At 60.8% G+C, this 56,900-nt stretch carries 55 protein-coding genes and 3 pseudogenes (1 of these 58 running past the window's edge); 36 read left to right on the top strand and 22 right to left on the bottom strand.

The genetic code is table 11. From position 1 onward, the window contains the following. Nucleotides 1–227: hypothetical protein (locus RFM40_RS09225; RefSeq protein ID WP_320277442.1), on the top strand; the 227-nt coding region annotated here is incomplete at its 5' end. A 257-nt stretch (nucleotides 228–484) separates the two neighbouring features. Continuing rightward, nucleotides 485–631, top strand: a complete 147-nt coding sequence (locus tag RFM40_RS09230; RefSeq protein ID WP_320251633.1) for a hypothetical protein — start codon at nucleotides 485–487, stop codon at nucleotides 629–631. A gap of 602 nt (nucleotides 632–1,233) precedes the next feature. Here RFM40_RS09230 and RFM40_RS09235 read toward each other — a convergent pair. From RFM40_RS09235 to RFM40_RS09250, 4 genes and pseudogenes are all read right to left on the bottom strand, one after another. After that, nucleotides 1,234–1,455, bottom strand: coding sequence for a hypothetical protein (locus tag RFM40_RS09235; protein WP_320251623.1), 222 nt, complete (start codon nucleotides 1,453–1,455; stop codon nucleotides 1,234–1,236). 149 nt (nucleotides 1,456–1,604) lie between these two features. Continuing rightward, on the bottom strand, nucleotides 1,605–1,829 hold the full coding sequence (locus RFM40_RS09240; protein ID WP_320251622.1) for a hypothetical protein: 225 nt from the start codon (nucleotides 1,827–1,829) through the stop codon (nucleotides 1,605–1,607). 187 nt (nucleotides 1,830–2,016) lie between these two features. Then, nucleotides 2,017–2,163 (bottom strand): hypothetical protein, encoded by a 147-nt coding sequence (locus RFM40_RS09245; protein WP_320251631.1) that lies wholly within the window; start codon nucleotides 2,161–2,163, stop codon nucleotides 2,017–2,019. Then, nucleotides 2,157–2,410, bottom strand: a pseudogene (locus RFM40_RS09250) (IS6 family transposase); the annotation flags it as partial. The gene RFM40_RS09245 and the pseudogene RFM40_RS09250, both read right to left, overlap by 7 nt. Nucleotides 2,411–3,187: 777 nt before the next feature. Between RFM40_RS09250 and RFM40_RS09255 the strand changes: the two are divergent. The 3 genes from RFM40_RS09255 to RFM40_RS09265 all read left to right on the top strand — a co-directional run bounded on the left by RFM40_RS09255 (nucleotide 3,188) and on the right by RFM40_RS09265 (nucleotide 5,762). Further along, nucleotides 3,188–3,412, top strand: coding sequence for a hypothetical protein (locus RFM40_RS09255; protein WP_320212920.1), 225 nt, complete (start codon nucleotides 3,188–3,190; stop codon nucleotides 3,410–3,412). After that, nucleotides 3,394–5,115 (top strand): outer membrane protein, encoded by a 1,722-nt coding sequence (locus RFM40_RS09260; RefSeq protein WP_320251621.1) that lies wholly within the window; start codon nucleotides 3,394–3,396, stop codon nucleotides 5,113–5,115. The genes RFM40_RS09255 and RFM40_RS09260 overlap by 19 nt, the downstream gene beginning before the upstream one ends. Before the next feature lie 413 nt (nucleotides 5,116–5,528). After that, a complete protein-coding gene (locus tag RFM40_RS09265; RefSeq protein WP_320251620.1) occupies nucleotides 5,529–5,762 on the top strand; it encodes a hypothetical protein in 234 nt (77 codons plus the stop codon). Between the two features lie 547 nt (nucleotides 5,763–6,309). On the opposite strand, the pseudogene RFM40_RS09270 reads toward RFM40_RS09265, so the two are convergent. Further along, nucleotides 6,310–7,741: pseudogene (locus tag RFM40_RS09270) on the bottom strand (NAD-dependent succinate-semialdehyde dehydrogenase). A gap of 723 nt (nucleotides 7,742–8,464) precedes the next feature. On the opposite strand from RFM40_RS09270, the gene RFM40_RS09275 reads away from it, so the two are divergent. Genes RFM40_RS09275 through RFM40_RS09285 form a run of 3 tightly spaced genes read left to right on the top strand, consistent with a single transcriptional unit; the run spans nucleotide 8,465 to nucleotide 11,043 of the window. Continuing rightward, a complete protein-coding gene (locus RFM40_RS09275) occupies nucleotides 8,465–9,454 on the top strand; it encodes an ABC transporter substrate-binding protein (protein WP_320251619.1) in 990 nt (329 codons plus the stop codon). Next, nucleotides 9,455–10,255 (top strand): ABC transporter permease, encoded by an 801-nt coding sequence (locus RFM40_RS09280; protein WP_320251618.1) that lies wholly within the window; start codon nucleotides 9,455–9,457, stop codon nucleotides 10,253–10,255. It abuts the gene before it with no gap. 11 nt (nucleotides 10,256–10,266) lie between these two features. After that, nucleotides 10,267–11,043 (top strand): ABC transporter ATP-binding protein, encoded by a 777-nt coding sequence (locus RFM40_RS09285; RefSeq protein ID WP_320212912.1) that lies wholly within the window; start codon nucleotides 10,267–10,269, stop codon nucleotides 11,041–11,043. Nucleotides 11,044–11,103: 60 nt separating this feature from the next. On the opposite strand, the gene RFM40_RS09290 is transcribed toward RFM40_RS09285, so the two are convergent. Further along, entirely contained in the window at nucleotides 11,104–11,898 is a 795-nt protein-coding gene (locus RFM40_RS09290; RefSeq protein WP_320212911.1) for an IclR family transcriptional regulator, read from the bottom strand. A 151-nt stretch (nucleotides 11,899–12,049) separates the two neighbouring features. Between RFM40_RS09290 and RFM40_RS09295 the strand changes: the two genes are divergently transcribed. The 6 genes from RFM40_RS09295 to RFM40_RS09320 all read left to right on the top strand — a co-directional run bounded on the left by RFM40_RS09295 (nucleotide 12,050) and on the right by RFM40_RS09320 (nucleotide 18,566). After that, entirely contained in the window at nucleotides 12,050–14,398 is a 2,349-nt protein-coding gene (locus RFM40_RS09295; protein WP_320251617.1) for a xanthine dehydrogenase family protein molybdopterin-binding subunit, read from the top strand. Further along, nucleotides 14,395–15,276 (top strand): FAD binding domain-containing protein, encoded by an 882-nt coding sequence (locus tag RFM40_RS09300; RefSeq protein WP_320251616.1) that lies wholly within the window; start codon nucleotides 14,395–14,397, stop codon nucleotides 15,274–15,276. The genes RFM40_RS09295 and RFM40_RS09300 overlap by 4 nt, the downstream gene beginning before the upstream one ends. 17 nt (nucleotides 15,277–15,293) lie before the next feature. Continuing rightward, nucleotides 15,294–15,758, top strand: a complete 465-nt coding sequence (locus RFM40_RS09305) for a (2Fe-2S)-binding protein (RefSeq protein WP_320277443.1) — start codon at nucleotides 15,294–15,296, stop codon at nucleotides 15,756–15,758. Between the two features lie 44 nt (nucleotides 15,759–15,802). Beyond that, entirely contained in the window at nucleotides 15,803–16,468 is a 666-nt protein-coding gene (locus RFM40_RS09310; RefSeq protein ID WP_320251614.1) for a fumarylacetoacetate hydrolase family protein, read from the top strand. A 91-nt stretch (nucleotides 16,469–16,559) separates the two neighbouring features. After that, nucleotides 16,560–17,150 (top strand): SRPBCC family protein, encoded by a 591-nt coding sequence (locus tag RFM40_RS09315; RefSeq protein ID WP_320251613.1) that lies wholly within the window; start codon nucleotides 16,560–16,562, stop codon nucleotides 17,148–17,150. A 39-nt stretch (nucleotides 17,151–17,189) separates the two neighbouring features. Beyond that, nucleotides 17,190–18,566: a metal-dependent hydrolase family protein gene (locus tag RFM40_RS09320; RefSeq protein WP_320251612.1), complete on the top strand. Its 1,377-nt coding sequence runs from the start codon at nucleotides 17,190–17,192 to the stop codon at nucleotides 18,564–18,566. A 198-nt stretch (nucleotides 18,567–18,764) separates the two neighbouring features. On the opposite strand, the gene RFM40_RS09325 is transcribed toward RFM40_RS09320, so the two are convergent. Then, on the bottom strand, nucleotides 18,765–19,196 hold the full coding sequence (locus RFM40_RS09325; protein WP_320251611.1) for a RidA family protein: 432 nt from the start codon (nucleotides 19,194–19,196) through the stop codon (nucleotides 18,765–18,767). Nucleotides 19,197–19,448: 252 nt separating this feature from the next. Then, complete coding sequence (locus tag RFM40_RS09330) at nucleotides 19,449–20,342, bottom strand: LysR family transcriptional regulator (protein WP_320251610.1); 894 nt, start codon at nucleotides 20,340–20,342, stop codon at nucleotides 19,449–19,451. Nucleotides 20,343–20,497: 155 nt separating this feature from the next. Between RFM40_RS09330 and RFM40_RS09335 the strand changes: the two genes are divergently transcribed. From RFM40_RS09335 to RFM40_RS09345, 3 genes are all read left to right on the top strand, one after another. Then, complete coding sequence (locus tag RFM40_RS09335) at nucleotides 20,498–21,388, top strand: alpha/beta fold hydrolase (protein WP_320277444.1); 891 nt, start codon at nucleotides 20,498–20,500, stop codon at nucleotides 21,386–21,388. Nucleotides 21,389–21,585: 197 nt separating this feature from the next. Continuing rightward, complete coding sequence (locus RFM40_RS09340) at nucleotides 21,586–22,920, top strand: malonyl-CoA decarboxylase (protein WP_320251608.1); 1,335 nt, start codon at nucleotides 21,586–21,588, stop codon at nucleotides 22,918–22,920. Further along, nucleotides 22,913–24,424, top strand: a complete 1,512-nt coding sequence (locus RFM40_RS09345; RefSeq protein WP_320251607.1) for a malonate--CoA ligase — start codon at nucleotides 22,913–22,915, stop codon at nucleotides 24,422–24,424. Before RFM40_RS09340 ends, RFM40_RS09345 begins: the two co-directional genes overlap by 8 nt. A 436-nt stretch (nucleotides 24,425–24,860) precedes the next feature. On the opposite strand, the pseudogene RFM40_RS09350 reads toward RFM40_RS09345, so the two are convergent. After that, nucleotides 24,861–25,346 (bottom strand): annotated as a pseudogene (locus RFM40_RS09350) (DsbA family oxidoreductase). 86 nt (nucleotides 25,347–25,432) lie between these two features. After that, nucleotides 25,433–25,921: an NAD(P)H-binding protein gene (locus RFM40_RS09355; protein ID WP_320251606.1), complete on the bottom strand. Its 489-nt coding sequence runs from the start codon at nucleotides 25,919–25,921 to the stop codon at nucleotides 25,433–25,435. An 82-nt stretch (nucleotides 25,922–26,003) separates the two neighbouring features. On the opposite strand from RFM40_RS09355, the gene RFM40_RS09360 reads away from it, so the two are divergent. From RFM40_RS09360 to RFM40_RS09415, 12 genes are all read left to right on the top strand, one after another. Beyond that, nucleotides 26,004–28,034: a conjugal transfer protein TraG gene (locus tag RFM40_RS09360; RefSeq protein WP_320277445.1), complete on the top strand. Its 2,031-nt coding sequence runs from the start codon at nucleotides 26,004–26,006 to the stop codon at nucleotides 28,032–28,034. A 118-nt stretch (nucleotides 28,035–28,152) separates the two neighbouring features. After that, nucleotides 28,153–28,566, top strand: a complete 414-nt coding sequence (locus tag RFM40_RS09365; protein ID WP_320212895.1) for a CopG family transcriptional regulator — start codon at nucleotides 28,153–28,155, stop codon at nucleotides 28,564–28,566. Further along, nucleotides 28,563–29,531: a P-type conjugative transfer ATPase TrbB gene (gene trbB / locus RFM40_RS09370; protein WP_320212894.1), complete on the top strand. Its 969-nt coding sequence runs from the start codon at nucleotides 28,563–28,565 to the stop codon at nucleotides 29,529–29,531. Before RFM40_RS09365 ends, trbB begins: the two co-directional genes overlap by 4 nt. Nucleotides 29,532–29,542: 11 nt before the next feature. Further along, nucleotides 29,543–29,854: a TrbC/VirB2 family type IV secretion system protein gene (locus RFM40_RS09375; RefSeq protein ID WP_320212893.1), complete on the top strand. Its 312-nt coding sequence runs from the start codon at nucleotides 29,543–29,545 to the stop codon at nucleotides 29,852–29,854. After that, nucleotides 29,851–30,123: a VirB3 family type IV secretion system protein gene (locus tag RFM40_RS09380; protein ID WP_320212892.1), complete on the top strand. Its 273-nt coding sequence runs from the start codon at nucleotides 29,851–29,853 to the stop codon at nucleotides 30,121–30,123. The genes RFM40_RS09375 and RFM40_RS09380 overlap by 4 nt, the downstream gene beginning before the upstream one ends. Further along, a complete protein-coding gene (trbE, locus tag RFM40_RS09385; protein WP_320277446.1) occupies nucleotides 30,117–32,567 on the top strand; it encodes a conjugal transfer protein TrbE in 2,451 nt (816 codons plus the stop codon). Before RFM40_RS09380 ends, trbE begins: the two co-directional genes overlap by 7 nt. Further along, nucleotides 32,564–33,289: a P-type conjugative transfer protein TrbJ gene (gene trbJ / locus RFM40_RS09390; RefSeq protein WP_320212890.1), complete on the top strand. Its 726-nt coding sequence runs from the start codon at nucleotides 32,564–32,566 to the stop codon at nucleotides 33,287–33,289. Before trbE ends, trbJ begins: the two co-directional genes overlap by 4 nt. A 33-nt stretch (nucleotides 33,290–33,322) precedes the next feature. After that, nucleotides 33,323–34,645, top strand: a complete 1,323-nt coding sequence (trbL, locus tag RFM40_RS09395) for a P-type conjugative transfer protein TrbL (protein ID WP_320212889.1) — start codon at nucleotides 33,323–33,325, stop codon at nucleotides 34,643–34,645. After that, a complete protein-coding gene (gene trbF / locus RFM40_RS09400; RefSeq protein WP_320251601.1) occupies nucleotides 34,646–35,377 on the top strand; it encodes a conjugal transfer protein TrbF in 732 nt (243 codons plus the stop codon). Beyond that, nucleotides 35,367–36,395 carry a P-type conjugative transfer protein TrbG gene (gene trbG, locus RFM40_RS09405; protein ID WP_320251600.1) on the top strand — a complete coding sequence of 343 codons (1,029 nt, stop codon included), beginning with the start codon at nucleotides 35,367–35,369 and terminating at the stop codon, nucleotides 36,393–36,395. Before trbF ends, trbG begins: the two co-directional genes overlap by 11 nt. Before the next feature lie 11 nt (nucleotides 36,396–36,406). Further along, a complete protein-coding gene (locus RFM40_RS09410; protein WP_320251599.1) occupies nucleotides 36,407–37,621 on the top strand; it encodes a TraB/TrbI/VirB10 family type IV secretion system protein in 1,215 nt (404 codons plus the stop codon). 12 nt (nucleotides 37,622–37,633) lie between these two features. Then, nucleotides 37,634–37,912 carry a DUF2274 domain-containing protein gene (locus tag RFM40_RS09415; RefSeq protein ID WP_320212885.1) on the top strand — a complete coding sequence of 93 codons (279 nt, stop codon included), beginning with the start codon at nucleotides 37,634–37,636 and terminating at the stop codon, nucleotides 37,910–37,912. A 94-nt stretch (nucleotides 37,913–38,006) separates the two neighbouring features. Here RFM40_RS09415 and RFM40_RS33835 read toward each other — a convergent pair whose 3' ends face one another. Continuing rightward, on the bottom strand, nucleotides 38,007–38,264 hold the full coding sequence (locus RFM40_RS33835) for a hypothetical protein (RefSeq protein ID WP_488251374.1): 258 nt from the start codon (nucleotides 38,262–38,264) through the stop codon (nucleotides 38,007–38,009). A 25-nt stretch (nucleotides 38,265–38,289) separates the two neighbouring features. Next, entirely contained in the window at nucleotides 38,290–38,730 is a 441-nt protein-coding gene (locus tag RFM40_RS09420; RefSeq protein ID WP_320212884.1) for a Ros/MucR family transcriptional regulator, read from the bottom strand. 613 nt (nucleotides 38,731–39,343) lie between these two features. Here RFM40_RS09420 and RFM40_RS09425 point away from each other — a divergent pair. Then, on the top strand, nucleotides 39,344–40,600 hold the full coding sequence (locus RFM40_RS09425) for a tyrosine-type recombinase/integrase (RefSeq protein WP_320277447.1): 1,257 nt from the start codon (nucleotides 39,344–39,346) through the stop codon (nucleotides 40,598–40,600). Between the two features lie 55 nt (nucleotides 40,601–40,655). Here the strand turns inward: RFM40_RS09425 and RFM40_RS09430 are convergent, their stop codons facing one another. The 10 genes from RFM40_RS09430 to folE all read right to left on the bottom strand — a co-directional run bounded on the left by RFM40_RS09430 (nucleotide 40,656) and on the right by folE (nucleotide 50,439). Then, nucleotides 40,656–40,850: a helix-turn-helix transcriptional regulator gene (locus tag RFM40_RS09430; RefSeq protein WP_430691657.1), complete on the bottom strand. Its 195-nt coding sequence runs from the start codon at nucleotides 40,848–40,850 to the stop codon at nucleotides 40,656–40,658. A gap of 232 nt (nucleotides 40,851–41,082) precedes the next feature. Continuing rightward, nucleotides 41,083–41,940 carry a phosphodiesterase gene (locus RFM40_RS09435; RefSeq protein ID WP_320226463.1) on the bottom strand — a complete coding sequence of 286 codons (858 nt, stop codon included), beginning with the start codon at nucleotides 41,938–41,940 and terminating at the stop codon, nucleotides 41,083–41,085. After that, nucleotides 41,941–43,017 carry an ABC transporter ATP-binding protein gene (locus RFM40_RS09440; protein WP_320226464.1) on the bottom strand — a complete coding sequence of 359 codons (1,077 nt, stop codon included), beginning with the start codon at nucleotides 43,015–43,017 and terminating at the stop codon, nucleotides 41,941–41,943. Continuing rightward, nucleotides 43,014–43,808, bottom strand: coding sequence for an ABC transporter permease (locus tag RFM40_RS09445; RefSeq protein WP_320226465.1), 795 nt, complete (start codon nucleotides 43,806–43,808; stop codon nucleotides 43,014–43,016). The genes RFM40_RS09440 and RFM40_RS09445 overlap by 4 nt, the downstream gene beginning before the upstream one ends. Before the next feature lies 1 nt (nucleotide 43,809). Continuing rightward, the gene (locus RFM40_RS09450; RefSeq protein WP_320226466.1) at nucleotides 43,810–44,613 is read right to left on the bottom strand and encodes an ABC transporter permease; all 804 of its coding nucleotides are present in this window, start codon (nucleotides 44,611–44,613) and stop codon (nucleotides 43,810–43,812) included. A gap of 72 nt (nucleotides 44,614–44,685) precedes the next feature. Then, a complete protein-coding gene (locus tag RFM40_RS09455) occupies nucleotides 44,686–45,705 on the bottom strand; it encodes an ABC transporter substrate-binding protein (RefSeq protein ID WP_320226467.1) in 1,020 nt (339 codons plus the stop codon). Then, nucleotides 45,702–46,748 carry a substrate-binding domain-containing protein gene (locus tag RFM40_RS09460; RefSeq protein ID WP_320226468.1) on the bottom strand — a complete coding sequence of 349 codons (1,047 nt, stop codon included), beginning with the start codon at nucleotides 46,746–46,748 and terminating at the stop codon, nucleotides 45,702–45,704. The genes RFM40_RS09455 and RFM40_RS09460 overlap by 4 nt, the downstream gene beginning before the upstream one ends. 679 nt (nucleotides 46,749–47,427) lie before the next feature. Then, on the bottom strand, nucleotides 47,428–48,375 hold the full coding sequence (locus RFM40_RS09465) for a sensor histidine kinase (protein ID WP_320226469.1): 948 nt from the start codon (nucleotides 48,373–48,375) through the stop codon (nucleotides 47,428–47,430). 922 nt (nucleotides 48,376–49,297) lie between these two features. Further along, the gene (gene hisI, locus RFM40_RS09470) at nucleotides 49,298–49,798 is read right to left on the bottom strand and encodes a phosphoribosyl-AMP cyclohydrolase (protein ID WP_320226470.1); all 501 of its coding nucleotides are present in this window, start codon (nucleotides 49,796–49,798) and stop codon (nucleotides 49,298–49,300) included. Then, complete coding sequence (gene folE, locus RFM40_RS09475; RefSeq protein ID WP_320226516.1) at nucleotides 49,795–50,439, bottom strand: GTP cyclohydrolase I FolE; 645 nt, start codon at nucleotides 50,437–50,439, stop codon at nucleotides 49,795–49,797. The genes hisI and folE overlap by 4 nt, the downstream gene beginning before the upstream one ends. 350 nt (nucleotides 50,440–50,789) lie before the next feature. Between folE and RFM40_RS09480 the strand changes: the two genes are divergently transcribed. From RFM40_RS09480 to RFM40_RS09505, 6 genes are all read left to right on the top strand, one after another. After that, a complete protein-coding gene (locus RFM40_RS09480; protein WP_320226471.1) occupies nucleotides 50,790–51,761 on the top strand; it encodes a CobW family GTP-binding protein in 972 nt (323 codons plus the stop codon). 137 nt (nucleotides 51,762–51,898) lie between these two features. Continuing rightward, on the top strand, nucleotides 51,899–52,585 hold the full coding sequence (locus tag RFM40_RS09485; protein WP_320277448.1) for a HupE/UreJ family protein: 687 nt from the start codon (nucleotides 51,899–51,901) through the stop codon (nucleotides 52,583–52,585). An 11-nt stretch (nucleotides 52,586–52,596) separates the two neighbouring features. After that, on the top strand, nucleotides 52,597–53,292 hold the full coding sequence (locus RFM40_RS09490; RefSeq protein ID WP_320226473.1) for a hypothetical protein: 696 nt from the start codon (nucleotides 52,597–52,599) through the stop codon (nucleotides 53,290–53,292). Between the two features lie 259 nt (nucleotides 53,293–53,551). Further along, complete coding sequence (locus tag RFM40_RS09495) at nucleotides 53,552–54,514, top strand: ArdC family protein (protein ID WP_320277449.1); 963 nt, start codon at nucleotides 53,552–53,554, stop codon at nucleotides 54,512–54,514. After that, nucleotides 54,511–54,876, top strand: coding sequence for a DUF2958 domain-containing protein (locus tag RFM40_RS09500; protein ID WP_320226475.1), 366 nt, complete (start codon nucleotides 54,511–54,513; stop codon nucleotides 54,874–54,876). The genes RFM40_RS09495 and RFM40_RS09500 overlap by 4 nt, the downstream gene beginning before the upstream one ends. Nucleotides 54,877–54,964: 88 nt before the next feature. Beyond that, nucleotides 54,965–56,900 carry the 5' portion of a ParB N-terminal domain-containing protein gene (locus RFM40_RS09505; protein WP_320226476.1) on the top strand. Its footprint extends 191 nt past the window's final position, so the window shows 1,936 of its 2,127 coding nt (coding positions 1–1,936); it begins with the start codon at nucleotides 54,965–54,967; its stop codon lies off the right edge, out of view.

Genomic DNA, 56,900 nt, shown 5'->3' on the forward strand with positions numbered 1-56,900 from the left:
GCGATATAACGGCGCTGCGCAAGTTCAGCATATGGCTTGACGAGAACCACCAGAGCCAAATCAACGGTCGGATTGAGGATGGGCAGCTGGTCGGTCTGGTGAAGGACTTTGCGGGCAACGATGCCGTACTACTGGGCGACACCAAAGTGGCGTTGGAGCACAAAGACATCGCAATTATAGCCGTTCTGCTGCTGGGTGATACGGGTGGGCTCCAGGTGGGCTCCTAGCCGTCGTGCGAGCTGTGCCGAGGGCTGGTCGTTGAGCCGCCCGGCGGAGTCTTGACGGCACGCGGGTGCTGGTCAGGCGACTGGGGCAAAGGCGGCAGCCAGGCAGGCTGCACCTCGACGACCTGAGGCACTCCAACACCGACTCGGTCATAGGGCTGTTACACAGGAGTCGCGCTGCCGATCAGCCAAGCCTCCGATCAGTCCCGAGCCGAGCTAATGGCTTCCTTCAGAAGCAGAGAGCGATCTGACGCGGGGCGTTGAGTCTCGGTCGCTACCGTCAAGTAGATCAGCGCTATACGTGGGAGTGTCTGGCGCTGATCGCCGACACCTCGCTGTCGGGCCTGCGCGTCGTGCGCGAGCTCGACACCATCATCCGCTGGCCGGTGATCCTATTTGGATCGTAGTCGGTGCAAGCCAGGCGTGATGCCGCGCGATCTGGCATCCTGGGCGAATGGTGTCGAAATTCCTGCTCGACGCCTATATTTGCTGAGTGAACGGCAGCGCGCTAGCCGGAGTTCCCCCCTTTGCGGCGTCCGCATAATACGCTTTTGCCTCTGCTTCGTCGGCAAAGGACCGCGTTGCGCGCGACTGGCTCGTGGCACGCGTGCGATTCATGACGCGCCAATGGTGGAATGGTGCGAAGTGCGGGAAGCACTGAACGAGTGGCATTCGCAGAGCCCCGTCTCCACGGTACGCCTGATGCTCGTGCAGAACCTGCTGACGGCTGCGATTACGCGCGCGCCGGCCTGAGCGGAGGTAGCGCTGGCGCTCATGCGCGGACCGGACGCCGTCGCGACGGCCATGAGCGCGGAGGCGACAAAGGTTGTTGATGCCGTGGCCGCGGACGCTGCCGGCGTCGACGTCGCCAACATCAAGGCACGGTCCTCGAATTCGTGGACGGTGAGACAGCTGCTAGTTCGGCGGACAAGATTGCGGCCAAGCTGCAGACCTCAGTCAACGAGACAAGGGCCTTGGCCCAGGCACTGGTGCCCGACGACGGTCCGGCTCATCGACCGTAAGCGACGCGAAAGATGAGGCGAGCACCGCCGAATCCGTCGGCATCGGCAAGCTCATCGAAATTTCCGACACCGACCTCGACGCGCTCGCGCGTGTCGCGCAAAGCGAGGTGGCAATCTTCGCCAGATTTGGCGATGACAGTTGCGCGGCGGACTCGCTGCCGTTGACGAGCCGCTCCGGCCGTTTCCTTCAATTGCGTTTTCTGGTTCATCCGTAAGTGAGCCGGGAATCCTGATCACCAGTTGCGCCGCGCACCATCGAAAAGTACTCGATTCAGTGCCGGCGACTTCCTTGTCGGGACGAAACGCGAAGTTGGTTCAGCAAAACCTTCAAATCATAGCATCGGCTATCGGCGTAATCTCAGTAGAACTGGCACATGCCGGCTGCGCTCGGCGTTGGTCGAGGAAGCGCGTCAATCCGCCGGGCTACTTCTCGGCCGCGACCGTCTCGTTGAGCACCGTGGCTAGATGGCAGGCCGCCGAGCGCCAGCTCCTGCACGACGACAGGCGAGAGATTGTCGAAATAGGCGTGGTCGAGGATCACCACATGCGGGTTGTCCGCCTCGGTCGACGTGCCCCTGGGCAACGCGCGATAGCGTCCTCCGCTGTTGGGCGGCCAGCCTAGAAACGGCGACCCGGGCGTGTCGCATCCAATGTCACGCGTTCCGTCTCTGCGCGCCACCTTGAACAGTCAGCCCTGTCGAGGTTCGCTTCAGGCAGTGGCGACGGGGTACCCAGCGGCCGAGATGAGGCACGACACAATGCCGTTTGAATTACCCGAGCTCGTGGATCGCAACGTTGGGAATGATCGCCTTGGCGATGTCGCATAGGTGCTGCTCATGGGTGAGATAGATCACCTGACCGACGTTGGCCATTTCGCCGAACAGCCGGAAAACTTCCTCCGATCTGAGATGAGCCACTGCTTCTTGCCATTGATGGCCACCACACGTTCGTCGAGATGCCATTTGTCGCCCAGGCAGCTGGCTGACCGTCGCTTGATCTCCGGGCGAAATGCCGTCCGAATTTCTCGGCCCAGCTTCGAATGGTGTGATGCGTGACGATGATACCGCGGGCCGACACGCTGCCGTGCGCAGGCTGAGCGGAAGGCGAAAGTAGAGCCATACTGCGTGCGCAATGAACTCGGGCGGGAAAGCGGTGGCGACGATAAGCGGATCATGAGCAACTTTCTGACATCGTCCATGTACGCACATTCTTCATCAGCCGTCAGTTAACTTTACGGGGCCTTCAGATCACCATGCTGAAGCAGAAGAAATTACCAAGGCTCTAATCGCCTGGATGACAGTTCAGCGGCAGGACAAACCTAACAATTGTCCCACACACGACAATTGTGACGCCCTGTGGGTTGAGGCTCGTGCGCGAGAGCCTTTTATCGATAAGCGACTGGACCCTATGGAACTTCCGAGTTTCTTCGAACACCTTTACATATGTGGCGCGAAAGTTGCTGTTCCCCCTTGCAGCGTGCTGACACCAGAAAGCCTGGCGTACGGCAACATGACTGGAGTGGCATCCGCCAAACCAGTTCAGGTACTCATACGGAAAAGGAATGCACCATGCAGAAGAAGATCGCAGAAACCACCACGGTCATCCGTACGACCGGCACGGTCTAAATGACCTGGCAGAGAGGCAATGCGCCACCCTCCTCAATCGAAAACGGTGAGCAATATGGTCGATTTTGTACAGTCGAATGCGTTTGCGTTGATTTCGGAGGCGGTTGGCGCCCACGCAATTACATCGGCGTGCTTTATGCGACGCTGGGCAAGCCTGGTGGCGATGCGCCGGACTATCCTGGATAGACCAGCGGATCAGGTCCTGATGGGTCGACATCCGTTTTTGGGCGTCGCGTCATTGGCGCGATACCGGATCGCCGCCACATGGCCAAAATCGCAGCTTCGGGCCGATTAGGCCGAATACGCAGCCGCGTTCATGGCCAAAGCGGGCACGTCTTCTCGGCCTGCCGAACGCGATCCAATTTGTCGCCTAGATGACATCGCCATCGAAAAGCGCTGGCAAGGCGAGTGGCTCAAGCTGGCACGGGTTTTGCCCAGCGGTTGTTGGAGCGGCGCGACGACCGCCAGCCTTGGGAGCTTCGTTGCCGATCGCGTCATGCGTCGTTTGTTTAGTGAGGTGAAATGCGATCTGGAGTTCTAATTTGGGGTGGGGCAATAGTTGCGTTCGGCGCATGCGGTGCAGCCAATTCGGCCAATCTCAACAGGATGGTCGAGCCGGGACCGGCGGTCTGGGACTGGACCGGAGGATATATTGGCGTCCACGGCGGCGGAGGCTATGGCGGCACGTCCTTTAGTGATCCTTATGGCCCATCGATTTATGGAGACGTCGTCAGCACTCCGGTGTTCCTGGCCGGAGGCCAGCTCGGCTACAATTGGCAAAGAGATAGGTTGGTATTCGGCGCCGAACTCGACGCGAGCTACGCTGTCTCCGACGGCACAAACAGCTGCTTTGCCTTCTCAGGCACTGCTGTAATAGACACCTGCCACGCAGGTCCGAACTCCTTTTTCACAGCGACCGCACGTGTCGGGTACACGTTTGGCCCGCAGGGCCAAATGCTGGCCTACGTCAAGGCAGGCGTAGCTTGGCAAAACAATCGTGGCGAGATCGCCAACAACAACGAATTTTTGAGGCAGGACTTCCCTGGGTTCGGACGGCACACAACACATTTCGATTATGGTCGCTTCGGTTGGAGCCTCGGAGCTGGCGTTGAGCAAGCGCTCTCGCCTGATTGGTCTGTCAAATTCGAGTACGACTATATGGGTTTTAGCGGGACGCGGTTAACGACTCCTTCGACTGTGCAGTACCCACCTCTTGGATTCGTCTCCACCAGCAGCAGCAATTTATCTAGTAGCTATCACGTGGGAAAAGTCGGCCTGAATTACCATTTTGGCGTCTCCCCGCGATCTATGGAACGGAATGATACACTACTCTCGGACGGGGCGACAGAAGCCCAGCCTATTGTATATACAGGCGATTGGTCCTTCGAGGGTGGCTCACGGGCCTGGCTCAGCCGGGGGATATTTCAGTGGGATTACATCCTTGCGCCACCAACACTTGGGGATGAGAGCATCCCCAGCTCAAGGCTGACGTACAGGGGGTTGGACGGCCTTTCGGGCGAATTTTTCGGACGCCTTGATAGCCCCTGGGGGATATTCTTGAAGGGCAACATTGGCGCCGGACGCTTCGACAAAGGACGGATGAACGACGAAGATTCGAGCATTGACAAACTCGCCTACAGCAACACCTTACACGGCCAAGCAAATGGAAAGTTCGCGTACTACACGGCTGATGCGGGCTTCAACTTTCTGCGCGGTAGTACCTATAAACTGGGTGCATTCGTCGGATGGACCTATTACGGCCAGAAGTCGGATTCGATCGGATGCGTGCAGATCGCTTCGCCGTTCTTTCCATGCCAGGTGCCAATGCAGCCTCTGATCACTGGCCGCCAAGAATCCGATTGGAATGCGCCGCGCATCGGCCTTTACGCCGAGACTATGCTGCTTGAGCGCTGGCGTGTGAGCGCCGATGTTGCTTACCTGCCGTGGACGGACTTCCGTGGTCGTGACGACCACCTTCTTCGGCCTAGACCAACTTTCTACGATCAGCGGGGGCAAGGTGGCGGGGGCGTTCAGGTGGAAGGAGCACTATCCTACTTCTTCAACAAGAATTTCGGCATCGGCATTGGTGCCCGGTACTGGGCAATGTGGACGAAGAACAACAGCAGTGTTACCTATAACTGCATCTGCGATGACGTCGGCAATATTGTTAAGCAGCCTGCTCTTGCTAAGTACAGCATGGAGCGGTGGGGCACGTTTATAGAGTTCTCCTACAGGTTTGACTGAAACGTATATTTATGGCTTGAAGTCTGTTTAAACCGCTGTTGCCGCAAAGAGCACCCGATTGCGCGGTATTGGCCTGTAGCAGCTGGGGAAGGCTTCTCCCCAAACTTGAAGAGGGGTCGCATGGGAGGCAAAACCTCAGGCCGAGTGCCAAAGACGACAGTTGGCGACCTATCGGTCGTTTCACATTGGTCAATCCTGCACGATGGTAGTTGCGACGCGCCATCGCCGCGCCTCCAGGTCACCGGCGCCGCGGATGTATCATGTTGGTCCGGGGGGACGCTCCTGCTTTCGAGTTAGCGTCGCACGAAGATGTTTTCTCGGCAATGGACGCATGCTGGCTCGCCTATGCAAGGTTCATGGGTAGGTTGCCGCCAGAGGAGGCTGTGGCGGAAGCCTAGAAGGGCACTCCGGAGATGAAGCTCGTTGCGCTTCGCACCACGCCACTCTCTGTCGCCGGCCGATTGGCCGCCCGCGCGGCCGGCGCCCCGCTCACGACAATCGACCAGACGATGGAGCAACTACACTTGGCCTCACTCGGTGACGTCTCGCCATTCATCCTGAGGGCGCCGACGCCGACACCATTTCACGCCGGTCGTCTGCTCGATCTCGATTTCGCCGTCCCGCAGGCGGTGCTGCTCGCCACGTGATCGGGCAGCCGCTGATCGGGTTGGAGCTGGACAGGGCTCTAGCCGCCGGTAACGCCCATCCATTGCATGTGTAATGCATAGCAAGTGACATCGTAGGGCGTTGTGCGACCTTCGTCAGCATCGGAATTAGTGGCCCGGCAACGCCGATCATAGAAGTCCGCTTGTGCCTCACTTGCAGGCAGTTCTCACATTCGATATCGCCATGATGTTCGGACCATGGAGGTCAGACGCGGCCCGGCTTGCCATTGAGGTCACCAGGACGAATGCTGTGCCGCACGCCTCGCCGGGGCGGTCTGCCCCGCGTCCCGCCTCAGACGGCGCTATGTTGACGCTCCTTAGGCGCCCTGTTGAACCGGTCTCGGCGTCCGAACCGGCTCGACGATGAAATGAAATGTCCTGCGGCGGACATTTCATCGTATGCGCTTTGTACGTCCTCCTTTGCTTTGACCGCATACGCGGCGCGGCTAACGCCGGAATTGATAAAGTTCTCGGCGGGAGAGGGACCGTTAGCAGGGAAGGTTCAGGCGGCTCGGGTCTGAAGCGAGGGTCAGATGCCGCCCATGCACAGATACTTCATCTCCAGATAATCCTCGAGCCCGTGGCGCGACCCCTCCCGCCCGATCCCGGACTGTTTCACGCCGCCGAAAGGGGCTGCCTCAGACGACATTCGCCCGGTATTGATGCCGATCATGCCGTATTCCAGCGCTTCGGCCACACGCCAGACGCGTTGCAGGTTGGAGGCGAAGAAATATGCGGCGAGGCCATAGATCGTGTCGTTGGCCGCGCGCACCACCTGGTCCGGATCTTCGAAGCGGATGATCGGCGCCAGAGGCCCGAAAGTCTCCTCCCGGGCCACCTCCATGTCGCTGGAGATACCGGTCAGAACCGTGGGCTCGAAGAACGTGCCGTGGGAACCGATCCGCTCCCCTCCGCATTGAATTACGCTGCCCTTCGCCACGGCGTCGGCGACATGCGCCTCAATTTTGGCAAGGGCATGCTTGTCGATCAGCGGCCCGATCGAAACGCCTTCCCCGAGGCCGTCGCCCACCGAAAGCTGGCGAACCCGTTCCACGAAGTTGTCGACGAACGCGTCATGCACGGCCGACTGGACATAGAGGCGGTTGGCGGAAACGCAGGTCTGGCCCGCATTGCGGAACTTCGCCTGGATCGCGCCATCGACCGCGGCATCGACATCGGCATCGTCGAAGACGATGAAGGGCGCGTTGCCGCCGAGTTCGAGGCTGACCTTTCTTGATTTGGTCCGAGCACTGGCGCATCAACAGCCGTCCCACCTCGGTTGAACCGGTGAAGCTGACCTTGCGGACTTTCGGGTTGCAGCACAGTTCGCGCCCCACCGCGTCCCCTTCGGAAGCATAGATGAGGTTCACGACTCCCTCGGGGAAGCCCGCCTGCGCGGCGAGCGCGAACATCGCTCCGGCGACGAGTGGCGTCTGCTCGGCCGGCTTCAGCACGATCGTGCAGCCCGCCGCCAGTGCCGGCGAAATCTTGCGCGCCACCATCGAAGCCGGAAAATTCCAAGGCGTTATCATTCCAACAACGCCGATCGGCTGCTTGATCACGAACATTCGGCGGTCCGTCGACGGCGCCGAGATCGTCTCGCCGTAAATCCGATTCGCCTCCTCTGCATACCATTGCAGGTAGGCGGCGGCATGCAGGACCTCGGACCTGGATTCAGAAAGCGGCTTGCCCATCTCGACGGTGAGGATAGCTGCGAGATCGTCGGTTTGGTTGACGATCAGCTCGTGCCAGCGCCACAGGGTGTCACTGCGCTCGCGCGCTGTAAGTGCTGCCCACTGGCCCTGGGCGGAATAAGCCTTTTCGATTGCGACCCGTGTTTCTTCAACGCCCATGTCAGGCAAATCAGCTAGCAACTCGCCGGTCGATGGGTTGAATACCTGGAACTCGTTAGTGCCCGCCGGCGCTCCGAGCGCTGGCACGCGGTCGATGGCGCCGAACAGATCCGGGCGTTTCAGGTGGCGAGTTAGCGAACGATACAGGGACAACAGCACCCTCCGAAGACTTGCAGAACGATCCAAGGCCCGCAGAGCGGAAGACCTTTAAGTCGAGCTGAGCAGCTTGCACATAGAGCCTGCGAAGCCAGTCCGCAGAAACCACAATGCGCGCGGGTTCCGCGTTGCTACCAAAACGACCTTCGACCACGTCTTTGCCCTAAAATCGCTCGGCATCTGGTCGACCGTTCACGGTGAGCGGCCCGCGATAACCTGACGCTGATCGGCCATTGTCAGCGCGCCTGCGGTCTTATGAAGGACGCGAGCGTTGTGCTCAAGGCCACGAGCGACGAAACTAGGCCGCTGATAGAGTTTGCGTGAACGCCGAGTACCCAGGCCTCGTCGGCCCGGTGATCCATGTCCACAGATCACTCCTCCGTCTTTGCAATCTATCGTCTTTCTGCTTCCCTCCGCCCTGTATGCGGTTTTCCCGCACTCCAAATGGAGCGGATCGGCCAGCGGGATCGCGCCGATCGCGCGCCCAGATCGCCCAGTTCATAGCCGAACGCCCGGTCCTCAATGCTTGGCGCAGGGTGAGACGATATCGAACGCGCATAGCGGACTTATAATGGATCTGAATTTGTGCCGTTAAACAGATTATTTGCTTTATGAGACGGCGGCCAACTAACATGCGGGCTCCACTCTCGGTGAGTGGCATAGGGGAACACGACAATGACAATAACCCGAGAATTCAAACACGCACTGTCAGTCGGCATTCTGGCGGCAGTCGTTGCCGTTGGCGTTGCTGGAACGGCGGCGGCCGAGACGATCAGGATTGCTCATGCTACGTGGGCGGGCTTCGGCCCGCTTTATCTGGCCAAGGAAAAGGGCTATTTCAAAAAGCATGGCCTCGACGTGGAACTCAACGTGATGGAAGAGGGACCGTTGCGCTTTGCAGCATTGCGCGGCGGTCAGGTCGACATCGTGTCAACTAGCCCTGACGCGGGTCTCCTGTTCATGAAGAAAGCCGGAGAATTCAAATATGTCGGGATGCTCGACCAGTCCTACGGTGCGGACGGCGTCGTCGCAAACAAGGACATCAAGACCGTCGCCGATCTCAAGGGACACTCCGTTGCGGTGATGAAGGGCTCAGTATCTGAATATTGGCTCAACCTTCTCCTGCTGCCGACCGGCGTGAAGGAGAGCGATCTCGATACTGTCGACATGACGCCTGGCGACGCCGGCGCAGCGTTCGTGGCAAAAAAAGTTGATGCTGCGGTAACCTGGGAACCTTGGCTCTCACGCGCCAAGAAGACCGACCACGGAAACGTCATCGTCGACAGCACGACGACCCCCGGCGCGCTGGGTGATACATTGGTGATGAAGACGGACTATGCCGACAGCCATGCCGAGCAACTGAAGGGACTCCTTGAAGCTTGGAGCGAGGCCGTCGAATTTGCTCGTCAGAATCCTGATGAAGCCAACAAAATCATGGCGGCCGGGGTAGGGGGCTGGCTTAAGGACCCCAAGGCCTTCGGGGAGGTCCTCGCGAGCATCCAGTTCTACGATCTAAAACAGATGAGCGCGTTCGTCGGGACCCCGGACAAGCCGGGCCCGTTCCAGGATGTCCTGGCAAACGCGGTCAAGATCTGGGCCGGCCTTGGAAAAATGAAAGTTGACACCAAGCCTAGCGACATCATCTTTTACAAGGCATTCCAGTAGATGGCGCGCTCCTTTTCGCGCTATTTTGAGCCGAAGAAGGAAATCCCGCGACGCGTTTATCTGACGATAAGCACGTCGGTCGGGATTCTCATCCTGATCTTCTGGTCATTCCTCTCATACGGGGGCTTTGTCGAGGGGGATTTTCTTCCAACGCCAAGCGCGGTCCTCTCGGCGCTCTTTACTCTTGTCGCCGACGGTTCGCTCGCCCGCAACGCCTGGGCGAGTTTCATCGAGATCATGACGGGTTTTATCCTGAGCTCCCTGATCGCCGTTCCGCTCGGCGTGCTGGTGGGGAGTTTCCGCATCGTCCAGGCGGCGCTTGAACCGATCGTAAATTTCTTCCGCTATCTGCCGATCAGCGCCTTGATCCCGCTTCTGATCCTGTGGGTCGGGATCGGATTGGAGGAGAAGATCGCGATCATCTTCCTCGGCACCTTCTTCAACCAATTGATCATGGTCGCGGATGCCTCCGCGGCGGTTCCCTCCGACCTGCTTGACGTGGCATACACCCTTGGCGCCAACCGCCGCATGGTCGTTTCCAGGGTGCTTGTACCCGCCACGATGCCCGGCATCATGGATGCCTTGCGCGTCAGCATGGGCGTGGCATGGACATATGTGGTCATAGCCGAGCTGGTCGCCTCCCGCGAAGGCCTGGGCTACCTGGTTCTCAACGCATCGCGCGGCCTTTACACCGACCAGATCTTTGTCGGTATCCTTGTGCTCGGAACGCTTGGCTTGATCTTCGATCGGCTGCTTCGTCTGGCCAAGGAGCGACTTCTGCCCTGGTCATCTGACGTCTAGGTGCTCCCGTCATGGAAAAATTGAGAATCGAGGGCGTCGGCCTTGAGTTCACGCCCAGGGATCACAAGACCGTCACTGCGTTGGATAACATCTCGCTCAATGTTGCCGAGAAGGAATTCGCGGTCATCGTGGGGCCATCGGGATGCGGCAAGTCGAGCTTACTCCGCCTGGCGGCGGGCTTGATGAGACCGACGTCTGGCGCGATTTGGCTGAATGACAAACTGGTCACCGAGCCGGGCAAAGAGCGCGGCATGGTCTTCCAGTCCTACACCTTGTTTCCCTGGCTGACGGTCCAGGAGAACGTTGAATTTGGCCCGCGATTGTCCCACGTGGCGAAGGCGGAGCGCTCGAAGCTCGCCCGCGATTACCTTGCCCAGGTCGGGCTTGAGGGCTTTGAAGATCGCTATCCGAAACATCTCTCGGGCGGGATGAAGCAACGCGTTGCGTTGGCCCGGGCTATGGTCAACAACCCGGATGTTCTGCTTATGGACGAGCCGTTCGGCGCGCTCGACAGTCAGACGCGATCGCTGATGCAGGAGCTGTTGCTGTCAGTTTGGGAAAAGTCCCACAAGACAGTCCTTTTCGTCACGCATGACATCGACGAGGCAATCCTGCTCGGCGACACCGTCTACGTCATGACAGCCAGGCCCGGCAGGATCAAGGAAACCATCCCCATCGGAATCGCGCGCCCGCGCACGGTCGACCTCTTGACGTCGCCGGAATTCGTCAGCCTGAAAAGGAGGATCATGAAACTGATCCACGACGAAGCGGTGCTGGCGGGTCGCTGAACAGACGCTCGAGGTTTTCGCCGGCTCACGTCGGACTGAAGCGCCGGCTGGCCGCTTGCTCTACTTCTCGTCCCGCGAAACCGAAATCTGCATCAGGATTTCGCCGAGCTGCTCGGCGACATTGCGCAGCAAGGGAAGGCGGTCCTTCAATTGCTTCTTGGGCAGCCTGTATGCCGGCGCGGTCAGCGCGACCGCCCCGACGATTTCCGACCTGTTCGGCACGACGATCGGCACCGCGATCGAATAAAGGCCCTCGTCCACTTCCTCGAGGTTGGTGGCGAAACCTTGCGCGCGCACATGCTCCAACTCGCGCTGCAAGCGGGCAACGTCTGTTATCGTGTGCTGGGTCAGTTGCGTGAGGCCGTGCTCGAGAGCAATCTTGAGGGCGTCCGCGGTCGGCATGTAGGCGAGCCAGACCTTGCCGGCGGCAAATGCGTGGGGGATGACGCGCTTGCCCAGGATCGACACCACTCGCACGCGGTTGTTGCCCTCGGCTCGGGCGACGTAGCGCATTTCGCGCCCCTCCACCAGCGCAAGCTGCACAAGCTCTCCCGCGTCCTCGGCTGCCCGTTTGAGCACGGGTCCGCACAACTCCTCGATGCCCAACTGATCGGCATAGCGCGCTCCCAACGCCAGGAACCGGAGCGACAGCCTGTAGCGGCCTGCCTGGTCCTTGGTGACGTATCCCTCCTGGTGCAATGTCGCCAGCATCCTCGACGAAGCGCTCGCCGTCAGATCGGTTTGTCGTGCCAGATCGGTGACCGAAGCACCGTGCTTGGTGAAACTGAGAGCCTCCAGCAGCTCCATCATCTTTTCGATGTTTGCCACCCGGGCGGAGGCCTTGAGCTCCGTCATTTGCGTTCCTTCCTGTGGTCGCACCTGACCATCCGTGACCGAGACCGGCATGAAACGCAAGCCTCTTGCAAATTTCCATTCTATGGGCTTGACTCATTTTTGCAAAGGTGTTGCAAATTGCAAGTCAATTACGAACAAGAGGACGCATGCGTTGGGATACATCGGCAGAAACATCGCGCGGCGTGAGGACCGACGTCTTCTGGTGGGCAGGGGACGCTTCATCGCCGACATGCAGTTTGCGGGCATGCTGCACGCGCGCATCCTGCGCAGCCCGGTGGCTCATGCGCGCATCAAAAGTGTCGATCTCAGCGCTGCGCTTGCGCTGCCTGGCGTGGCGGCGGCAATCAGTAGCGCGGATACGCGCAGCCTGCGGCGCTATGGCAGTCGCCACACGGGCTGGCCGGTGGGCGACAACGCGGTGTTCCTGGAGGACAAGGTTCGCTTTGTCGGCGACGAGATTGCCGCGGTCGCGGCGATCGATGAATTCACTGCCCGGGACGCTGTCGAGCTGATCGAAGTTGACTATGAGGAACTGCCCGCGGTCGTCGACCCGGAAAAGGCGATGGCCGACGGCGCGCCCATTGTTCACGACGAGCTTGTCAGGGCCGGCATCATCCCCAGCAACGTCATGGCCACCAAGACCTTGCGCGCGGGAAATATCGAGGCGGCCGCCGCGCGCGCTGACGTAACGGTCTCGGCTCGCTTCTATTGCAATCGGCCGGTCTGCAATCCGCTGGAAACCCACGGCGTCATTGCATTGTGGGACGAGGCGACCGGCGAGCTTACTGTGTGGTCAGCCTCGCAGGCGGTCAACCTTGTGCGCAATGGCCTGGCGGAGGTGCTCGACATTCCCGCTTCCAAGGTTCGCGTCATTGCGCCCGACATCGGTGGCGGCTTTGGCGTCAAGGTCGGCCTTTTCGCTCACGAGATAATCGCCGCCTTGCTCTCGATGAAGACTGGTCGCCCGGTCCGCATCCTGCTGGACCGAAGCGAGGAGCTTTCATCCTGCACCTCCCGATGCGCGCAGATCCGCTATTCCGAAATGATGCTCGACAGGGACGGGAAGATTCTCGGTTGGCGCGAGCGGGTCGTCCAGGATCAGGGCGCGTACGCCTATTCGGGCCTGAGCGTTCTCCAGATGGGGTCGATCATCGGCATCCTGCCCTACAAGATCGACAACGTTCTAATCGATACTTTCTGCGTCTACACAAACAAGAACTCCGGCGGCGCCTACCGGGCTTACGGCGTCCCTCAGACCTCGTTTGCCCGCGATTCCCTGGTTCACATGGCAGCAAAGAAACTCGGCTGTTCGGCCGAGGACATCATGCGCCGCAATATCGTGCGCAACGAGGAATGCCCCAAGACCATGTCGCTCGGCCAAATCATCGACTCCACCGGCGTGGATCAGTGCCTCGAAAAAGTCGTTTCCGAGGTCGACCGGCTCGGGTGGCGCAAAGACCCTCAGCCCTATCATGGCGTCGGTTTCTCCACCGTGCTCAAACACTCGAGCGCGCGCCATCCCAGGATGGATTACGACCATGACAGCGTGCGCGTCTGCTTGAGCAGCGACGGCTCTATATCGGTGGAAACTTCGGCCTGCCCCCAGGGTCAAGGGATGTTCACGACGTTGGCCCAGATGGTTGCCGACCGTCTCGGGGGCAGTCTGGACTCCGTGCACGTTACGGGCGGGGATTCGAGCGGGCCAAGGGGCCTGGGCACCTGGGGAGCGCGGACAATCACGATCACGGGCAACGCGCTGCATCGCGCCTGTGGCGAGGCTCGGTCAAAGATCGCCAAGGTTGCCGCGCATGTCCTTGAAGTTGACGAGAGCGAACTTGAAATCGCTGACAGCATCGTCAGCGTGAAGGGCGGCTCCAACCGGCAGCTGAGCTTCGCCGAGATCGTGGGGATTTGCGAAAGGCACGGCAAGCGGCTTCCCAAGGGCATGGAGCCAGGTCCGATCGACGTCCTTTCTTCCTATGACAGCCCGACAAGCAATCCGAACGAGGACGGCCACGCCAATCCGACGATGACTTATAGCGGGGCGGCACATGCCTGCTACCTCAAAGTGGATCCTGAAACCGGCAAGGTGACGCTGCTTGGCTACATCATGGCGGAAGATTGTGGCGTCGCGATCAACCCGGTCATCGTCGAGGGCCAGCATCAAGGGGCCGTCGCAATGGCTCTCGGGCAGGTGCTCTATGAGGGGTTGGAATATGACGAAGCTGGGCAACTGCTGAACAGCAGCCTTCGCGACTACTACGTGCCGTTGGCGACCGATATCCCCGATCTCTCCATGGTGCACGATTGCAGTGTCCCGTCGACGCGGACGCTGTTTGGACAAAGGAGCGCCGGCGAGACCGGCAATCCGCCGCCAATGGCAGCGGTCGCAAATGCTTTGGAAGAGGCGACCGGCATTCGTTTTACGGAGATGCCGATAACGCCCGACAAGATCCTCCTGGCCCTGCGCGCGCGCGAAAACGCGGGAGGCCGGTCGTGAAGGCATTCGAATATCACCGGCCGCACACCGTTAGCGAGGCTGTGGAGCTTCTGTCCAGGCATCAATATGAAGCCCGCATCCTGGCCGGCGGACAATCCCTGCTCAACATGATGAAATGGCGGTTGGCAGCGCCGAGCGTGCTGGTCGATGCCAACCGGGTCGCCGAGCTTTCATCGATAAGAAAGGAAGACTCGGCCGTCCGCATCGGCGCTATGGTCCGCTACCGTGACCTGCCGAGCGGCGTCCCTGAAGCCTGCGGCGCCATTCACGATGCCGTCTCGGTCATTGCGGATTTCCAAGTCCGGAACCTTGGAACGCTGGGTGGTTCGTGCTGCCAGGCCGATCCATTCGGAGACATGCCGAACGTCGTCGTGGCGCTGGGAGCAGAAATGACGGCCAGGTCCGTCCGCGGCGAGCGCCAGATCAGCGTCGATGACTTCTTCCTGGGGCCGCTCCAGACGGCTCTCGAGCCTGACGAGATGCTTTGCGCTATACGCCTTCCGCTTGGCTCCGCGCGTACCGGATCGGCGTACGAGAAGTTTTCTTGGCGTGAGGGCGACTTTGCCATCGTCTCGGTTGCCGCGGCGATCGGGCTCGACAGCGCCGGATCGGCGGTTTCCGGCCGGATCGTGGTCGGGGGCCTGGGAGTTGGACCGGTCCGTCTTGGCAGGACGGAGGAGGTGATCCTCGGTGCGGATAAAGGCGCCGATGTCATCAAGGCTGCGGCTGACCAGGCCTCAAGAGAGGTCGATCCCGAGGATGATCGCATCTACGGGTCTGCGCGCTACAAGCGCGAGCTGGTCAGGACCCTCACCGCAAAAGCATTGGCCCGCGCTTGGAACAGGGCCGAAAACCACAAGGGCTCAGCGACAAGATGAAACCGATCCAAGTCTCGATGACCATCAACGGCCAAGCCCAACGGGCGGACGTCGACACACGCACGCTGCTCCTCGACTTCATCCGTGATGCCGCAAAGCTCACCGGCACCAAGCGGGGTTGCAACGAAGGCAAGTGTGGCGCCTGTACGGTGATCTGCGATGGCCTTGCCGTCAAATCCTGCAACATGCTCGCCGCGACCGCCGATGGCTGCTCTGTCGAGACGGTGGAGGGGCTGGGAACCCTGAAGCAGCTCCATCCCATTCAGGAAGCCTTCCACAAGCACCATGGCCTGCAATGTGGCTTCTGCACCGCAGGGTTCCTGATGATCGCGAAGAACCTGATCGATCAAGGGCTCTCGCCGGATCACGACGACATCCGTCATGCCATCCATGGCAACATTTGCCGCTGCACCGGCTATCAGAAAATCGTCGAGGCCATCTCGGAAGCGGCTCAGACCTATCTCCCGGCCGCGGCCGAGTGAAAGGTGCGGGTATGTCATTTTGCTTTCCTCCCCCCGCCGTTCCCTTGATCCCGCTCGCGGGAAGCGATCTCAAATTCCCGGTTCGCCGGATCTTCTGCATCGGCAGAAATTATTCCGACCATGTTCGAGAAATGGGGTTCGATCCCAAGCGCGAGGAGCCGTTCTTCTTCACCAAGCCGGCAGACGCCCTCGTCAATGACGGAGCGACCATCGACTTCCCACTCGGCTCCGCCAATGTTCATCATGAGGTTGAACTCGTCGCGGCAATTGGGCGGCAAGGCAGCAACATTCCCGTCGAGAGAGCGCAAGACCATATCTTCGGCTACGCCGTAGGCAATGACCTGACCCGGCGTGACCTCCAGATCGCGGCGCGCGATCGTGGCAGACCCTGGGACATCAGCAAGGCCTTCGATCAGTCTGCTCACGTCGCTCCGCTGGTGCCGGTCAAGGGCGGGGCACACCTGAAGAAGGCAAGGATCAAGCTCGCCGTCAACGGCGAGACAAGGCAGGATTCCGATATTGCCGAAATGGTCTGGTCGGTCCCCGAGCTCGTTGCGCACCTGTCCCGTTTCCAGGTCCTGATGCCGGGCGACATCGTCTACACCGGCACGCCCGCTGGGGTGGGGCCGCTAAAGCCAAGCGACACGCTCGAAGCCAGCATTGAGGGCCTTCCCTCGCTCACGATCCATATCGCACACGGCGGTGGATAGCCATGACGGTGCCACGGCTATCCGCGCCGGCGGCATTGCTCGACAGGGATGGCCTCGGAAACCGCGGGCAGACAAAAAGGAGCACCGGCGAATGAAAGTATCGCTCGAGATCGAGGTCGCTGCACAGCCCGAGCTGGTCTGGAAGGCGTTGGCGGACGTGCCGCTTATCGCCTCCTGCGTGCCGGGGGCTGCATTGCTCGGGACAACAGAGGATGGGCGATATCGCGGAAAGGTCACCACCCGCGTGGGACCAGTCAGCGCCAACTTCACCGGTGAGGCAGCACTGGATCGCAATGACATGACCCGCAGCGGAAGGGTCGTGGGCAGCGGCCGGGACAGCATCACGTCCTCCTCGGCGAAGGCCGAAATGGAATTTCGGGTGCGCACCGGGGCGCAGCCTGATCGGACCCGCCTTGAGGTCGATTCTGAAATTACATTGGCTGGCGTGCTCGCTCAATTCGGCAAGGCCGCTGTCGTCAACGAGATCGCTAGGCGCATCGCCGAGCAGTTTGCGGACAATCTTTCGCGCCGGCTCAACGAGACCGCGCAGGCGTCGCCCGGCTCGCCAGTTTCGGTGCCGCAGATTGAGGCGGGCCGGCTGCTGCTCGACATCGCGTCAGCCCGCATCGCGCAGGCCGTAACTCCTTTCTGCACGAAGTTGAGATTGCGCAGGAAAAGCTGATCACCAACCGGCTCGATTTAACCAGCAGAGGATCCAGACATGAGTACCAAGACCTATTTCCGGTGTGGCAAGCTCTTCGATGGCGAGTCCGAAACCATCCTGAGCGACCAGACCATCGTCGTGGAGAACGGCAAGATCACCCAAGTCGCGGCCTCGAGCGAATTGCCAGCGGCCGATGACATAACCGAGGCCGATTTCGGCACCAATTTCGTGATGCCCGGCCTCATCGACGTGCATACGCACCTCGCCTACGGAAATGCCAAGACGGAAGAGGACATCGACCTCTATAGCTCGCTGGAGTTCCGGGCACTGCGTGGTGTCTTCTTCGCTCGCCAGGTGCTGGCCTCCGGCTTCACCACCATCGTCGCTCCGGGCGACTCCGGCATGGTTTCGCGAGCGGTCCGCGATGCGATTGACGCCGGCCTCTTCGAGGGCCCGAGCGTCACGGCAGCAGGGCCCTACATCACCAGCCGCCAGGGACTGACCGACTGGTATCCCACATGGATCGGCGTTCCCACCACATCGATCGGCGTGCTTGTGACGAGCCGCGACGAGCAGATCGAGCAGGTCCGCAAGCAGGTCAAGGAAGGGGTGGACGCCGTCAAGATCGCAATGGATGGCATCTTGCGCCGACCGAACGGCGAATTGGTGGCAGCGTTCACCATGGACGAGACCAAGGCGATGGTCGACGAGGTGCATAGGCTGGGAAAGATCGCCATCACGCATGCGCGCGGCCGCGAGGCCACTCTCTACGCCGCTAAGTCAGGCGTCGATCTCATCTTTCACGCCTCCGAGATTGACGACGAGGGGCTGGACGCAGTTCTGGCCAACAATTGCGCCATCTGTCCGACCTTGACGCTCTTGCGCAACACGCTCGATTTCGTCGAGCCGGAAGACCCGGCGTTCCGGGAGGGCCGCGCCAATGCATGGCGGCGGGAGTTTGATGCAGCCGTGGAAAATCTCCAGAAGGTGCGTAAGGCAGGGGTGCCGATGCCGATCGGGACCGATTCCGGTTTTGCCGTCACACCTTTTGGCGAATGGCACGCGCGCGAGATCGAGATCTTCGTCAAGGATCTCGGCTTCTCGCCCATCCAGGCGCTCAAGGCGGCCACTTCCGTCAGTGCTCGGGTTGTCAGGCCGAAGGACAAGGTCGGCCGGATCGCCCCCGGCTACCGGGCCGACCTGGTCGCGCTCAACAGTGATCCGACCAAGAATATTTCTGTTCTCCTTGAGCGGGACAAGTTTGCGGCCGTCGTTCGGGGCGGCAGGTTCGTTTCGACCGAGAAGACTTTATACGACCCCAAGCGCGTCAGCGACTTCGCCATGACAATCTCCAGCGACCTATACACACGCGAGCGGGTGGCTGAGCTCATGATGCAGCGTGCTTCGCATGAACAGGGCAGTCGTCTGAATTGAAGGCTGTCCCGCTGGGTGCCAGCAATGAAATTGCCGGTACCCAGCCGCTCGGTCATTGGAATCGCGGTGAGAAAGCGACCGAGGCCACAGCCAAAGTTTTTGGACAGTACTTACAGCCGAACGCGATCTGCGGGCGAGCGTTGCCGCATTAGTCTGGTAGCGCAGACGACGTCAGCCCGATACTTGCTTGCTCAGCGCTCAGCGCGCCATCACCACATCGGCCTCGATCTCAATCAGGGCTCCATCGCGGACGAACTGGTCGACCCTCACCATCGTGCTCGCTGGCAGCTCTCCATCGTTGAAAAACTCTCGGCGAACCTCGTGCACATCACGAATAGAAGCGTCGTCGATCACAGCGACATAGATGCGGACGCGCACGATGTCCGTCATGCTGCCGCCGGCCTTCGCGATTGTTGAACGGATATTCTCGAGAACCTGCCGGGTCTGTTCGCGCATCGACCGGCTGGCGATGACGCCCTTGCCGTCGACCCCGAGCTTTCCGGAGACAAAAAGAAGCGTGTGGTCGGAAAGGTCGACCCGAACAGCGTCGGAATAGGCTGCGCGCTGTCCCGCAAGTGCCTTGATTCCGCGGGACTTGTCACCTTCCAGATCGATATACGTTTTCAACATGTGCAAATTCCGCCGTTATTTTCGCTGAGGGCCAGCATCACCGAAATGGCAGCCCAGTTCCGTGCGCGTGCGTTGTTGCGGCGCGCTTCCACATGGAAGGATGGAAGTAGCTGCGTCGTTATTCCAATAATTATTTGGCGGGTTTCATAAACGCTCGTTATTGCGAGAGTTGCTCTGCCGCCCTGAGTCCGTACCATGGATCGGAAAACGCCGGCGCCACCCGGGCCGGGAAACAGGGGCTCAGATTCAGAGCTAAGGAACCGGCCTCAATTTCGGCAAAGCGTTTATGAAGTGCCGCGTTGTTGGTCTCGCATTGTCCTTATGAACGGCGGCGTAGATATTGGCGGCACCCAGATCCGGATCTTCGAGCCGGACCACCTGTACGGCGTCGTGGCCGTCCCTTTGATAGCCCAGCGGGATCAGAGCCACGCCTTCTCCAACGGCGACCCTTGCGATCACGTTCAGCGAAGGCGTCTCCGAGGCGGCAATCCGCGGCGCTTCACAAGTGCGGCGCAGCTTTGAGAGCAGCATGTCGTGACCGACGGGGTCATATTCGCGCGGCACGATAATGAAGGGCTCGCTGCTGATATCCTCCAACGTAATCTGCTGGCGGGCAGCCAGCGGATGCGACTTCATGATCGCCACGCCCATCGGCTGGTGCGACACCACCATCGTATCGTATTCGGGCGACGGCATTGGCAGCGTCGTGATGGCGACGTCCAACTCCCCACGATCCATGAGCCGTCTCAGGTAATCCCCGGGATGAACCTCGAAGCGGATGTTTATCTTCTCATTGGCCTTCTTGAAGGTCGCGATGCGCAGCGGCACGTCGCTGTAAAGCACAGAGGACTGCATCCCCAAGCCGAGGTGACCCAATAGCCCCTGGGCGATCTGCAGACCCTCCGCCTTCATTCTAGCCATCATCGCCATGAGATGCCGCGACTGGTCATAAAATGCCTCGCCGGCGGGCGTCAGGGCGACAGTTCGCTTGGTGCGGTCGAAAAGGCGAAAGCCAAGCTGTTTTTCCAGTTTCGCGATGTGCTGGGAAATACCAGGCTGCGTCGCATGCACCGCCTCGGCAGCCTTTCCGAAGTGCTTGTGGCGCGCAACTGCCATGAAACCTGGCAGCAAACGGATATCGAACATCGACAGCTCCCGCCTAAGGTGATGAAACATTATGTATCTTTATCAAAAGCGGCAATAAATTAATTTGCTCGATGAGGCTCTGCTTTCCATACTGATTCATAAGCAGGTGGCGCTGGCTTCCTGCGTGCTGTCCCGTTCGGAACTGCCCGCCATGCATGACGGTGCAATCCAAAGACGTCTCCACAGGAAGCAACCGAACAGAAAGGGATTACCCGATGATGGAGACAAACCTCGAAATCATCGCCTATCCGGCCTCCGCGGGCGGGATCCACACCCGGGTGCTGGAGGCAGGGAAGGGTCAGGAGACGGTGTTCTTCCTTCACGGGGTGGGCGCGCGCGCCGATCGCTGGCGTCGCAACCTCCCCGTCGTTGCAGCCGCAGGATACCGGTGCATGGCCATAGACCTGCCCGGCCACGGCTTCGCGCGCAAGGGCGTCAGCTTCAATTACAGCGTGCCGGGCTACGCAGACTTTGTGCAGACCTTCTTGAACGAAAATGGGATCGGCGACTGCCATCTCGTCGGAACGTCGATGGGGGCTCATATTCTTTCGACCCTTTGCTGCAGAAATCGCTCGCGGGTCCGGTCCCTTACCCTGATCGGGGCGACGGGGCTGTTTCCGATCGGAGCGCAGGCGCGTGAGCGGATCGCGGCGAGGATTTCTGATGTCTCAAGGGAAGGAATCGGGCGGAAGCTAGCAGCGGTCGTTTACGATTCCACGCTGGTGACCGAGGCGATGAGGGAGGAGGAATGGCGCATCAACAACTCACCCGGCGCGATCGATTCCTTCAGACTGCTGGCCGCGTATTTCCGCAACGGCCTTGATGGCGACGCTGTCGGTAAAGGGCTGATCGCGCAAGCTGCCGGGTTAAAGCATCTGATCGTTTGGGGGGAGGAGGACAGATCGGTGCCGATCGACATCGGACGATCTTTTGCTGCCGAGATGAATTCATCTCTCGTCTCCATCCCCAGGACAGCACACATTCCCTACTGGGAGGCCCCGGAAACTTTCAATGCGACGCTCCTCCGCTTCCTCGGTTCGCTGTGACGCCTTGGCTTTCGAATCTTTGCTTGCACGAATAGCCCGTGGGCGGCCGTGATGATCCATGATCATCCGCAAAGTGTTGTTCCCAACCCTTGTCTGCGGCCCCTCCGGCCACAGCTGCATGGTGACCGAGTTGGCTCGCCCTCTGACAAGAGGGCAAGGAAAGCTCGGCCCATTCGTCGGACTGAGGGGATTGGATTTTGATCAGGACGAGCTTTCTCCAGGATCTGCTTGCGACGATCTTCGAACGGTCTGTTGATAGACCGCCAAGCCATGACAGACGCTCGCTTGCAGAGATGTGCAAGGCATTGCTTTCCGAGAGAGGCGAAGCGTCCGGCACGCTGATCGCGGCAGCAATCCTTGGCCGCTACGAGGCCGCCTCCGCGCAAGAAAAACGGAGCTTTTTCCAGCTGCTAGAGTGGGCCTACGATCTTGACTGCGAGTCCCTCATCGGCGCGGCCGAGACCTACCGACGCAACCGGGACTCCAACACGCTCTCGGAACTGCTTCGAGCTGCCGAGCCGCCTCGGCAGGAGTTGCTTCGCCGTCTCAATCGAGTTGCCGGCGCAACCGGGCGTCTGGTCAAGATGCGGGAGGATCTGCTCGCCATGATAGGTGATGAGCCGAGCCTACGCTGCGTTGATCTCGACTTCCAGCACCTCTTCAGTTCCTGGTTCAATCGCGGCTTTCTCGTTTTGAGGCGGATCGACTGGGCAACGCCAGCCAACATTCTGGAGAAGATCATCGCTTACGAAGCAGTCCATCGCATCAGCGACTGGGATGATCTGAGGAGACGCCTCGAGCCGCCAGACAGGAGATGCTTTGCCTTCTTCCATCCCGCGATGCCGGATGAGCCCCTCATATTCGTGGAAGTCGCGCTCACGACCGAGATCGCGGCATCTGTTCAGCAACTGCTCTCGCGCGACCATGCGGCTATCCGCGAGGCGGAGGCAAATACCGCCGTCTTTTACTCCATTTCCAACTGTCAGAGGGGGCTGGCCGGGGTTTCCTTCGGCAACTTCCTCATCAAGCAGGTCGCGACGGATTTGTCGCAGTCATTGCCGAACCTGAAGAGCTTCACAACCCTGTCCCCGGTGCCTGGTTTCGCACGCTGGTTGAGCTCTCAAGTGACGGAGGCGAATGGCGATGTCGAGCGTGTAAAATCAGCGTCCCGAATCCTGGAGGCTTCTTCGCCAGACGATCTCGAACAGGTTCGTTCCGAGACCCTGAGACTAGCGGCTGAGTATCTTCTGCATGCCAAGCGATCCGATGGACTGCCCCTCGACCCGGTGGCGCGTTTCCACCTCGGCAACGGGGCCAGAGTAGAGCGCATTCAAGCGCTGGCCGACACCTCATCCAAGGGGCTGGCAGAGGGCCGCGGCGTGATGGTCAACTACAGTTATGACCTCAACAGCGTGGAAGCTAATCACGAGGCCTATATTCACCACGGCGAAATCATAGCAGCACGAAGCGTTCGCGCCTTGCTCGGGGCGGCGCTCGCGCAGCATCACGCGCGGGGCACGCAAAATGCATAATCCGCTGTTTGATGCACTCTTCGCCCCACATTCAGGGAGCTCCAGGCCACTGCTCATTACCGGCAGTGATGTCGTCACTTATGATGCCTTTCTGAAGCTGGCGGCAAGACTTGCCAACGCGCTTGTGCACAATGGCGCCGAGCCCGGTGACCGGGTCGCGGTCCAGGTGAGCAAAAGTCCCGAGGCGCTTGCTCTCTATGCCGCCTGCGTCCAGGCTGGCCTCGTCTTTGTGCCGCTCAACACCGCCTATACGCCGGGCGAAGTCGCTTATTTTGTCGAAGACGCTTCACCGCGGATCCTGATTTGCGATGACAGCGGCCGCGAAGCTCTCGAAGTCGTGGCCGATCGCGCCGGCGCCAGGCTCATGACGTTGAGCAAGGACCGAAGCGGAACGCTCATGACTGAGACTTTGGGGGCGACAGATGCGTTCGAGACGGTCCGCCGAAATCCGGACGACCTTGCGGCGCTGCTTTATACGTCTGGTACGACCGGGCGATCAAAGGGCGCCATGCTGACCCATGACAATCTGCTTTCGAACGCTCGTGAGTTGGTCACAGCCTGGCGGTTCACCGCCGAAGACACCCTGCTTCACGCCTTGCCGATATTCCACACACATGGGCTGTTCGTTGGCTGCGGCGTTATTCTCCTTGCCGGCGGCACCATGATCTTTCTTGGAGGCTTTCGTGTGGACGAAATCATTGACTGGCTCCCGCGTGCCAGCACGATGATGGGCGTTCCGACATTCTACACGCGTCTGCTTGAGGACGCGCACTTTAATCGCCGGCTGGTCACGCACATGCGCCTCTTTGTCTCGGGCAGCGCCCCGCTGCTGGCGACAACCCATGGCGCCTTCGAAAGGCGTACGGGGCACCGCATCCTTGAGCGATACGGTATGACCGAAACCGGCATGAATACCTCCAATCCCTATGAGGGGGAGAGGCGTGCGGGCACGGTCGGATTCCCCTTGCCTGGCGTGGAACTGCGCATCGTCTCGCAGTCCTCAAGCAAGCCTCTCCCCACCGCGGAAGTTGGCGAGATCGAGGTGCGCGGTCGCAACGTGTGCAAGGGGTATTGGCAGAGGCCGGAAAAGACCAGGGAGGATTTCTGCGCGGACGGATTCTTCAAAACCGGCGACCTCGGGCTGGTCGATCGCGACGGCTACGTCCATATCATCGGGCGAGCCAAGGATCTGATCATCTCCGGCGGCTACAACATCTACCCGAAGGAGGTCGAGCTCGTCCTCGACGAACTGGAGGGCGTCATCGAATCGGCTGTGGTCGGGGTGCCCCACCCGGATTTGGGAGAAGGTGTGATCGCCGCCGTGATCTTTTCGGCGGGTTCGCAATTCGATCAGGCAGGATTGCTGCAAGCCATGCAGAACAAGATTGCCCGTTTCAAGCAGCCTAAGCGGATATTCGTAGTCGCTGAGTTGCCGCGCAACAGCATGGGCAAGGTGCAAAAGAACATACTGCGCCAACGTTTCATCGACACCTTCGAAACGTGAATAGACGCGTCGACACCATCGCGTGGCACTGGAATTCGGCATTTAGCCTCAAGCCATAGCGCCGCTTTCCCATTGCTACCGGCCTCCAAGCGCCGCCATCAGGTCGTCGGCAGCCGTTGCGACGGGTTCTGCTGCTAGCTTAGCTAGCGGGGCCGGCAGTCTGGGGCGCGGACCGGCGTGGCTCTTCCTGCGAGCTGCGCTGGACCAAAGTGATCGATGTTGAGAAATCAGTCAGCCTTTACTACGGCTATAGGTTGCGGGATCTCGCATCCGCTTCCGTGGCAGCGCCTGAAATAATGCTGGCGAGCCGATGTGACTCCATCCAGGCTTGCTTCAGCGCGTCCCGGAAAGTCTGCGACGCCTGGGCACCTGCGATGCCGTATTTTTCGTCGATCATAAAAAATGGGACGCCCTTGAGGCCCAGCCATCGTGCAGCCTATGTATCCGCCCGAACTTGGTCAGCGAATGCCTCGCCGGCGACGACGCTACGCGCTTCTTCGGCGTTGATGCCGAGCTCCCTAGCAAGCTCGACCAGGGTATTGATATCACCCAGCGCCTTACCCTCGCTGAAGTAAGCCCTGAACAGGCGCTCCTCCATCCCCGTTTGTACGCCAAGCGCGCGTGCGAAGTGGATCAGCCGGGGTGCATCGAACGAGTTGCCTTAGGTCGTCCGATCGAAATTGTAGTCGAATCCTTGCTGCGCGCCGAGCCGACGCATTTGATCGTTCATCGCGACAGCCTCGTTAAGACTCAAGCTGTGCTTTTCCGACAAGCTGTCGTTGAGGCTCTTGTTCGTGATGGAGGGTGCGTCAGGATCGAGCTGGTAGCTGCGCCAGATGACCTCCACCTGGTCGCGATGTTCGAACCGGGACAGCGCGTTGTCGAAGCGATGTTTGGCGATGTAGCACCAGGGGCAGGCCATATGGACCAGATCTCCACTTTCATGGCTTTCTCCATTGATCTGATTACTGGCTCCTCGCGAGCGTCCCGTAAGTGGCAAGATGAATATCAATGTTCATGCGCACGTCCATGAGCTTCCATGTCGGGTTGCAAATGGCCGGCAATGCCAGAAGTGGCCCGCACAAACTCTCTGCTCGACACTTGATCGAACAGAAACTTTGCCAGATGTCCTTTGGACAGTTTCATGCCGAGCTTCGTCCTTCCATAGGAACCAACCGCTAACCCGCCGTCGGCGGGACCGTCCTTGAGGAACGCGCTGCGCACCAAAGTCCAGTCGAGGTCGGAGTCTGCAACCAATTCGCCGGTCGTCTTGATGTCGTCGTAGGAACTCCGTGCGATCACCTTGAACAGCGTCACCAAAGCCTTCGATTTCAAGCCGAAGCCATCTTCTGGATCGCGGTAGCTCGCGGTCGAAACCTGGATAAGTCGCCGGACATTCAGTTCGTTCATGATCGAAATCACGTTCCGAGGTTCATTCGTGACTACACAATGGAACGACCGACCGATTACGGTTGACGGCAATACATAGCGAGTCATCGCATCCAATCGTACGTGAGGCGCATTCGTAATTGTGCCTGGCCGCGCGATGCTACGTTGTGTTATCCAGCGAGCCTAGCCAATGACGCCCACGAAGCTGTTAATCGGGCAAATCGCCGTTGTGTTCGCGAGCGTCATTCTTGGGGTGTGGACGTCGACGCAATGGTGCGCTCACATGCTCGGCTATCAGTCGCCGCTTGGCGTCCCATGGTTCGTCATAGCCGGCTGGCCGATCTACAAGCCGTGGAAACTGTTTGAATGGTGGTTCCATTTCGGCGCCTATGCGCCCGAGATATTTGATCAGGCCGGCGCGCTGGCCGGCGCCAGCGGGTTCTTGGGTTGCGCAGCCGCGATCGCTGGTTCGCTCTGGCGCGCGCGGCAAAGAGGGCTGGTTTCCACCTACGGCTCCTCGCGATGGGCCACGACGCTAGAGATCGAGAAGGCAAGGCTGTTTCTGCCGGCCGGCGTTTTCCTGGGCAAATTGAAGGATCGGTATCTTCGCCATGATGGGCCGGAGCATGTGATGGCCTTTGCTCCGACACGTTCAGGCAAGGGAGTCGGATTGGTCGTTCCGACGCTCCTTTCCTGGACTGGCTCGGCCGTCATTCATGACATCAAAGGCGAGAACTGGCAGCTGACCTCAGGCTGGCGGTCGAAGTTCTCATACTGCCTTTTGTTCAATCCGACCGATCCACGATCGGCGCGCTATAATCCGCTGCTGGAAGTGCGCAAAGGTCCAAACGAGGTCCGCGACGTTCAGAACATTGCCGACGTCTTGGTCGATCCGGAAGGTGCGCTCGAGCGACGAAATCATTGGGAGAAGACTAGCTATTCACTGTTGGTCGGCGCGATCCTGCACGTGCTCTACGCCGAAGAGGAAAAGACGCTTGCACGCGTCGCCACTTTCCTGTCGGACCCTCAACGTTCGTTTGCCTCGACACTGAAGCGCATGATGACGACAAACCACCTCGGCGCGGCGAACAAGCCTCAGGTCCATCCCGTTGTAGCCTCGGCAGCACGCGAGGTGCTTAACAAGTCAGAGAATGAGCGTTCGGGCGTTCTCTCGACTGCAATGTCGTTCCTCGGTCTCTATCGCGACCCGACCGTGGCCGCGGCAACATCGGCCTGCGACTGGCGCATTGCAGACCTCATGGATGCCGAACGGCCAATGTCGCTCTATCTCGTCGTTCCGCCGTCGGACATCTCGCGCACCAAGCCGCTGGTTCGACTGGTCCTCAATCAGGTCGGCAGACGGCTGACGGAGCGCCTGGAGGGTGATCCGAAGAAGAGCCGGAAACATCAACTGCTCATGATGCTGGACGAGTTCCCGGCGCTCGGCCGCCTCGATTTCTTCGAGACGGCACTCGCCTTCATGGCGGGTTACGGCATCCGCGCCTATCTGATCGCGCAATCCTTGAACCAGATTTCCAAGGCGTACGGCGAGAACAACGCCATTCTCGATAATTGCCATGTGCGAATTGCCTTTTCCTCAAATGATGACCGCACGGCCAAACGGATTTCGGACGCGCTCGGCACAGCGACGGAACTCAGATCAATGCGCAACTATGCCGGCCACCGGCTGGCACCTTGGTTGTCGCACGTCATGGTCAGCCGCCAGGAGACTGCTCGTCCGTTGTTGACGCCAGGCGAAGTGATGCAATTGCCGCCCTCGGACGAACTAGTGCTGGTTTCGGGATTGCCGCCGATCCGCGCTCAGAAGCTGCGCTATTATCAGGATCAGAATTTTACCGAGCGGGTACTTCCTTCACCGGTGCTGCGCGACGATCCCTACGCGGACTGCCCCACGTCGAGCCCGGATGACTGGAGTGGACAAGTGCGCAGCTTCGACCGCCGTCTTGCCACCGACGACGAGAACGCCGGCGCGACAATTGAAGGTGAGGGCGGCGTTCAGCAGCAGCGCCATCCCGGTTTGCCTCAAGAACAAACCGTCATCGCTAAAGAGCCTGATCAGAGCGATCTGTTCGACTCCACGGACGACGATGGCGAGGCGGTAACCGACAAGCGCGTCATGGACCGGATTTCTAATGCCGCCCGCGCCTACGGCATCAATGAGGGCAGGGGCGACGACAAGGACATCGTTCCCGGCTTCTGAAAGGCCGCTCCAGGCAGAGCGCACGTCAGCGTAGATAACGGCCATAAGCGATTTTGAGCATCTGGCCGATGCTTGTTCGCATCGCCGGCGCAATGCCGGCCCGTCAGAACGAGCCGCTATGAAGTCCCACCGCATTCGTCATCAGTTTCTGCTCGAGCCGGAGCTCAGCGAGAAACTGGACAACCTCAGCCGCAACCCCTCGACCACCAAATCCGCGGTCGTGGCAAAGGCGATCGAAGCCTTTATCGAGCGGCGGGGCGAGAATGAGCTCGACCGGCGCTATGGTGTAAGGCTCGATCGTCTTTCCCGCGACCTTGGTCATGTCACGCGCGATGCAGAGATGATCCTGGAGAGCCTGGCGCTCTTCATCCGCTTTTCGATCACGCTCCATGCTCATACGCCGGTCCCCGACAAGGCAACGCAGGCGATTGCCCAGGAGCGTTTCGACAAATTCGTCGAGCAGGTCGGACGGCAGATCGCTTCCGGGAAACGCTCGCTCGGCAAGGAGAATAGCGGGGGAGGCGAAGGATGAGCTCTCATCCCGAAGTCGACCATCGCCGGCGCGCGATGTTGCGCACCGCAATGGGCCCGGCGATCACCGACGCGCTGGCAGATACGTTGGTCATCGAGGTGATGGTCAATCCTGATGGTGCGCTGCGGCTCGACCGTCTCGGAGAAGGCCGGATCGACACTGGCGTGTCCATGCACCCGTCGGAAGCGGAGCGCATCATCCGTCTGGTCGCATCCCATGTGCGCGCCGAGGCGCATGCCGACAATCCGATCGTCAGCGCCGAACTGCCGTCGGGCGAGCGCTTTGAGGGCCTGCTGCCACCGGTGGTGCTGGCGCCATGCTTTGCCATCCGCAAGCCGGCCGCAAAGCTCTACACGTTAGACAACTATGTCGCAGACCGGATCATGCTGCCGCTGCAGGCCGATGCCCTTAAAAAGGCGATACGCGAGCGTCGCAACATCCTGGTCGCTGGCGGCACATCATCGGGCAAGACGACCCTTGCCAATGCGCTCTTGGCCGAAGTCGCCGAATGCGACGAGCGGGTAATCCTGATCGAGGATACGCGCGAATTGCAATGTGCGGCCAAGGACTGCGTTGCCTTGAGAACAAGGCGCGGCTCGGTCACCCTCGCCGATCTCGTTCGCTCGACGCTACGCCTTCGACCCGATCGCATCATCGTCGGCGAAGTCAGAGGCTCGGAAGCGCTCGACATGCTGAAGGCCTGGAACACCGGGCATCCCGGCGGCATAGCCACCGTCCACGCCAACTCGGCACGCTCTGCCCTTTATCGCATCGAGCAACTCGCTCAGGAAGCCGTCGTCACTGTCCCCCGTCGGCTCATCGCCGATGCGATAGATCTGATCGTCTTCATCGCCGGGCGTGGATCCTCGCGCCGCATCGACGCGATCGCCGAGGTCACCGGTCTCGACGGCAGCGGCGACTACGCCGTCACCCAACTCACGCTTCCCCAACTCCAACAGTTCTGAAAGGCCAGTTCATGCGCAAGAAGCTTCGCTTTCTTTCGTCCGCCGCGCTCGCGTTCTGTCTTACGGCTCCAGCACACGCTGCCGGCTCTGGCATGCCGTGGGAACAGCCGCTGCAGCAGATACTGGAATCGGTGCAGGGACCGGTGGCCAAGATTGTCGCGGTGATCATCATCATCACCACCGGTCTGACCCTTGCCTTCGGCGACACGGCAGGCGGTTTCCGCAGGCTGATCCAGATCGTGTTCGGACTGTCGATCGCCTTCGCGGCATCGAGTTTCTTCCTCTCCTTCTTCTCCTTCGGCGGCGGGGCACTCGTAGGATGAGCACTGGAGAGCAACACATTGAGGGCTTCGAGGTGCCGGTCCACCGGGCATTGACGGAGCCGATCCTGCTGGGCGGTGCACCACGAGCGGTGGCAATCCTCAACGGCACGGTTGCCGCGGCGATAGGCCTTGGCTTGCAGCAGTGGATTGCTGGACTGGTGCTTTGGATCGCGGGCCACACGTTAGCGGTCTTCGCTGCCCGTCGCGATCCGGACTTCGCCAGTGTGCTTGTCCGCCACCTTCGTCTGAGGGGGTGGCTTGCATGCTGAACCTGTCGGAATATCGCGGCAAAGCCGACCGGCTCGCCGACCATCTGCCCTGGGCTGCATTGGTGGCGCCGAGCATAGTGCTGAATAAGGACGGCAGCTTTCAACGGACGTTGCGGTTCCGCGGTCCCGATCTCGAAAGCGCGACGGAAGCCGAACTCATGGGCATTTGCGCCCGGGCGAACAATGCCCTAAGAAGGCTCGGGTCAGGCTGGGCACTGTTCTTCGAGGCCGAGCGCGTCGAAGCGCTTGGCTATCCGCACTCGCATTTCCCCGACGCGGCCACATGGCTGGTCGACGAAGAACGCCGCGCCGCTTTTGAGGGCAAGGTCGCGCATTTCGAAAGCCAGTATCACCTGACCGTGGTGTTCATGCCGCCGCCGGACAGCCACGCTCGGGCGGAAAGCGCGCTCGTCGATACCCATCGTTCGGAGGGCGAAAGGGACTGGCGCCAGGAGCTGGCGCGGTTTCGAGATGAGACCAACCGCTTTCTGGATCTCCTGTCGGGCTTCATGCCCGAAGTGCGCGTGCTCGACGATGCCGAGACGTTGGCCTACCTGCACGGCACCATCTCCACCCGCCGCCATCCTGTCGCCGTGCCGGAAACGCCAATCTATCTCGACGGCATTCTGGTCGATGCGCCGCTCACCGGCGGATTGGAGCCGACGCTGGGCGAGCGGCATCTGCGCACGCTCACCATCCTTGGTTTTCCCAACCTCACCCGGCCCGGACTCCTCGATGCCCTCAATCATCAGGATTTTGCCTATCGCTGGATGACGCGCTTCATCCCGCTCGACAAGACGCAAGCTACGAAGACGCTAACACGGCTCCGGCGGCAGTGGTTTGCTAAGCGCAAGTCGATCGTCGCCATCTTGCGCGAGGTTGTCACCAACGAGCCCGTCCCGCTTGTCGACAGCGATGCCGACAACAAGGCGCTCGATGCCGACGAAGCACTTCAGGCATTGGGCGGCGATCATGTCGGCTTCGGCTATCTGACCACGACCGTGACGGTATTGGATGAGGACCGTCAAGTCGCCGCGGAAAAACTTCGCGCCGTCGAGCGCATCGTCAATGGGCTCGGCTTCACCACGATCCGCGAAAGCGTCAATGCGGTCGAGGCGTGGCTCGGCTCATTGCCAGGCCATGTCTATGCCAATGTGCGGCAGCCGCTCGTTCACACGTTGAACCTTGCCCATCTAATGCCGCTGTCGTCGGTGTGGGCCGGTCCGGTTGCGAATGAGCATCTCACCAAAGCCACCGGCACCGAAGCCCCGCCGCTTCTCGTGGCCGAGACCAGCGGGTCGACACCGTTCCGGCTTTGCACCCATGTCGACGATGTCGGCCACATGCTGATCGTCGGCCCGACCGGCGCCGGCAAGTCGGTTCTGCTTGCCGTGATTGCTCTGCAGTTCCGACGCTATGCCGGCGCGCAGGTCTATATCTTCGACAAAGGCAATTCGGCCCGCGCCGCAACGCTTGCCATGGGCGGCGAACACCATGCGCTGGGGGCTGCAGGCGCGCTCGCCTTTCAACCGCTGCGCAGCATCGGCGATCAGGCCACCCACAGTTGGGCGGCCGAATGGATCGCCGGGCTAATTGCCCATGAAAACGTCACCGTCACGCCGGAGGTGAAAGAGGCGATCTGGTCCGCACTTGGCAGCCTTGCCACCGCGCCGGCGCAGGAACGCACACTGACCGGCCTGTCAGTCCTGCTTCAGTCCAATGCGCTGAAGTCAGCATTGCTGCCCTACACGCTCGAGGGTTCCTTCGGCCGGCTGCTTGATGCCGATCATGATCGGCTGGCCTTGTCCAATGTGCAGTGTTTCGAGACCGAGGAGCTGATGCACAGCCAAGGCGCTGTGCTGCCGGTGCTCACCTATCTTTTCCATCGTTTGGAAGAGCGCTTCGACGGACGGCCGACACTGCTCATGCTCGACGAAGCTTGGGTCTATCTCGACAATCCGTTCTTTGCCGCCCGCATCCGCGAATGGCTGAAGGTGCTGCGCAAGAAGAACGTGTCGGTCATCTTCGCCACGCAGTCGCTTGCCGATATCGCCAGCTCTGCGATCGCGCCGGCAATCATTGAGAGTTGCCCGCAGCGCATTTTTCTCCCCAACGATCGTGCCGTGGAACCGCAGGCTAAGGCAGCCTACGAACGCTTCGGTCTGAACGAGCGGCAGATCGAGCTGGTCGCTCGCGCCACACCGAAGCGGCAGTACTATCTGCAATCGCGCCGTGGAAACCGACTCTTTGAACTCGGCCTCGGCCCGATCGCGCTTGCGCTTTGCGGTGCCTCCGATCCTGCCAGCCAGACCCTAATCGATAGCGTGCTGTCCGAGCACGGGCAGGACGGCTTTGCCTCCAACTTCCTCAATGCACGCGGCCTCGACTGGGCCGCCGAGCTTCTCCGGCAATTCCCTCAACCAGATAAGGAGCAATCGTCATGATGCGGCGCCGTTTTCTCTCCGGCCTGATCACTCTTTCCCTGATCGCCAAACCGTTGGCCGATTATGTCCAGCCGGCTTATGCCCTCGTCGTGTTCGATCCGTCGAATTATGCGCAGAACGTGCTGACGGCCGCGCGGTCATTGGAGCAGATCAACAACCAGATCCAGTCGCTTCAGAACCAGGCGACCATGCTGCAGAACATGGCGCGCAACCTCCAGAGCCTGGATTTCTCTTCCGTTGGCCAGCTTACCGGTTCGCTCCAACGGATCGACGGTTTGATGGACCAGGCGAGCGGCCTGAGCTTCGATCTCGACAAGCTTCAGGACCAGTGGCGACAGCAATATCCCGAAAGCTATGACGCCACGATCAAGGTCAGCGACGTGGCGAGCGCCGCGCGTGAGCGCTGGCAGAGCGCCATGCAGGGGTTCCGCCAGACCATGGGCGTCCAGTCGCAGATCGTCGAGAATGTCCGCAGCGACGGCGACCTGCTTACCGATCTCGTCAACCGCAGCCAAGGGGCAGCCGGCGCGCTTGAGGCAAGCCAAGCCACCAATCAGCTGATAGCGCTTTCGACCAAGCAGCAGATGCAGATCCAGACGCTGCTTGCGACCCAGTTTCGGGCTGAGGCTGAGGATGCGGCGCGCAAGGCGCAGTCCGAGGAAGCCGCCCGCCAGACAACGAAGCGCTTCCTGGGTAGCGGCACGGCCTATCCCGGCAACTGATCACTAGCTCTTCAACATGAGGGAGGTGGCGGCGTGAACGACCTGGGCGTCATCGACCGTTTTATGGAGACCTTCATCCGCTATATCGACAGCGGGTTCGGTCTGCTGACTGGCGACGTCGCCTTCCTCACCACGATTCTGATCGGCATCGACATCACGCTTGCCGGCCTGGCCTGGGCATTCGGCGGCGAACCCAACATTCTCGGCCGGCTCATCCGCAAGGTACTCTATGTCGGCGTCTTCGCCTTCATCCTGAACAATTTCAAGAACCTCGCCGACATCATCTACCGGTCCTTTGCCGGCCTCGGCATCAACGCGTCCTCCGGCAATCTGTCCGCTGACAATCTCCTGCATCCCGGCCGCATCGCCGCGACCGGCTTCGAGGGTGCCTGGCCGCTTCTCGATCAGGCGAGCCAGCTTCTTGGCTTCCCCGAAATTTTTGGCAACGCGCTGACCATCTTTGTGCTGCTCGTGGCCTGGTTCCTGGTCATCATCGCCTTCTTCATTCTTTCGATCCAACTCTTCATCACCATCCTGGAGTTCAAGCTCACCACGCTAGCCGGTTTCGTTCTGGTGCCCTTCGCGCTGTGGAACCGGTCGGCATTTCTGGCCGAGCGCGTGCTCGGCAATGTGATCTCGTCCGGCATCAAGGTGATGGTGCTCGCCGTGATCGTCGGTATCGGCTCCACGCTCTTCGGCGAGTTCGCTTCGGCGCTCCAGGGCAAGGAGCCCGACCTGGCGGCGGCCATGTCACAGGTGCTCGGCGCGCTGGCGCTGCTTGGCCTCGGCATTTTTGGTCCTGGGATCGCCTCGGGTCTTGTCTCCGGCGCGCCACAACTTGGCGCGGGCGCCGCACTCGGGACCACGGCGGCCGCTGCCGGATCAGCGCTCGTTGCCGGGGGAGCTGCCTTTGCCGGTGCGCGAATGGCAACCGGCGGCGGTCTCGCCGCCATTCGAGCTGGCACGACCATGGGTTCGGCAGCTTCCTCGGCATGGCAGCTGGGACGTGCAACCTCACCTGACACCGGCCTGCCCGGTGTGGCTGCTGGAATGCAGGGCGTGGCGGGTGCCGCAAGCGGCGCTGCGATGCGAGCAGCACGATCTGCCGCAGAAGGGTTCGCGCGCAGCGCCGATGCCGGGCGCGAAGCCGCGTGGACCGCGACCGGTGGTGCGCCGACCGCGTCCATGACCGAGACCCCAGCCGGTGCAGGCCCCGATGCCGCGCCCAATTGGGCAAGGCGTTTGCGTTCCGAACAGACCTCCCGTGCGCATCGCCACGCCGCCATACAGGCCGTCCGTGATGGAGACAGGCCAGGAGGCAGCGCCAATCCCTCTCTCAGCGACAAGGACGACTAGATGCTATTCAAACGACCCGTTCAACGTTACGGCAAGACGCCCGAGCCGGTCACGCCGTATCAGGAGGCCTCCCAGCTGTGGGATGAGCGCATCGGCTCTTCGCGAGTGCAGGCCCGCAATTGGCGGCTGATGGCTCTTGGCTGCCTGGCGTTGGCAACCGGGCTCTCCGGTGGTCTTGTTTGGCAGTCGATGCAGAGCCGCGTCGTGCCTTATGTCGTGGAGGTCGATCGCTTCGGTGAGGCGCGCGCCGTAGCCCCGGCAACCCAAGACTACGAACCCTCGGATGCCCAGATCGCCTGGCATCTCGGCCGTTTCGTTCAAAATGTCCGTTCTGTCTCAACCGATCCGGTGTTGGTGCGGCAGAACTGGCTGGCCGCCTACGACTTTGCCACCGACCGCGCGGCACTCTTCCTCAATGAGTACGCAAAGGCCAACGACCCTTTCGGCCAGATCGGTACGCGCAGTGTGTCGGTGCAGGTGACCAGCGTAGTGAGGGCTTCCGACAGCTCGTTCCAGATCAAATGGACCGAGCAGGTTTTTGAGCGCGGCAGCCTGGCCAGCACGACGCGATGGACCGCGATCCTGACCATCGTGATCCGCCCGCCAAGCAATACCGATCAGCTGCGCAACAATCCGCTCGGCGTCTTCGTCAACGCCATCGACTGGTCGCGAGAGCTCGACAGCGCAGCACCTGCATCCGTTTCCCCGAAGGAGCCCGATAATGACAAATAGAGCCCGATCGTTCCGTGCTGTGTTGATCCTGTCCGGGTCAGCAGCCGTCCTCTCCGCCTGTGCGTCGAAGCCGGTGCCGCCACCTGAGATTTCCTATGATGCTGCCGACTTCAAACCGGCGGCCATCGAGAAGCCGCCGGAGAAGCCGGTCAAGATCGTCGAGGTGCCCAAACCCTTGCCGCTGCCTGGCCAGTTGCAGCCCGACCCGGGCAAGGTCGTCGAGGACAAGCGCAACCCTGAAGAACGCGTCGCCGATGCCAACAAGGCGGCAACGCAGCAACCCACCAAGTACGGCTATGTCAATGCAGTGCAGGTCTATCCCTTCGCCGATGGCGCGCTTTATCAGCTTTATGCCGCGCCGGAACGCGTCACCGATATCGCCCTGCAGCCAGGCGAGAAACTGACAGCCGTGTCCGCCGGTGACACGGTGCGCTGGGTGATCGGAGACACCGTCAGCGGCGCCGGTGACAACCAGCGCACCCATGTGCTGGTCAAACCCTTCGCACCGGGGCTTGCCACCAATCTGGTGATCACCACGGAACGGCGGACCTACCACCTACAACTTCAAAGCACCGAGAAGACTGCGATGGCGGCCATCTCCTGGACGTATAGCGAGGACCAGATCATCGCGCTGCGCCAGCGCAACGCTCAAGCTGAAGCTGTCACGCCAATGGCGTCGAACGTCGCACTCGAGAATATTCGCTTCCGCTATTCGATCACCGGCGACACACCGCCCTGGAGGCCGACGCGTGCCTTCGACGACGGCAGCAAGGTCTACATCGAATTCCCACGTCGCATCGACCAGGGCGAGGCGCCGCCGCTCTTCATCGTAGGAGCTGACGGCAGCAACCAGCTCGTCAACTACCGTATGCGCGGCAACTACTACATCGTCGATCGCCTCTTTGCCGCAGCAGAACTGCGGCTCGGCTCCAAGCAGCAGCAGGTGGTGCGCATCACCCGGACCGACGGCCGGAAGCCGCCGCGGCGGATCTCGCTGTTTTCGCGCTTCAGCAGGTGAGGGGCGCGCTCATGACTGACACGTCCCAGTACACCGCTCCGCCGAAGCTCGATCCCGAGCAGCTGCAGCTGCGCGCCTCGCCGCGACGCGCCGTCCGATTCAGGCGCGGCGTGATCATCGCGATCGCCGCCGTCGGGTCCGGTGCCATATTCGGTGTCACGATGATGGCGCTTCAAGGACCGGAGTTGCGCATTCCAGATCTGGTGGAAGACCGGTACAATGCCGAGCGCAAGCCAACCGCCGAGGGGCTCGATAGCCTGCCCAAGGACTATTCCGCGATCAAGCCAAAGGCGCCCGTGCTTGGACCGCCGCTACCAGGCGACCTCGGCCGCCCCATTCTTGAGCGACAGCGCCAGCTCGGCATCGCGCCGGGGCAGGAGGTTTCCGCAGAGGAGCAGCGGCTCGCCCAGCAGGCGATTTCGGCGCGCGAGTCGCAGGTCATGTTCCGGATTGACAATCAACCGAAGCAGACAAATGCCGCGGGCAGCGGGCAAGGTGCGCAGCAGCCGTTTGAGGCGCCTCCGCAAGCCGGTGCCTTCCGCGCGTCGGCTTCCATTGCACCAGCCGAGGGCGACCAGAACAACCAACAGCGCAAGCTTGATTTTGTCAGCCAGAGGGGGACGAACGGGATCTACAATCCACATGCGCTACAGACTCCAGCTTCGCCCTATCAACTGATGGCCGGCAGCGTGATCGCGGCAAGCCTCATCACCGGCATCAACTCCGATTTGCCCGGTCTGGTCGTTGCGCAGGTCACCGAGAATGTGCACGACACCGTCACCGGCAACACCTTGCTCATCCCACAGGGCTCGCGGCTCATCGGCACCTATGACAGCGTCGTCGCTTTTGGACAGAAGCGCGCGCTGCTCGTCTGGCAGCGCATAATCCTGCCCGACGGTTCCTCGATCGAAATCGACAACCTGCCGGCCACAGACACTGCCGGCTATGCGGGGCTTGAAGACAAGGTGGATTTCCACACCTGGCAGTTGATCAAGGGAGTAGCGGTAGCCTCATTGCTGGGCGTCGGCACCGAGCTGAGCTTCGGGAACAACGAAAGTGACCTCGTCAAGGCGATCCGCGAATCCACGCAGCAGAACGTCAGTCAAGCTGGCCAGCGCATCACCGAAAAGAATCTAAACATCCAGCCCACTATCGCCGTCCGGCCCGGCTGGCCTTTGCGGGTGATCGTTCACAAAGATCTTGTGCTGCGGCCGTACCAGGGCTGAACAGGAGTGGTCATGGCGCACCTGAAACTGGGAAAGCTTCCTGACCGGACGCCTTCGAAAATCACCATCACAGTTGGCGCCGACTTGAACCAAGCGCTCATGGATTATGCGGCGCTTTACCGTCAGACCTATGGCGAATCTGAAACGGTGGCTGAGCTCATCCCGTTCATGCTATCGGAGTTCCTCGAAAGCGACCGAGCTTTTGCCAAGGCCCGAAAGGAAGGCCTGCCGGGCGTCGGCGCATCGGAAAAGCCGCGACGGCAATCAGTTGCAAGATTGAACGACACATAGCGCGGGGTACTCGGGCTCGTCCGTCTAAAGATACCGCTGACGATTGCAGCGCTAGGAACTCTGCTGAAGATGACCACGCCAATAGCGAGCCGCTCTAATGGCCTCTCGCGGAGTGATTCACCGGAGACGCGTGTTTGAGTTCCGAGAAAACCGCAAACCAAAAGCGATAGTCGCGGTCGCGCCCATCAAAATGGGCCGTCAATGCGCAGTGAGCTACGGCAGTCGTCGCGTCCGGCCCATAGACATCGAGAGCTGCTTTGGCCGCCTCATCCGGGTCCGCAAAATCCCAAAGCGACAGACTGCCACGATTTGCTCGATCGGCGCTGTCACGATCACGCTGATTCCCTCGCACGCCAAGACCTCCGGTTGTCCACCACTCAGGCTTTCGCCTTGCGTTTCGCAGCAGGTTTTTTGGCAGGAGCAGACTTTCTTCCCAAACCTAACGATTTCGCCAGCGCTGATCGGGTGGCCGAATAGTTCGGGGCGACCATGGGGTAGTCCTTCGCCAATCCCCACTTCGCGCGGTATTCGTCGGGCGTCATCCCGTGTCGGGTTGCCAGATGGCGCTTAAGCGACTTGTATTTCTGACCGTCTTCAAGACTGATGATGTAGTCCGGGAACACCGATCTTTTAGGATTGACTGCTGGCTTTTGCGCGGGTGCTTCTTCTGGAGCTGCTTCCCCAATATTAGACAATGCCGAATTAACGCTGGCGATCAAATCCGGCAGTCCAGATACGGGGACTGGATTCTTTTGGACGTAAGCGGAAACGATATCTGCGGTAAGTTCGATCAGATTATTGCCGGCTTCTTCGGACATGTCAGGCTCCAGAGTCACAATCTATACGCTCATAGCCCTCAATCCAGCAACGTGCAACGTACCGTCGAGCTAGATCTGTGCCTGATCACTTAGAGCTAGGCAGCAGCGGATAAAAGCCGCGTCGCAATAGCGTCGGCTCTCGTTGGTAGGAAACGATAGAGTCAAAGGCGTGCATGCCGCGACGGCGGCTACATTGTTGCAGGCTTTTCAACAGCGTAGCAATCTGACGGTATTATTGACGGTATTCTGGGTGTTGGTTGATTAAAGTTGATCAATAAAATCAAGGAGGTGCTGTTCAGATTGATGATCGAGTGGGAATGATTTTGGCCCATCCGAACGCCGTCGTAGATACGCCAGACTTCGACACAAGTACTTGAAAATAAAAATAAAAATGTTCACAGACTTTTGGTAGCTATCGGTTGGCACTGTTTGGTTCTGGCGGACTGCCTGACGGACCTCCGGCATATTGCTCGACCGAATTTTTCAAAGTACCGTCACGGGCAATGAGGCTCGTGACGGTACTTTTTTTGATTTAACCGCTTGAAGATAAAAGTAAATCTTCGCCACGAGCCTTCGAAATTGTGCTGACGGTACTTTTCAGGAGGCAGTGAGGATGCTGACGGATGCTGCTCTTAAGGCATTGAAGTCAAAAGATAAAATCTACAAGGTCGCGGACCGCGACGGGATGTATGTGCGCGTCATGCCCAGTGGTGCGATCTCGTTTCGCCTGGATTACCGGCTCAACGGCCGTCGGGAGACCGTCTATCTTGGGAAGTACGGAAGGGACGGAATTTCGCTCGCCCGGGCACGAGAGAAATGCCTTGACGCCCGCCGGGCGATCAGTGAGGGCCGATCTCCTGCGATCGAAAAGCAGCGCGAGAAGCGACGGCTGAAGGAGGCAAAGAGCTTCGGCGAGTTCGGCGAGAAGTGGCTGACAGCCGCGCCGATGGCGGACAGCACAAGGGCGATGCGGCGCGCCATCTTCGAGCGCGAGCTACTTTCGGTTTGGCGCAATCGACTGCTCAATGAGATCACGCCGGACGATCTACGAGCACACTGCCGCAAAATTGTTGAGCGCGGTGCTCCTGCCACGGCTATCCATGTGCGCGACATCCTAAAGCAGATATATGGCTTCGCGATCGTGCACGGAGAGAAGGTCGCCAATCCCGCGGAAGAGGTTGGCCCGGCATCGATCGCGACATTCGTGCCGAAGGGCCGTGCACTGTCGCCGACTGAGATCCGCATCATGCTCAAGCAGCTTGAGTACGTCGCCACCTTGCCCACCATTCGGCTGGGCATGAGGCTGTACCTGCTCACGATGGTACGCAAGAGCGAGCTGCAGAACGCATTGTGGGAGGAGGTGGACTTTGAGAACGCTGTCTGGACGATCCCAAAGGAACGTATGAAGCGTTCGAAGGCGCATAATGTCTATCTGTCGCGCCAGGTGCTCGACATCATGGTTGCCCTGAAGACCTGTGCGGGTAATTCGAGATACCTTCTGCCGTCGTGCTACGATGCCGATGCTTCGATGTCGCGCGCGACTTTCAATCGGGTGACCTACGCTGTCGTCGAACGAGCGAAGGCGGAAGGTTTGCCTCTGGAGCCCTTCACGGTCCATGACCTTCGGCGCACGGGCTCAACTCTCTTGAACGAACTGGGCTTCAACAGCGACTGGATCGAAAAGTGTCTGGCACATGAGGACGGACGCTCGTCGCGCGGTGTCTACAACAAAGCCGAGTACGAAGTGCAGCGGCGGCATATGATGCAAGAATGGTCGGACATCGTGGACGCCTGGGTGGATGGCAGGAAATACGTGCCTACGCTCATCCCGCCGTCGATACCACTTCTGGAGCCTGACCCTGCTCTTTGACAGGCCGAGTCCTGCGTTGCTTCACATCAGGGCTCGGAGCGCGAAGAATTGGTTTTCAACGACGGGCGGCAAGCCACGCCTGGACGTCGTCCAAATCCCAAACAACGCATCTTGGGGTCAAAGCAAAGCGTCGCGGAAATTCGCCGCGCTGCTCCATTTCGTAGATCGTGCTGTCAGCCAATGGCACGATCTCGCGCAACTGCTGTCGCCGGATCGTTTTCTTGATAGGCGTGCTCCCGTGAGTGCTCACGTTGCGTCTCCTCTGGTTCCAAGTGAGGAGATAGAGAGCAATAGATCCGGAAAGATGGAAGCCGCCATTACTCCTCATAGGGCATTAGCGCGCTATTGCGTACACATGGGACAGTCCAGTTCCGCATCATCACCTTCGGCAGTGGTGCCGGACTTCTGCGCCCGGCCCTGGTGCTTGAGAACCCGAGCGCGATGACCAGCCGACGAGGTCCGATCGTTGTTACGCTGTTCGGCTATGCGCCCGAACTCAATGCAGACACCGATGATTCCCGGCTTCCCCCCGGATAGTCCTGGGGCAGAATGAACGGAAACGGCCCAGGCGCCCTGTCCACCTTCGCCGTGTGGGTGACGACGTCGTCATCCTCGAAGCGATGCAACAGGAACTCCGGCGCTTCCAGCACGAAACAGGATGGACCGTCCGGCCGCAGATCGAGGGTCACCTGATGGCCGACCGAAGGCGCGATCTGGCACAGGGCGCCACCGAACATCCGCTGGATCGAGCGATGAACGTGCCCGCACAGCACACGCCGAACCTGGTGGTTGGCCTCGACGATCCGTTCCAACTGCTCGCTCCCTTCGAACAGCCGTGTCGCGTCCATATGCGCGATACCTGTGTTGAAAGGCGGATGATGCAGCATGATGATGGTTGGGGCATCTGGAGACGCCGCCAGTGTTTGCTCCACAAAGCCAAGCGTTTCGGGTGCAAGCGCGCCGTGGCTCGATCCGGCGACGAGGCTGTCGAGGCCGATGATCTGGACCGGACCGCACCAGGCAGCGAAATTCAGGGGGCCGTTCTCGGGAAGATAGCCCTTTTGTGCGAAGGCCCGCCGGAGGGGCTCGCGCCGGTCGTGATTGCCGGGCACCGCGTAGACCGGGCAAGGCATGCGAGCCAGCAGTTCCGCGACGATGGCGTATTCTTCGTCCAGCCCGCAATCGGTGAGGTCGCCGGTGACCAGGAGGCAATCCGGCGTTGGGTCCAGCCGAAGCAATGCGTGGATGGCGTGTTCTGCAAACAGGTTGGTTTCGGAAACGCCATAAGCGAGCTGACCCGTGGGGCGGACATGCAGGTCGGAAATCTGGGCGATGAGCATTCAGGCCACTGTCCGGAATTCAAGGATGGCGGCAGGGTCGATCTCGAAGGCGAGGACCTGGCCCGGCGTGAAGGAAAGGTTCGACGGCAGGTCGAGCTGCAGCCGACATTCGGGCGAAACCTCGGCGACAAGCCGCTGTGTTGCGCCAAAGAAGGTCGTCGCGGCAACGCGGGCGCTGATCGTTCCGTCCGCGGAGGCCAGGCGCGCTGCCTCGGGCCTGAAGCAGAGCGTGGTCGCGCGATCTGGCCCGCCGACATTCAGCCTCGCTAGGGTTTCGCCCGCACCAATGCTCAACACGCCGTTTTCAACGCGCCCGGCGACCCGGTTCATCGTTCCGACGAAGTCAGCCACGAAATCATTGGCCGGCCGGTGATAGATCTCCTGCGGCACGTCGATCTGCGCGATGCGGCCCTTCTGCATGACGGCGATGCGGTCGCCGATCGCCATGGCCTCGGCCTGATCGTGGGTGACATAGACGGCGGTGATGCCGAACTCGCGCAGCAGGAGGCCGATCTCGACCCGAAGCCGCTCGCGCAGCACGGCATCGAGCGCGGCCAGCGGCTCGTCGAGCAGCAGCACGCGCGGTTTGATCGCCAGCGCCCGGGCCAGAGCTGTGCGCTGGCGCTGGCCGCCTGACACGGCCGAGATGCGGCGGTCGGCATATTCCTCGAGGCCGACCAAGGCCAGCAGGCGGCGTGTCTCGGCCTCGCGCTGCGTGCGCTCCACCCTGCGCACCTTCAGGCCGTAGGCGACGTTTTCGGCGACGGTCATGTTCGGAAACAGTGCGTAGGACTGGAAGACCATGCCGACATTGCGCTTTTCGATCGGCACCCTGCTGACATCGTCGCCGTCGAAGCGGATCATGTCCGGTCCGTCGGGTTGTTCGAGACCGGCAATCAACCGCAGGAGCGTGGTCTTGCCGCAGCCGGAGGGGCCGAGCAGAACCAGGATCTGGCCTGCCGGGATTTCCAGGTCGGTGGGTTGCAGCACCGTTGTTCCGTTGAAACTCTTGCTGAGATGGCGCGTCGTGATGGACGAGCCGCTTTGAGCGGCGGTCATTGAGGCTAGGGTGTTCATGATTTCGTCCGTTTTTCGGTGAGGTCCGCGACAAGCTGAACGGCGATCAGCAGCGGGATGACCATGATCAGGAAGACGATGGTGTAGGCCGAGGCGATCTCCAGCCGCATCGAGGCATAGGCGTCGGCCAGGCCCACCGGCAGAGTCTTGGTTGTCGGCGTGTGCATCATCCAGGTGAGATTGAATTCGCCGATAGAGAGCGTCACGACCGTCAACGCGCCCGCAACGGTGCCCGGCCGCACATTGGGCAGGATCACGTCGAGGAAGCGCCGCCAGGCGGGAGAGCCGAGGCTTGCCGCGGCTTCGTCAAGCGTGCGCCAGTCGATGGTTTCGAGCACGGCGATGACCGAGCGCATCATGAACGGCAGGGTGAAGAGGACATGGCCGACCACGATAAAGAGCGTCGATTGGCGGAAGGCTCCCGCTCCGCCGTAGCTCAGGATCAGCGCCAATGCGAGCGCAAGGCCGGGGACGGCGACGGGGAGGGTCACGATCTCTTCGACGGCGCGCGCGAAACGCCCGCCCTTGCGCACCAGCGCATAGGCGCCGGGCACGCCCATCAGCAGCGTTGCCACCAGCGTCAGCAGCGCAACGACAAGGCTGCGCCAGACCGTATCGGCATAGAGGCCCCAGACCTGGCCTACCCAGTCGAGGGTAAATCCGGCGGAGGGTCCACGGGCATAGTTGACCGACAGGCCCGCATAGACGGAAAGCAGGACGGGAACGACGAGAAACAGGGTGAGCAAGGCCGTGATGACGATGCCCGCGGTCGAGGTCCACTGGCGGCGCATGTTAGGCCCCCCTCAAAGCGCGGTTGCGAGCAATGGCGAGTGCTGCCCATGTGATCAGGCCGAGCGCGATGGAGATCGCGGCCGCCATGCTGGCATTGGTGGCAAGCGTGAACTCGGTGTAGATCAGCAGCGGCACCACATCGATGTTGGTCGCAAGCGTGAAGGCAGTGCCGAAGGCGCCCATCGCGGTGGCGAAGCACAGCGCCCCGCCGGTGTACATGGCCGGGAACAGCGCCGGCAGCACGACGTCACGCTGGATGGCGAAGGGGTTGGCGCCCAGCGAGCGGGCTGCCTCGACCAGCGAGGGATCGAGCTTCTCCGCTGCCGCGAGAATGGTCAGCAGCACGCGCGGCACAGAGAAATAGAGATAGCCAAGAAACAGCCCGAACAGCGAATAGGCGAACACCACATTCGTGCCGACCAGGCTTTTCGTGACGCTGCCCACAAGCCCCAACCGGCCGCCGAACAGGATGATCATGAAGCCGACCACCACGCCGGGAAACGCGAGCGGGAAGGTCAGCAGCGACAGGAGCAGCCCCCGACCCGTGAACTGCCTGTTGGCGAGCGTCTGGGCGGCGATCGTCGCCACTGCCAGCGTCGCGACGGTTGTGACGATGGCAAGCAGAAGCGTCACGATCAGGCTGTTGCGGAAGCGCGCCTCGGTCAGAATGACAAAGAAGCCCGCGAGGCCCTGCGGCCCGCTACCGGCCTCGACGGTCAGCCGGGCAAAGGGCAGGATGAGAAAGGCCAGCGTGAAGATCGCCAGCGGCAAAATCAGGAGAAAATCAAAGCGCCTGCTGTCCAACGGAGCCTCCGGCGAAAATTGATGAAGAAGTCCTGCCGGGAAGGGTCAGCCCTTCCCGGCAGAAACCGTCTGTTAGCGCACTTCCGACAGGTACCGCTGCGAGAAAGCCGCCTGTGCAGCCTGCGCCTGATCCCAATTGATGGGTTTGGCGCGCTGGTATTCGCTTGCCGGCAGGAACTTTCCGGCAATGTCGGCCGGCATTTCGACCGGAAGGACCGGACGCAGATAGGCCGTCGTCCAGAAGAGCTGGCCTTTGTCAGAGAGCAGGTAGTCGAGCACCTTCTTGGCGTTGTCCGTATGCGGTGCGCCCTTCACCAGCGTCATGACATAGGGAAAGGTGATAGAGCCCTCGCAGGGCAGGACAAACTCATACTTGCCGGATTCGGTGTATTTGGCCCGGTAGGCATTGAAGTCGTAGTCCATCAGGATCGGGATCTCGCCCGACACGGTGCGCGCATAAGAGGTCTGCTTGGTGACAATCGCCCCGTTGGCGGCAAGCTCCTTCAGATAGTCGATCGCCGGCGTGAAATTCTCGAATGAGCCTCCCAGCGCGGTGTTGATGGCAACGGCCGATGCATAGCCGACAGCGGCCGAGGTCGGATCAAGATAACCGACGAGGCCGTTATATTCCGGCTTCTTCAGGTCGGCCCAGCAGGCGGGCACGGGCTTGTCGCCGAGGGCGTCGACATTGACGAACAGGCCGAGCGTGCCCTGATGTACCGCCCACCAGCGACCTTCGGGATCCTTGAGCCCTTCGGGGATCTCGGCGAAGCGCGCAGGCTTCCAGGCTTCGACCAGGTCCTGCGCGGCGGCCGAGATTCCGGCATTGACGCCCAGATAGGCGAGGTCGGCAACCGGGCTGGCCTTCTCGGCGATGATCTGGGCAACCGCCTGGCCCGAATTCTTGTTGTCGCCGGGAATGTCGATCTCGAGGTCGGTCTTGATGTTTTTCAGCATCTCGCCCCAGTTCGCCCATTCAGGCGGGCAATTGTAGCAGATGGCGTCTTGCGCCTGCGCCTGGACGGGGGCCAAGGCGAAAATGCTGGCGGCGGCCGCCAGACCGAGGCCAAGGGAAAGGATAGTCGTCTTCATTGTCGTAGCTTTCTCTTTTCGGTGGGAATCAGGGTAAGCGGAGGCTCACCCCGCCGAGGCGGGGCGATGGTTTCTCCCGGAAGCGGAATGGCATCCGGGCATAGGCGCTGGGGGGCCTTGTGCCCCGCAGCCATGTCCAGCAGCAGGGAGGCGGCGAGCGTTCCCATCACCTGGGAAGGCTGCTGGATCGTGTGGAGCTTGGGCGAGATCAGCCGCGCAAAGTCGATGCCGTCGAAGCCCGTGACGGAGACGTCCTCGGGAACGCTCAGCCCCGCGCGACGCAGCGACGCGATCACCGTGAACGCCAGCAGATCGTTGGAGGCCATGATCGCAGTCGGCCTGTATTCGACGAGAACCTCGGTGAGATCGATGTCCCTGGTCGCGTCGATGAAATCGACCTCAATCGCCGGCGCCGCCGTCAGCCCGGCGGCCGCCATCGCATCCCGATAGCCTTCATAACGGCGGGCCGAGCGATCGGATGAGATGAACTTCCCGGCGAGAAAGAGAATACGGCGATGGCCGAGCGCGATCAGGTCCTCAGCTGCACGACGAATTGCGCTGCGATTGTCGACCATGACCGCGGCAACACCCTCCGGCGTGTCTTCGTTATAGATGGTCACCACAGGCAGACCCGCCTTGCGGACGCGGTGGAGCGCCACGCTGGAGGCCGGATCGCAAACCGTCATGATCATCCCGACCGGGCGTTCACCGATCAGCGTGGTGACGATGTCTTCTTCCTGCGCGGGGTCGTAGTTGGACTGGCCGAGAATGGTGAACATCCCGGCCGTCCTTGCACGCTGCTCGATCCCCGCGACGGCGGCGGCGAACACCGGATTGGTCAGGCTGGGAACCAGAATGCTGATGACGGGGCGCGTCTCGGGAAAGGCGCGCGCAAGCGGAAAGCCTACCGTCAACGCGGCCTCGACCACCCGTCGGCGCATCTCCTCGCTGACGGGACCGTTGCCGGTGACGACCCGGCTCACGGTCGCGATCGAACACCCGGCGCGCGCCGCGACATCCCGTATCGTGATCTGCGTTGACACCACCCGTCCTGTCCCGTTCTGGCCGCCTCTTCTTCGGTCGGCTCGTTCGGGGCGTGAGGTACCACGCGAACTTATTGGCTGAATGACGCTGTTTCAGTCGTTTTCAGTGCCTAGGCCAAAGGGACCGGGCTCAGATCCATCGTTGCAAGGCTGCTCCGGTTGGTTGGAACGACTCCGTCTCACTCGCGAACCATCGCGTATGAGCCGATACTGTAGGCGACGACGAGACCATCTCCGCCGAGCTGTGATCAGTGCAACCGAACATGTTGCGGGGGAGTGAATTATAGTGGAATAGCGTAAACGTAGTTATCATCTTCACCCGGCGCGCCATCTTATCCACTTGAAATCGCAGATGTTTCTGAGCTCCCGTCTCCGCTCGTACCGGCTTAGTTTCATAATTAAGCCGGTTTTGGAGGAAGGGATATTCCGTCGAACCGGATCGTAGCGCGGCGTACACACGAGGGCCGGCCCGCAGCTCGATCTAGAGTGTGCACGCAAGCGAGAGGGCGTGAGGGGACACATTCGAAAGGAGTGCGGCGGCGTTCTCGGGTCCTGAAAGGACCGGTCATGATCGGCGAAGCTTCGCTGGACCGAGGTCGCGATTTGACTTGCCCGCACTCCAAGCGTCAGGGCGGCAGCAGCCGAGACGCGGTGGACGCGGTCGTTTTGCGCCCAAGCCTCAACCAACTACAGGAAAGTAATGACCGTCCGCCTCATAACTGAGTTCGGTGGCCCCGTTTGGCGAGAATGCTGTCCTCAGCAGCGTGGACCCAAAACCCTGCCGTGTGGGCGTAGTTACCTGCGGACCGCCGGTCTCTTTCCACTCCAAGTCGATTAGAGAGCCCACAGCCTTCCATCGCACAGTGACCCGCCCATTTTGCGTCGAAAGAGCGCCGTACTTAGCCGCATTGGTTGCCAATTCATAAAGGGTCAAACCAAGCGTCGAGCTGATCTCGTCTGACACCACGCTCGGCGTGCCGACGAAAGCAAAGCGAGCCATGCCGAAGGGGTCCAGAACCCGTCGTAGCAAGTCCTCAAGGTCTACGGGCAGGTGGGGTGCTTCCCGCCTTGCGTCCCCGGCAGCCGACAATGCTTGGATCCGTTCGCTCAGGCGAGCCTGATGCTCTTCGGCGGTGCCGCCACTTCGGGCAGTCATTCGCGAGATCGCTTGCACCAATGCGAGCACGTTCTTGACCCGGTGCTGCATCTCCCTGGCGAACATGGCGGAACGAGCTTCCGACCTGCGCAAGGCAGCGATCACCTCATTGACTATGTTGACGGATACAACCACGGAGCCGCCCCCGATCAGAAATGCCACCACACTTACGGCCGCTCTCAAACCAAGATCCAGTGATCCCCGCGGGGGGACCCAAAAATATGCGCCGATCAGGCCCCCCAAGAGGAGCGTAGTCGTGCCCGCCCAGGCGCCTCCCCAGATCGTCGCCACGACGAGGAGCGGAAAGAAAGTAACGAAGGGTACGCCAAGAATCAGCGGGTCGAGCAGTTCTCGAAGCAAATAGCCGATGGCGGCACACCCGACACCGATCAGGACACCTTGCCCGCGCGAGCGCGGGCGGTGGGGCAAATACCGCATCAGTGTCGACGCAACAGCGCTACGCTCGGGCATTCCCCCTTCCCTCGTTGTCCGGCGCAAATGACGAGTGAGCCTTGCTGCCTCATCCCTGCGGTGACTGGCTATCATCATGTCGGCAAAGCCGACGTGCAACGCAATTCTGCAAGAGAATACTGATCGCGTCGGTTCCAGTGCTGCCAAATCCACCCACTATATCCGCTACAAGGATGGCGCCGCAGAACCTGGCCAGGCATGACCAGGAAGAGCCGCCACATTAAGGGCTCCCTGATGATCACGAATGCGAGGCCGCTTGTGCAGCCCAAAGCAGGGTCGCGACACTGGCCGAAATGCGTTCGAGGCGGCAAGGCTCATCGCGTAGGCAATGCGCGGATTAAGGATATACCCGGGAGGGCAAGCTGCGCGATAAGCGACATCTATGGAGCCCGCACAAGACCGACGATGCATGATGGAAAGCTACAGACTTCGGTTACGAGGGGACGAGTGTGCGGCTCAGCGCACGGCGCAGTCGTCCGCGTCGCAGTGATCGTAACCGTGCCGTCTGGGAGGTCGCGCCATTCGTCTATAGGCAACTGAAGTCTGATCGGTAGCGGCCTCACCCACAGGGGGCGGGCTGCCGCGCCCGTGTCGGCCGGTCACGAATGCTTTCGGTCTGGGCGGCGCAGCACGGCGATACCACGCCAGCCGCGCGAGCTGGGACAAAGGCCTGGACGGCGGCCTCGGCCAATCCGACATAGCGGACCATGGTTAGCTCGTGCGCGCCTCTTGAGCCCGACAATTGGGCCCGACGACGCACCACGCTGATGTATCTTGGATCTCGGCGTCCCAAGCCGTAGCAACTCTATTGCTCAAATCCGAAGTCTGTTTCGCATGACGCGCAGGCGGCCCCGAGTTCGTTCCTGCGGCAAACGACCCGTGACGCGACCCGTCACCTTCGCGCAGTCTTCAGTAAAGATCGTCAGAGCTGCGTCGGGTTCGGGGCGTCGCCGTAGATGACCTCCGGATCGAACACCTTCGTCGTCTCCTCGAATCTCAGCTTCACCGGTCCGCTGTTGAGCGATCCGATAGGCACCGACCGGTAGAAACAGGATCGATAGCCAACATGGCAACTTGCTCCACCGTCAACGTCGACCCTTAGCCATATGGCATCTTGATCGTCATCGACGCGGATCTCCACCACCCTCTGGATCAGGCCGCTTGTTGCACCCTTGTGCCACAAGCAATGCCGGCTTCGACTCCAGTAATGTGCTTCACCGGCCTCGATCGTCCGCACCAGAGCCTCAGCATTCATGGTGCCCATCATCAGGACCTCACCTGTCGAGGCGTTCGTCGTAACCACGGGGATCAACCCCTCAGCGTTGAACTTTGGCGCGAGCAACGTTCCTTCCTCAACGGCCTCCACCGAGAGCCGCGGCGCGAACTGAACAGGCCATTCGTCAATGTGTTCACGCCCTTTCATCCGAAAGTCTCCCTCGCCCCTGAAATCGAACCGAGGAAATCGCGCCGGAGCTCAGCTTCGGTCTCAAACGCGCCGATCAAACGGCGCGTTACCATGCTGACGCCCGGCTTCCGGATCCCACGCGTCGTCATGCACATATGGGCCGCCTCAATCACCACGGCGACACCCTTCGGCTTGAGCACCTCATTGATTGTGTCGGCGATCTGCGCCGTCAGCGTCTCCTGGATCTGGAGCCGCTTGGCAAAGACCTCGATCAACCGGGCAAGCTTGCTGATGCCGACGACACGGTCCGTGGGGACGTATGCGACGTGGGCCTTGCCGATGATCGGGACTATGTGGTGCTCGCAGTGCGATTCAAGCCGAACATCGCGCAGCACGACCATATCGCCATAGCTCTGCGTTTGCTCGAAAGTCCGCCCAAGCAAATCGACGGGATCGATGCGATAGCCCTCGAAAAACTCCTCATACGCTCGCACCACCCGGTCCGGCGTCCCGGCAAGACCTTCGCGGTCCGGATCATCGCCCGCCCATTCGATGAGCGTTCGCACCGCCAACTCAGCAGCCTCGCGCGTCGGGCGCTTTCGAGGGGCAACAGGGGGCGCCAAGCCCACAATAGGCTCATTCAACAAAACGTCACTCATGATTTCTCCGGTCAAATAGTTGCGGATCATCATGCAATGTTATAACGTACCATTCAAGTTATTATGCCGTTTCGCCATGACGCGATGGAGGGATCCATGGCCCAGAACCTGTCGACACCTCGCAAGAGGCTCTCTCTAGCAGTCTCGAGAAGGCTGTCGTACGCGATGCCGCCTCGCGCGGCTTCCGCATCGCGCCGTACAGTCGAGTTGCAGAGCACTTGCGCGACCTGCCTCGCTGCCGGCGCACCCTCCGCCCGCAATCACCGCTAGATCTTCGGCCCGACGACGCAGCCGTTCTCGATCTGCATCCGATGCGGGCTTTCGACTAACCGAAAGGAGAATACCGAACCATGCAGCCTGCCTTGCCCCAGACACCCGTCACCGTCCTCACCGGCTTCCTCGGCTCCGGAAAAACGACCCTTCTCAACCGCATTCTCACCGAGAACCACGGCCAGAAATACGCCGTCATCGTCAACGAATTCGGCGAGGTCGGCATCGACAACGATCTCATCGTAAATGCCGATGAAGAAATCTTCGAGATGAACAACGGCTGCATCTGCTGCACCGTGCGCGGCGATCTGATCCGAATTATCGACGGGCTCATGCGCCGGCGAGATCGTTTCGACGCCATCTTGGTCGAGACGACCGGTCTCGCCGATCCGGCTCCTGTTGCACAGACCTTCTTCGTAGACGACGACGTGAGATCGAAGACCAAGCTCGATTCCATCCTCACCGTCGTCGACGCAAAGCACCTTTTGGGCGAAATCGACACCGCTCAAGAAGCCCAAGAGCAGCTCGCCTTCGCCGACACGATTCTAATCAACAAGACTGATCTGGTCTCAGCAGAGGAGCTCGGGCGGGTTGAAACGCGTATCCGGCGCATCAATCCGACAGCCACCATTCATCAGACACAGCGTTGCGACATCGGCCTCGACAAGGTGCTCGGCCGCGGCGCTTTCGACCTTGACCGTATCCTTGAGGTCGAGCCGGACTTTCTTGACGAATTCCACGAGCACGAACATGACGACCTTGTCTCCAGCATTGCGCTCGTCACGAAAGACCCCCTCGATCCCGTCAAATTCCTGCCCTGGCTCCAAATGATTATCCAGCGCCTTGGCGTCGATATCCTCCGCACGAAGGGGATCATGGCCTTCAAAAACGACAACGACCGTTTCGTCGTGCAAGCCGTGCACATGCTCGTCGAGGGTGATCATCAGAGACCTTGGAAGCCCGACGAAGAACGCGTCAGCCGTCTCGTCTTCATCGGCCGCAACCTCCCGAAGGATGTCCTTGAATCGGGCTTCCTCGCGTGCCGGGCGTAGCTATCGCATCAGCCAGCTTTGTACCCGACAAAGGGGCAGGCCCGTCCGACCGGACGGAAATGCGGCGCGCGGCTGAGGCCATCGTGGCGCATGTCGCCGTGACGAGCGCCCCGCCGCCGGAGTGAGTGTCGCGCGCTTTGCGCGACCTCGCAGTTGGGGTCGAGCCCTGCGGCAACGACAACCGCATCTACAAGGCAGTCATCGTGAACAAATTGAACCGCACCAGCACACTCCAGCGCCTCATCACCGCACCACTCGCTGCATTTATGCTGCTGGCGATCTTCAATGCCCGCGGTGCCGAGGCCCATGTGCTCGGAGGCAACTTCGGCGGATTCGGGAGTGGGTTTCAGCATCCCATTCTCGGCTTCGACCACTTTCTCGCCATGGCAGCTGTCGGCATCTGGGGCGCCCAGATTGGCGGCCGATCCGTCTGGACGTTGCCCGTCACATTCCCACTCATCATGTGCATCGGCGGCGTCATCGACATGTCGGGAATATTAGTGCTGCCCTACGTCGAGGCGGTCATCGCCTGCTCGGTGCTCGCGCTAGGCTTGGCGATTGCCACACGCTGGCGCCCGCCGGAGTTGCTTTTGATCCCGGTGATCGCGGTCTTCGCAATTTTCCACGGCTTTGCGCATGGCATAGAACTACCGCAGGCGGCCGATCCGGCGGCCTATGCGGTGGGTTTCGTCGTCGCGACGGGTCTGATCCACATTTTCGGAATCCTGCTGGGTATGGCAGTGGAGCGAGTCAATCGCGAGGGGGCGACGCGCGCGGTAGGTGGTCTGATCGCAGCAAGCGGGCTCGCCTTTCTCATCCCATGAGCTCGCCCGCGATGGCGACCGTCCACCTCTCCCTCCCCCAATCTCTCGCGATCGCGCTCTTCGCGAGCGTGCCCGCGCTCGTCCTGGCCTCACAGTTCATCCCGCATGACTTCAGCTTTCCGGAAATGGGGGCGCTGTTTACGCTGTCGGTCTATGACGTCGCGCTGGCTTTGATCGGACTAAGCCTGAATGCGGCTCTCATTCCCGACAACCGTTTGTCCTGGCCGCTGATCGCCCTCTTTCTTTGCGCGCTTCTCCCGGCCGCAACCTTCACCGAAAACCTGCTTGAGCTTCTCCGACGCATCGAGATGGACAGCAATCTCTACACTCTCCCGCCGGCCGCCGTGATCCTCACCGGCATTGGCTTTTGGGCGCCACATCGACTACGCGCAATGTCGTGCGCCGCCTCCGCCGTCCTGCTGGGTTTGACGCTCGGGCTCTTCGTCGGCTTAGAGGATCTCGCGATCTCATCATTCATCGCCGGCTCCGTCGCGTCAGCCCTATGGTGTTTGATTGCACCAGGTGTTCTTGCTCGTCACTTCGTCCCTATCCGGTGGCTGCATATCGCCGGACGGATCGCCGGCAGTTGGCTGGTTGTCATCGGCGTCATCGTGCTGCTCTCCGCGTTGTTGCCGCCCCGGCAACCCGTCTCCGGCGAAAGGGATCGCCGACCGGTTGAGAATGACGCTACCGTACCCCAGGAATGAAATTTCGACCCGACAAACCCCGCTTCCACGACGTGATCCCAGCGCCGCTTGGAACACATAAATTCCACTGAGGACTATGGACGTCCGCTTTAACGCTGAAAGCTGCCTACTGTTGAAAAGTCCGGTCTACAGGCACGTTGGTCGCTCGCACGACGGCGGACGATTATCCCGCGACAGAGAGTGAGAGTGCGGAGGGGATTTTCCGTGACGGGTCGAATGTTGGAGGAGAGGCCTCCGGCGCCCGTCGCGGAGAACCGCGATGTCCAGTCACAACTGTCGAACGAGCGCCGTTGCCGAACGGGCGAACCTTTATGACGAAATCACCAACAAGATCATCGCCGAATTGGAGGCAGGTCGTTTTCCATGGGTTCAACCATGGGGGTCCGCCGCGGCCAAGGCGCCGCTGTCGCTGCCGAAAAACCCCAGCACCGGCAAAGTCTATAGCGGCATCAATGTGCTTGTCCTTTGGGGCGCCGTCATCGAGCGAGGTTTTTCAACGCAAGGCTGGCTGACCTTTCGCCAGGCCCTTTCGCTCGGCGGCAACGTCCGCAAGGGCGAGCGGGGCACCACGATCGTCTATGCGGACCGCTTTGTCCCGGACGATGAAAAGAAGCGCACTCGAGAGACGGGCGAGGAAGCCCGGGCGATCCCTTTCCTCAAACGCTTCACCGTCTTCAACATCGAGCAATGCGAGGGTCTGCCCGACGAAATCGCCGCCTCGGCTCCCCTGCCGGACGCTGAATTGATCGAGCCGCGGGTCGATGCGCTGATCAAAGCCACGGGTATCGAATTCCGTATCGGTGGAAACAGCGCGTACTACATGCCGGCTCACGACTACGTCCAGGTGCCGCCGCCGCAAGCTTATTTCGAGCCGATCAACTGGCACCGCACAGCCCTGCATGAGCTTGGTCATGCCACCGGCCACGCCTCACGCCTGTCCCGCGATTTCTCTGGGTCTTTCGGAACCAGGAAGTACGCGTTCGAGGAACTTGTGGCGGAGATCTGCTCGGCCTTCTCCTGCGCCGCGCTGGGCATCGTCCCGACTGTGCGGCATGCCGACTATATCGGTTCCTGGCTCGAGGTCTTGCGAGAAGACAATCGCGCGATCGTGCGTGCCGCCAGCCAGGCCAGTAAGGCGGCCGACTGGCTGCTCGGTCAGCTTCCTGACGGCACCGCAGCGCCGATCGTGGCGACCACGGATGATGACAGGAGGGCAGCATGATCCTCCTTACTCCAGAGCTGCGCGAACGCCTTCTTGCTAATGGCCGCAACCGTGACGCCGATCATGTTCCGGTCGTCCGCTTCTTCAATCCAGTCGGAGCCGCCACATGGCTCGCGACTGAACTGCACGAGGACGGCGATACCTTATTTGGCCTCGCAGATCTCGGTTTCGGGTGTCCTGAACTCGGTTCCTTCAGTCTCTTGGAATTGCAAGCGGTCCGCTTGGCATTAGGCCTCGGGATCGAACGCGATCTCCTCTTCGCGGGCCATTTCCCAATCTCGGCCTATGCGGGGGCCGCTCGCGTGGCTGGATCTATCCCTGAGGGCGAACGCGTCCTGCGCGCGGCCGCCGGCGGTGTATGAAGAAGGAGAGATCGAGGATTGACGGGATTTTCGCGACGGGTTCAGGACTGGGAGAGAGGCTCTCGGCGTCCGTCGTGGAGAAACGCCAATGGCCACTACCGTTCAGAAGATCACCCTGTCGCCTTCGCGCGACATTCCCTTCAACAAGCTGGTGCTCGCCCAGACCAACGTCCGGCGCATCAAGGCCGGCGTCTCGATCGAGGACCTGGCCGCCTCGATCGCGCGCCGCGGGCTGATCCAGAGCATCCATGTTCGTCCCGTGCTCGATGCCGGCGGCCAGGAGACTGGCATGTTCGAGGTACCCGCCGGCGGTCGCCGCTATCGCGCTCTCGAAATGCTTGTGAAGCAGAAGCGGCTCGCCAAGACCGCGCCCGTTCCCTGCGTCGTCGGCAATCCTTCCGGTGCGATTCTCGCGGAGGAGGTATCGCTTGCCGAGAACATCGAACGCGCGCCGCTCCACCCGCTCGACCAATTCCGAGCCTTCATGGATCTGCGCGACAAGGGTATGTCGGAGGAAGAGATTGCGTCCGCTTTCCTTATCTCGGTCAACATCGTCAAGCAGCGCCTTAAGCTCACAGGCGTGTCGCCGACGCTCCTCGATCTCTATGCCGAGGACGCTATGACGATCGCCCAGCTCGAAGCCTTCTCGGTCAGCAGTGACCACGGAAGGCAGGAGCAGGTCTGGGAGGCGATCAAGAACAGTTGGTCGAAGGAGCCATACCAGATCCGCCGAATGTTGACCGAGAACACCATGCGGGCGTCCGACAAGCGTGCGGTCTTCGTAGGCCTCGACGCCTATGAAGCAGCCGGCGGCGAGGTGCTGCGCGACCTGTTCCAGTCGGACGATGGCGGGTGGTTGCAGGATGTGCCTCTGCTCGAGCGGCTCGTGATCGACAAGCTGCATGTCATGGCTGACGAAATTGCCCATGAGGGATGGAAGTGGATCGAAGTCGCGGTGAGCTTCCCCTATGGTGCAGCGCACGGCTTGCGTGAGCTCCAAGGCGTGCCGATCGACCTCACCGACGAAGAGCAGGCAACGCTCGACGCGCTGCGTGACGAGTTCGACAAGCTGCAGGCCGAGTATGAGGAGGCCGACGAGTTGCCGGACGATGTCGACCAGCGGTTCGGCGAAATCGAAACCGCCGTCGAGGCGCTGGAGGCGCGTCCCGTCCGCTTCGATCCGGCCGACATCGCGCGCGCCGGGGTTTTCGTCAGCGTGAATGCAGACGGATCGCTTCTGGTCGAGCGCGGCTATGTGAAGCCGGAAGATGAAGCGCCCGCTTCGCCCCAGGACGGCAACGATCCCGACGCCGAGGGAATTAATGATCCAGCCATGGTGGGCTCGGTTCAGCGAGCCGTAATCTCCGTCGGCGGCCAGTCGACTCAGCCCGACGATGATGACGAGGATGGCATCAAGCCATTGCCGGACCCCTTGGTCATGGAACTGACCGCCGAGCGTACGCTGGCGTTGCGCGATAAGCTCGCAAACGATCCGGCGACTGCGTTCCTGGCCGTGCTGCACAAGTTCGTCCGTGACGTTTTCTCTCGCTACAACACCCACGGCGTGGCGATGGAAGTCTTTGTGCGTGGCACGGTCTTCTCGGCGCAGTCCGCCGAACTTCGCGATACGCCTTACGCGCTTTCGATCGAAGCCCGACACAAGTCTTGGGAATCCCGTCTTCCGGGCGACGTCACCGACCTCTGGGATGCGCTTGCGGCATTCTCTGGCCCCGAGCAGGCTGAACTGTTCGCTCATTGCGTATCGTTCGGCGTGAATGCCCTTTACGAAAGGGCCGATCGCTACGGCAACGGCGCCATCTCCGCGCATGGCGTGCAGCAGCGTCTTGCCGAAGCCGATTATCTCGCTCGTGCCGTCGGGCTCGACATGGTCGATGCCGGCTGGCGACCGACGGTGGGCAACTATCTCGGCCGCGTCACCAAGGCGCGTATCCTCGAAGCTGTGCGCGAGGGTGAGGGCGAGCGCGCCGCCCAGCTCATCGATCACCTCAAGAAAGGCGACATGG

Source organism: Mesorhizobium captivum, assembly GCF_033977165.1.
GTDB lineage: Bacteria > Pseudomonadota > Alphaproteobacteria > Rhizobiales > Rhizobiaceae > Mesorhizobium > Mesorhizobium captivum.

Bases quoted from the DNA above. Each gene is read 5' to 3' on its own strand.
- RFM40_RS09235 (WP_320251623.1), bottom strand. From the start codon at position 1,455: ATGAACCAGAAAACGCAATTGAAGGAAACGGCCGGAGCGGCTCGTCAA.
- RFM40_RS09380 (WP_320212892.1), top strand. From the start codon at position 29,851: ATGAGCACTGGAGAGCAACACATTGAGGGCTTCGAGGTGCCGGTCCAC.
- RFM40_RS09465 (WP_320226469.1), bottom strand. From the start codon at position 48,375: ATGCCCGAGCGTAGCGCTGTTGCGTCGACACTGATGCGGTATTTGCCC.
- RFM40_RS09315 (WP_320251613.1), top strand. From the start codon at position 16,560: ATGAAAGTATCGCTCGAGATCGAGGTCGCTGCACAGCCCGAGCTGGTC.
- RFM40_RS09255 (WP_320212920.1), top strand. From the start codon at position 3,188: ATGGCCAAAGCGGGCACGTCTTCTCGGCCTGCCGAACGCGATCCAATT.
- trbB (WP_320212894.1), top strand. From the start codon at position 28,563: ATGAGCTCTCATCCCGAAGTCGACCATCGCCGGCGCGCGATGTTGCGC.
- RFM40_RS09410 (WP_320251599.1), top strand. From the start codon at position 36,407: ATGACTGACACGTCCCAGTACACCGCTCCGCCGAAGCTCGATCCCGAG.
- RFM40_RS09495 (WP_320277449.1), top strand. From the start codon at position 53,552: ATGTCCAGTCACAACTGTCGAACGAGCGCCGTTGCCGAACGGGCGAAC.
- RFM40_RS09480 (WP_320226471.1), top strand. From the start codon at position 50,790: ATGCAGCCTGCCTTGCCCCAGACACCCGTCACCGTCCTCACCGGCTTC.
- folE (WP_320226516.1), bottom strand. From the start codon at position 50,439: ATGAGTGACGTTTTGTTGAATGAGCCTATTGTGGGCTTGGCGCCCCCT.
- RFM40_RS09305 (WP_320277443.1), top strand. From the start codon at position 15,294: ATGACCATCAACGGCCAAGCCCAACGGGCGGACGTCGACACACGCACG.
- RFM40_RS09445 (WP_320226465.1), bottom strand. From the start codon at position 43,808: ATGCGCCGCCAGTGGACCTCGACCGCGGGCATCGTCATCACGGCCTTG.
- RFM40_RS09345 (WP_320251607.1), top strand. From the start codon at position 22,913: ATGCATAATCCGCTGTTTGATGCACTCTTCGCCCCACATTCAGGGAGC.
- RFM40_RS09375 (WP_320212893.1), top strand. From the start codon at position 29,543: ATGCGCAAGAAGCTTCGCTTTCTTTCGTCCGCCGCGCTCGCGTTCTGT.
- RFM40_RS09360 (WP_320277445.1), top strand. From the start codon at position 26,004: ATGACGCCCACGAAGCTGTTAATCGGGCAAATCGCCGTTGTGTTCGCG.
- RFM40_RS09500 (WP_320226475.1), top strand. From the start codon at position 54,511: ATGATCCTCCTTACTCCAGAGCTGCGCGAACGCCTTCTTGCTAATGGC.
- RFM40_RS09285 (WP_320212912.1), top strand. From the start codon at position 10,267: ATGGAAAAATTGAGAATCGAGGGCGTCGGCCTTGAGTTCACGCCCAGG.
- RFM40_RS09275 (WP_320251619.1), top strand. From the start codon at position 8,465: ATGACAATAACCCGAGAATTCAAACACGCACTGTCAGTCGGCATTCTG.
- trbE (WP_320277446.1), top strand. From the start codon at position 30,117: ATGCTGAACCTGTCGGAATATCGCGGCAAAGCCGACCGGCTCGCCGAC.
- hisI (WP_320226470.1), bottom strand. From the start codon at position 49,798: ATGAAAGGGCGTGAACACATTGACGAATGGCCTGTTCAGTTCGCGCCG.
- RFM40_RS09415 (WP_320212885.1), top strand. From the start codon at position 37,634: ATGGCGCACCTGAAACTGGGAAAGCTTCCTGACCGGACGCCTTCGAAA.
- RFM40_RS09355 (WP_320251606.1), bottom strand. From the start codon at position 25,921: ATGACTCGCTATGTATTGCCGTCAACCGTAATCGGTCGGTCGTTCCAT.
- RFM40_RS09490 (WP_320226473.1), top strand. From the start codon at position 52,597: ATGGCGACCGTCCACCTCTCCCTCCCCCAATCTCTCGCGATCGCGCTC.
- RFM40_RS09280 (WP_320251618.1), top strand. From the start codon at position 9,455: ATGGCGCGCTCCTTTTCGCGCTATTTTGAGCCGAAGAAGGAAATCCCG.
- RFM40_RS09455 (WP_320226467.1), bottom strand. From the start codon at position 45,705: ATGAAGACGACTATCCTTTCCCTTGGCCTCGGTCTGGCGGCCGCCGCC.
- RFM40_RS09290 (WP_320212911.1), bottom strand. From the start codon at position 11,898: ATGACGGAGCTCAAGGCCTCCGCCCGGGTGGCAAACATCGAAAAGATG.
- RFM40_RS09265 (WP_320251620.1), top strand. From the start codon at position 5,529: ATGAAGCTCGTTGCGCTTCGCACCACGCCACTCTCTGTCGCCGGCCGA.
- RFM40_RS09330 (WP_320251610.1), bottom strand. From the start codon at position 20,342: ATGTTCGATATCCGTTTGCTGCCAGGTTTCATGGCAGTTGCGCGCCAC.
- RFM40_RS09335 (WP_320277444.1), top strand. From the start codon at position 20,498: ATGACGGTGCAATCCAAAGACGTCTCCACAGGAAGCAACCGAACAGAA.
- trbG (WP_320251600.1), top strand. From the start codon at position 35,367: ATGACAAATAGAGCCCGATCGTTCCGTGCTGTGTTGATCCTGTCCGGG.
- trbJ (WP_320212890.1), top strand. From the start codon at position 32,564: ATGATGCGGCGCCGTTTTCTCTCCGGCCTGATCACTCTTTCCCTGATC.
- RFM40_RS09440 (WP_320226464.1), bottom strand. From the start codon at position 43,017: ATGAACACCCTAGCCTCAATGACCGCCGCTCAAAGCGGCTCGTCCATC.
- RFM40_RS09425 (WP_320277447.1), top strand. From the start codon at position 39,344: ATGCTGACGGATGCTGCTCTTAAGGCATTGAAGTCAAAAGATAAAATC.
- RFM40_RS09420 (WP_320212884.1), bottom strand. From the start codon at position 38,730: ATGTCCGAAGAAGCCGGCAATAATCTGATCGAACTTACCGCAGATATC.
- RFM40_RS09365 (WP_320212895.1), top strand. From the start codon at position 28,153: ATGAAGTCCCACCGCATTCGTCATCAGTTTCTGCTCGAGCCGGAGCTC.
- RFM40_RS09325 (WP_320251611.1), bottom strand. From the start codon at position 19,196: ATGTTGAAAACGTATATCGATCTGGAAGGTGACAAGTCCCGCGGAATC.
- RFM40_RS09435 (WP_320226463.1), bottom strand. From the start codon at position 41,940: ATGCTCATCGCCCAGATTTCCGACCTGCATGTCCGCCCCACGGGTCAG.
- trbF (WP_320251601.1), top strand. From the start codon at position 34,646: ATGCTATTCAAACGACCCGTTCAACGTTACGGCAAGACGCCCGAGCCG.
- RFM40_RS09260 (WP_320251621.1), top strand. From the start codon at position 3,394: ATGCGATCTGGAGTTCTAATTTGGGGTGGGGCAATAGTTGCGTTCGGC.
- RFM40_RS09320 (WP_320251612.1), top strand. From the start codon at position 17,190: ATGAGTACCAAGACCTATTTCCGGTGTGGCAAGCTCTTCGATGGCGAG.